Origin of the sequence: Bacillus sp. AFS059628, from assembly GCF_002571225.1 — a bacterium.
Lineage (GTDB): Bacteria > Bacillota > Bacilli > Bacillales > Bacillaceae_G > Bacillus_A.
Genome location: NZ_NVEC01000031.1, coordinates 1 through 40,420, shown reverse-complemented (window position 1 = coordinate 40,420; position 40,420 = coordinate 1). Strand labels below are relative to the sequence as shown.

The window sequence follows — 40,420 nt, the reverse complement described above, 5'->3', positions numbered from 1 at the left end:
ATAAAGTGAAACTTTAATCAGTGGGGGTTTTCTTCATCACCCATTGATTATTAGTTGAACCAATCGGACTTTAACGAGTAGTTGATTCCTTACTTAATTTCTTTGCTTACGCTGCATTTTGAGGTAGGAATCTTACTGCCTGTTAAAGCGGGACAGATGGAGGGGCAACATGAAAAAAATAGGTGTAGGCATTGTAGGATTTGGATTTTCCAGTACAACATTTCATATCCCATTATTACAAACGATAGAGGAATACGATATTCGTGCCGTATTATCTTCAAAAGAAGAGGTAGTAAAAGAAGCATTACCAAATGCTAACGTCGTTAGTACAATTGATGAATTGGTGAAGCGAGCTGATATTGACTTAGTGGTCATTACTTCACCGAATACAACTCATTTTCCATATGTAAAAGAAGCGATATTAAACGGTAAGCATGTTGTTGTGGAAAAACCATTTGTTGTTTCAATTGAAGAAGGAAAAGAGCTTATTTCATTAGCAGAGCAATATAATGTAGTATTAAGTGTATATCATAATCGTCGTTTTGATAATGATTTTTTAACGATAAAGAAATTGTTAGAAGACAATAGAATAGGGAATGTATATGCATATGAAGCGCATTTTGATCGTTTCCGTCCACATGTACGCGACCGCTGGAGAGAAAAGAACTTACCAGGATCAGGAATATTATATGATTTAGGCTCGCATTTAATTGATCAAGCATTATCATTATTTGGGAAACCAGAAGCGATAAGTGCAGATGTAATCAAACAACGACCAGGTGCAGAAATTGATGATTACTTCCATGTTATACTTCACTACGGTGTGAAACGTATCACTTTACATAGTAGCAGTTACGTAAAGCAAGCAGGTCCACACTTTACACTGCATGGAGATAAAGGTTCTATTGTGAAATACGGTATGGATTCACAGGAAGAACAATTAAAAAATGGAATGAAGCCAGGCGATAACGGTTATGGAGTAGACGTTGAAGCGAATTTTGCTACTCTAGAAACAGAAGAAGAGTTAGTACGTATTCCGACAGAAGTTGGCTGTTATGACATGTATTATAAAGGTGTAAGAGATAGTATTGTAAATGGTGAGAAACCACCTGTGACAGCAGAAGAAGGATTAGAAGTTATTAGGCTTATTCAATTAGCAATTGAAAGTAGTGAGACGGGTAGAGTTATCACTGTAAAGTAAAAAAGACACGAATTTCGTGTCTTTTTTACTAGGGATATGTGAATATAGCTAATTATTTAGCTTAATCGTTTATCATACATTAACTGGATTTGTATGCCGTAAGGGTCTTCAATAATACCATATGCTTCACTAAATATATTTTTTTCTAGCGGAGAGATTATTTTCACATGCTTATCGGAAATTAAATTATTATAAAACCTTTGTATCTCTTCTAAATTAGCGCTTTGAATGCAAAGTGACATGTTATTTCCAACGTTATAACGTTCATTAGGATTCATTGTATCTTCTGCTATCATTAGCTTTGTATTCCCAATTTGTAAAACAGAGTGAGCGATATGTTCTTTATTTTCACTTGTAATTTTAAAAGAACGATCTCTTTTCGCCAGTTCTTCATACGTAACAACCATTAATTTTTTGGCTTCTAAATTACGTGTATAAAAGTTAATTGCCTCCTTTGCTTGCCCATTCATTGAGAGAAAAATAGCTATTTCTAATGTCATAAATTCACAACTCCTTTATTCGTTAATAATTATAATATAGACTAAAAAGGTTTCAGTACATGACACCTTTCGGGAGGGGAATATGAAAAAAACGGAACGAATAAATGATATGCTTATTTTCTTAAATAATAAAAGATATTTTAATTTAAAAGATTTGATGGTTAGATATGATATTTCTAAAAGTACAGCTTTACGAGATATTCAATCATTAGAAGAAATAGGTGTACCAATATATTCTGAACTAGGTAGAAATGGAAGTTATAAAATTATAGAAAATAGTGTATTATCTCCAATTTATTTTAGTGTGGATGAAATGTATGCGTTATACTTTTCAATTCTTACACTAAATGGATACAAGACAAAACCATTTAATATAGAAAGTATTGCGCTTGAAAATAAATTTAAACATGTACTACCTGATAATGTGAGTAAAAACATTTCGATTATGGAACGAACGCTTTCCTTTGAAGTAACAAATCATAGTAATTTTAGTCCATTCTTAAAAGAAATTTTACAGGGGATTTTTGCTGAGCGAGTTTATCATTTAACATATTTAAAAAAAGATGAGGAGAAAGTATTGGTCGCCCAATTTATTCGAATCGAATCTAAATTTGGCCAGTGGTATGCTAAAATCTTTAATTTTGAGACAAATGATGTTCAAATAATTAGATGTGATAAAATTCTTTCTATTGAGGAAACAAGCAACACGAATTCAAAAAATCTTGAAGAACTATTAAGTTATCTTACAAACTTTCACAGAAAACCTGATGCAATTGATTTTAGTGTCATTGTTAATCAAAAAGGAAAAGATATTTTTGATAAAGAGAATTATCCTTCCATGAGGATACAAAAAGAAAATGAAAATTATAGTATAACAGGCTATTTTAACAAGCAAGAAGTTGAGTTTATTTCAAGTTATTTTCTAAATTTCGGTGAAACGATTATTTCAATTCAGCCTGTGACGCTAAAAGAGTTAATCTATAATAAGGTATTATCTTTAAAGCAGCATTTAACTTCTTTAAGATAAAGTTAGTTTTAGTTATTTTTGACATGAAAAAGCCCTTGAGATTTAAAATATCCAAAGGGCTTTTTTGTGATGTTATTTTTTCAATAGAAACATTATTTTTCTGGGACGGATAGTCCATAAAAGAACATCGTAACGATATCTTGTATATGTTTTTCGCGATCTCCCTCAAGAAGATGTGCTCCGAAATCATCACCTAATTTAGTGAACATTTGAATGTATAGCAACATCATTTCTTTAGTAAGATGAGGGTTAATTTCATTTTTTTGCTGTGCTTGTTCTAATATTTCTAAATACCAAGGCAGGATTTTTTCGTTTTGATAACTATAAATAAACTCTCGGAGCTCTTCATCCCTTTGCATCATTTGCAGTAACATATCGGGCTGAAATAACCCACCAGTATTCATTTTTCTTACAATCATTTTTTGCATCATATCATGAAAAGGTAATTTTTCCTCTGCAAGATCTTTATAATATTGAAATTCAGATATAATAAATTCTTGTATAAGCTCTCGAAATAACGCATCTTTACTTCCGAAATGATTATAAATGGTAACTTGAGAAACGTTTGCTTTTTTTGCAATATGTTCTATTTTTACTTCATTAAATCCACGTTCTGAAAATAATAAGAAGGCTGCCTCTTTTATGGCACGTTTTTTCTTTTCTTTCACTTTTTCAAAGCCGTTCAATGCAATCACCTCAATTAAAATATACAAGAAAAAATAATGGAAAACAATATTTTTGAAATATGGACATATAAATATTTCAAAAAGTTGTTGCGAATATGAAAGGTGAGGAGTACAATAATTTTGAAATATCATACATTAAATATTTCAAAAAACGAGGTGGAACTATGATTTCAGTTCAAAATGTCACAAAACAGTTTTCAAATGGAAAAGGTTTGTTTCATATTACATTTGATGTAAAAGAAGGGGAAGTATTCGGTTACTTAGGACCAAATGGTGCTGGGAAATCTACAACAATTCGTAATTTAATGGGATTTATAAAACCGACAGATGGTAAAGCGACAATTTTTGGATTAGATTGCTGGGATGAAGCAGCGAAAATTCAAAGAGAAGTTGGTTATTTACCAGGAGAAATTTCTTTTATTGAAGGAATGAACGGATTAGAGTTTTTAAAATTAATGCAAGGAATGCGCGGGTTAAAGGATGCGAAAAGACGAGATGAATTAATAGAACGTCTGCAATTTGATGTGAAAACACCGATTCGAAAAATGTCTAAAGGTATGAAGCAAAAAGTAGGGATTGTTGCAGCCTTTATGCATGATCCAGAAGTGTTAATTTTAGATGAACCGACTTCAGGGCTCGATCCACTTATGCAGCAAGTATTTATAGATTTAATAGTAGAGGAAAAGCAAAGAGGGAAAACAATTCTTATGTCGTCGCATATTTTCACTGAAATTGAGCGTACGTGTGATCGAGTAGCGATTATTAAAGATGGTCGCCTTGTAACGGTTGAAAATATTCATGATTTACAAAGTATGAGACGACAGGTAATAGATGTAACCGTATCATCGCAAGAAGAGATTGAATCTCTTACACAATGTAACTTGCAATTTGAAGCGGTGAAAGGAAGAGAAGCATCGATTATTGTACAAGGAAACTATCAAGCTGTTTTACAAACACTTTCAAACTATAATGTAACGGCACTTCAAACGAGAGCGATGGATTTAGAACATTTATTTATGCATTATTACGATAAGAAAGAAGGGGTAAAGCATGAATAAGCAATTGTTTTTAGCTAGTTTGAAAGAAACACAAAAAAGTATTTTGAGTTATGCAACTGGTGCAGCTCTATATTTATGGTTGTTAATTTGGATATTCCCTTCCATGGTATCGGCGAAAGGGCTAAATGAATTAATAAGTGCTATGCCTGATAGTGTGAAAAAAATTGTTGGCATGGAAAGTCCGATTCAAAATGTAATGGATTTTTTAGCTGGCGAATATTATAGTCTATTGTTTATTATCATATTAACAATTTTTTGTGTAACAGTTGCAACACATTTAATTGCTCGTCATGTAGATAAAGGAGCGATGGCATACTTGCTCGCAACACCTGTATCTAGAGTGCAAATTGCTATTACACAAGCGGCTATTCTTATGTTGGGACTTCTGATTATTGTAGCTGTTACGTATGTAGCAGGTATAGTAGGTGCAGAATGGTTTTTAGAAGATAATAACTTAAATAAAGAATTATTCCTGAAGATAAATGTAGTTGGAGGGCTCATATTTTTAGTCGTTAGTGCTTATTCATTTTTCTTTTCTTGTATATGTAACGACGAAAGAAAGGCACTTAGCTACTCAGCAAGTTTAACAATTTTGTTTTTCGTAACGGATATGGTAGGTAAATTAAGTGATAAGTTAGAGTGGATGAGAAATATATCATTATTTACGCTATTTCGTCCGAAAGAAATTGCTGAGGGAACGTATAATATATGGCCAGTGAGTATAGGTTTAACTTCTGGAGCGCTTTGTATTTTCATTGTAGCGATTGTAGTGTTTAAGAAGAGGGATTTACCGTTGTAAAGTAGAAAGTCCACTGATAGAGTGGGCTTTTTTGATGAGAAAATAATTGTTTTAAAGTTGTCGTGCCAAATGGATATGTCCTCAGAGTTACGTATAAAAAAGGTGAACATGAAGAATGTTTACCTTTTTTTATGAAAATATTCAAAAAAATGAACCTTTTTCTAGGCTCATCCGTCTAATACATGTAAAGTTAAATTTGAAGTGAGGATGAAACAGGAGGAGCAATTGTGAAAGTAATCCCTTTATATAAAATGATTGTAAAAGAAGAAACGGATGTTTCTTTAGCGAAACAAGGTGATCATGAAGCATTTATGGCGCTTATACATACAGAAAAAGTGAAGATGTATCGCATTGCAAAGGCTATGTTACGCGATGAGACAAATATAGAGGATGCGATACAGGCAACAATTTTAAAAGCCTATGAAAATATAAAAAAATTAAAGAAAGAAGAGTTTTTCCAAACTTGGTTAATTCGTATTTTGATAAATGAGTGTAACAACATTATTAGATCATACAAAAAGGTAATGGTAATAGAAGAAAATGATTACAATATGAGTGCTTATGATCAGTATGAAGATATAGATTTGTGTAATGCGATTCAATCATTACATGAAGAGTTAAGAGCTGTTACAGTGCTTTATTATTATGAAGATATGAATCAAGAGAGTATAGCGAAGCTTTTAGAAGTGCCAAAAGGAACAGTAAAGTCGAGATTGTCACGTGCGAGGGAACAACTGCAAAAACGATTACAGATGGAATAGGGGGTGTATAGGATGGATAACGAAAAATTATTTGATGAACAATTAAAAAAGAGAATAAACGAAGAGAATGTTATAGTACCACCAGAGTTAAATGAAAAAATTAATCGTACACTACATAATCTCCCGGTAAAAAAGAAAGGTTACAGAGTTTATATGATGGCTATAAGCGCTGCGGTTCTAACACTTTCCATTGTGTCTATGTCGGAGTTTTCTGATCAAATTTTTGCTCAAAATGGTGGAGTATTTGAATATATAAAGAAGAAGGATTTTTCTGACTATGAAAATGAAGAAGAAATAAAATCGAATGTAAATTATCCAGATAAAGAAAAGATTCATGAAAAGATGCTGGATTCTATTGATCATTTTAAAAATATTTCAGGGCAATTTGAGGAATATTCTAGCTCGTCAAGAATTGCTACAACATATAAATATGCGATTGATACGGAGCAACAAAGAGGAATTTCTTCAAAAGAAGACAAGCTAACGAAAAAACGAACCATTATATATAACGAGGGTAAGAAAAAAGAATTTGATGATGAGAAGTATACATACAAAGAGAAGAAATGGAGCCCGAAAGAAAGGAACTATGAACTATTAAAATTAAATCCTACGGAAAGGTTATTGAGAAAATCGGGCGAGAAAAAAAGGTATGATGATGAATATATAGGATTCGCGAAGTATAGTATTCAATCAGAATTTGCTGATTTATTAATCCGATATAAAGATTGGAATTATAAAGAAACGAAGTACCTTGGACTTGATTGTTACAAAATAGAAGGGACAATAAACATAGAAATGCCTGTAAGTACATCTGAAGATTTAAGAGGGAAATTTGAAATGGTTGTAGAGAAAAATACAGGAATTATGCTAAAGTTCCTTAGTTTCCACGAAGGTATGATTCAATATTCGATTACGACTGAATGGATACAAATAAACAAGGGGTTAAAAGAGAATGTATTTCAAAAGGATAGCGCTAAGTATGAAAAATTGAAAAATATATTAGATGAATAGAAAACGGAGGGAACGATATGGAGAATACCTCTTCTTCAAGAGAAAAGAAAAATAAAAGAAAATATAAGAAGACAATGATAATAAGTGTACTGTTAGTAGTATTACTATTTGGCGGAGTTGGATATGGTACTTATATATATATGAAAACCTCTAATCTCGTACAAAAATCTAGTTTGAATTTAGCGCGTGGTGAAAAATCAAATTTACGTGAGAAAGCTGTAAAGCCGATTACAAATAATGTTTCACTTTTAATTATGGGCATTGATGAAAATCAAGAACGACAAAAGGAGTATAATGGTGCTTTTCATACAGATGCACTACTGTTAGCTACTTTTAATAAAAATGATAAGACAGTGAAATTAACGAGCATACCACGTGATACATATACATATGTTCCAGTTGAAAAGAAAAAAGATAAAATAACGCATGCATATGGAAGTGGTTTCGTTAAAAATGGTAAAGATGGAGGGCCGCAAGCTTCAGTGGAAGCGGTAGAAAAATTGTTACAAGTACCTGTTGATTATTTTGTGAAGTTTAATTTTAATGCATTTACTAAAATTGTTGATGGATTAGATGGGATTGAAGTAGATGTCCCAGTTGAATTTACGGAGCAAAATAGTAAAGATGAACCTGACGCGATTCATTTGAAAAAAGGGCTACAAAAATTAACAGGGGAAGAAGCGCTTGCACTGGCAAGAACGCGTCATATTGATAGTGATGCAATGAGAGGTCAGCGCCAACTACTTGTTATTGAAGCGATGTTAAGCAAATTAAAAAGTGTAGGCTCGATTACGAAGCTAGAAAAAATAGTTGAGGCGGTTGACGGTGATTTTAAAACAAACTTAGTAATGGATGATATTTTATCATTTTATAAGTACGGTTTAAACGGTTCAGTTGAAAAAATTCAACTAGCTGGTGATGATTTGTATTTACCTAACGGTCCAAATGGACAACGTGTATATTATTATAATCCTAATAAAAAAGATCTACAGAGTTTGAGTAATACGCTTAGAACGCATCTAGGATTAAGTGAAAAGCAGATTGAGGAGAATTGACGCAGGCATAATGTCTGCTTTTTATTATGTTTAATAGTATGTCATTTAAATTTAAATGTTATATACTTTTTTTGGAGTTATGGATAATAGTGTAACATAATAATGTGGTTTAAGTTAAATAGCAGGGGGGCTATTACATAGAATGCATCATTAGCAATTATTGAAATTGTATGGGAGAAATGAAAGAAACAGGGGAGTATTAAAAATGAGAATTGTAAAAAATTTAACATTCCAAGTTATTGTGGCCATTATTTGTGGTATTGCAGTAGGGGCAATTTGGCCTAGTGTTGGACAGCAGATGAAGCCAATTGGTGAAACGTTTATCAATATGATTAAAATGGTCATTGCACCGATAATCTTTTTAACGATTGTGCTTGGTATTGCAAGTATGGGAAGTATGAAAAAGGTAGGTCGTGTTGGTGGTAAGGCACTATTATATTTTGAAATTGTTACAACTGCGGCTTTAATTATTGGTATCATCATAGCGAATGTTGTACGTCCTGGAGATGGATTAGATCCCTCAAAGCTAAAGGGCGGAGATGTTTCGCAATATGTACAAAGCGGGCAAGAAATGAAGTGGGTGGATTTCTTTTTACATATTGTACCGTCTAACATGTTTGAAGCATTTGCAAAAGGTGATATTTTACAAGTGCTGTTTTTCTCCATTTTATTCGGTGCAGGGTTAACGATGCTCGGGAAAAATGGACAACCAGTTATCGATTTTTTTGAAAGACTATCAAAAGTATTTTTTAATATTTTATCTATTGTTATGAAGTTAGCACCGGTTGGAGCGTTCGGTGGGATGGCATTTACAATTGGAAAGTATGGTTTAAGCACGCTCATACCACTTGGTAAATTAATGATTTGTGTATATGCGACAATGGCATTATTTGTTTTTATTGTTTTAAATTTTATTTGTAAACTGTACAAATTTAGTTTGTGGAAATATTTAGCTCACATTAAAGAAGAATTACTCATTGTTCTCGGGACATCATCATCAGAATCAGTATTGCCGCGAATGATGACAAAGATGGAAGACTTCGGATGTTCGAAGCCAGTAGTAGGTTTAGTCATTCCGACGGGATACTCTTTTAATTTAGATGGAACGACGATTTATTTATCGATGGCTACTATATTTTTAGCACAAGTCTTTCACGTCGATCTTTCACTCGGTCAACAATTAACGATAATAGCTATTTTATTAGTTACATCTAAAGGTGCAGCCGCAGTAACAGGTGGAGGGTTTATTGTATTAGCATCTACGTTATCTGCGATGAATGTTATTCCATTAGAAGGGTTAGCACTATTACTTGGTGTAGATCGTTTCATGTCAGAGGCAGGTGCTATCGTCAATTTAATTGGTAACGGTATTGCGACTATAGTTGTTGCAAAAAGTGAAAATGAATTTGATGAAGAGAAGTATACGAGAGTAATAGAGGAAATGAAAAAAGAGAACATGGTCGGATAAAAAAGTCAGCAATGCTGACTTTTTTATTTTTGTAGAAAAGAGGTTTGTTACGATATACATTATTTATTAACAATAATTTACAGGAGGTTTATAGCGGTGGGGATATAAAGACTATTAAATCAATACCTAACATTCAATGAGGTATAGTATTTCGAAAGATTATAGGATTTTTATGAATATTACTGTAAAAAAATAATTTTTTAAAAATTTTCAATAATAACACTTTACAAAACCGAAAAAATTAGTAGAATAATAGTTAATAAGAATCTTCTGATAAATATATAAAGAAAAACAGAATTATCAGAAAATTCTTAAATGAGAGCGTTTAGAATTAGGGAGGGTACAGAAAGTGAAAAAGAAAAAAATGAAAAAACTAACAGCAGTTGTAGCACCAGTTTTAGCAATGAGTATGGCATTGACAGCATGTTCTACATCAGGCGGAGATAAGAAGACAAGCACAAATTCTAGCTCTGGCGGAGATAGCAAATCAGAAGAAAAATTAGCAGCGAAACAAGTGTTCAATAAAACAGAAAATCAGGAAATTCCAACAATGGATACGTCGAAGAGTACAGATACTTTGGGCTCTCAAATTTTAGGGAACACAATGGAAGGCTTATACCGTTTAGATAAAGAGAATAAACCAATCCCAGCTGCGGCAGAATCAAGCACGAAGAGTGAGGATGGTAAAAAATATACATTTAAATTACGTAAAGATGCAAAATGGTCAAATGGTGATCCTGTAACAGCGAAAGATTTCGTATTTGCATGGCAACGTTTATTAGATCCAAAAACAGCTGCTGAGTATGCATTCATTGCATTCCCAATTAAAAATGCAGAAGCGGTTAATAAAGGTGAAAAACCTGTAACAGAACTTGGAGTTAAAGCAGTAGATGACCTTACTTTAGAAGTTGAATTAGAACAAGCAGTACCATACTTCTTAAACTTAGTAGCATTCCCATCGTACTATCCATTAAATGAGAAATTCGTAAAAGAAAAAGGGGATAAATACGGTTTAGAATCTGATACAACTGTATATAACGGACCGTTCGTTCTTACTGATTGGAAGCATGAGCAAGGTTGGAAACTGAAGAAGAATGATCAATATTGGGATAAAAAGACTGTAAAATTAGATGAAATTAACTATAGTGTTGTAAAAGAGCCAGCAACTAATGTGAATTTATATGATAGTGGTCAAATTGATTTCTCCTTATTAACAGGTGAATTTGTTGACAAATATAGAAATAATAAAGAGGAATATGGGGTGTATAACGAACCAAGTACGTTCTTTATACGTTTAAACCAGAAACGTGGTGAACAAGATACACCATTAAAGAGCAAGAAATTACGTGAAGCAATTGCGCTATCAATTGATAAAAAGAATTTAACAAATGTTATTTTAAATGATGGGTCAAAACCTGCAGATTATTTAGTGCCGAAAGGCTTAGCAGCTGGACCTGATGGGAAAGACTTCCAAGAAACGTTTAAAAACGGTGTTAAACCAGATGCGAAAAAAGCAGCTGCTGCATGGGAAGAAGCGAAAAAAGAACTTGGAAAAGATCAAGTTACAATTGAGTTTTTAAACTATGATACTGGTAATGCGAAAAAAGTTGGGGAATATGTAAAAGATCAAATTGAGAAAAACTTAAAAGGTGTAACAGTAAATATTAAACTGCAGCCGTTTAAACAAAAACTTAAATTAGAATCAGATCAAGATTATGATATTTCATATGGTGGATGGAGCCCAGATTATGCGGATCCAATGACATATTTAGATATGTTTGAAAGTAAGCACTCTCATAACCAAATGAGTTTCTCTGATCAGAAATATGATGAAATAATTAAAAAAGCTGGTGGGGAATTAATGAGTGATGCGAAGAAACGCTGGGAGGAACTAGGAAAAGCAGAGAAATTACTTCTTGAAGAAGATGTAGCTCTTGTACCTTTATATCAAAGTGCTAGATCTTATGTTATGAAACCGCATGTAAAAGGTGTTGTTAAGCATAATATTAGCCCAGAATACAGCTATAAGTGGGCATATGTTACTGAAAAATAATAGAGTTGAAAAAGTACTTCAAAGCAGACTACATGCCTTGAAGTACTTTTTTTATTGTGCAATTGAAAGTGAAAATGAAAGAGTAGAGAAGAAATGAAATGTAGTAGATGGAGGATACGTGTAGGATGGTCATAGAAAATAGAATGTTACTATCGTTAAGTAAAATAAATTTTCTAAATATTTTAAAAAATAACTTTACAAAAATAGAAAAGTTAGTAGAATATTAATTAATGAGAATTTTCTGATAAATATTTATTAGAAAATCTCTCAAAATTAGTTTCGTACATATAATTGGGGAGGGTACAAAAATGAAGAAAAAGATGAAAAAGTTCACGGCGGTTGTAGCACCAGTTTTAGCGGTGAGTATGGCGTTGACAGCGTGTTCCGGATCTGGTGGGGAGAAGAAAACAACTACGACGTCTAATGGTGGTGGGGAAGAGAACAAATCCGAAATTAAATACGCAGCAAAACAAGTATTAAATCGTACAGAGAATCAAGAAATTCCGACGATGGATACTTCTAAATCTACTGATACGTTAGGGTCACAAATTTTAGGGAACACGATGGAAGGATTATATCGTCTTGATAAAGATAATAAGCCAATCCCAGCTGCTGCAGAATCTAGTACGAAAAGCGAGGATGGCAAAAAATATACATTTAAATTACGTAAAGATGCAAAATGGTCGAATGGTGATCCTGTAACAGCGAAAGATTTCGTATTTGCATGGCAGCGCTTACTTGATAAAAACACAGCGTCAGAATACGCATTTATTGCTTACTATATTAAAAACGCAGAAGCAATTAATAAGGGTGAAAAACCTCTAACAGATTTGGGGGCAAAAGCAGTAGATGATTATACACTAGAAGTCGAATTAGAAAAACCAGTACCATATTTCTTGAATTTACTAGCATTCCCATCATACTATCCGTTAAATGAAAAATTCGTAAAAGAAAAAGGCGATAAGTACGGTTTAGAAGCAGATACAACGGTGTATAATGGACCGTTCGTGATGTCTTCATGGAAACATGAACAAGGATGGCAGCTAAAGAAAAATGATAAGTATTGGGATAAGAAGACTGTGAAATTGGAAGAAATCAACTATAGTGTAGTAAAAGAAGTTGCGACGAAAGTAAACTTATATGATACAGGATCAATTGATTTCACACTGCTATCAGGAGAATTTGTAGATAAATATAAATCGAACAAAGATGAGTACGGTGAGTATTCAGAAGCAAGTACATTCTTCTTACGTTTAAATCAAAAGCGTAACGGACAAGATACACCGTTAAAGAGCAAAAAACTACGTGAAGCAATCGCATTATCAGTTGATAAAAAAGGTTTAGCAAATGTTATTTTAAATAACGGTTCAAAAGCAACAGATCAATTAGTACCAAAAGGACTTGCGACAGGACCAGACGGTAAAGATTACCAAGATACATTTAAAAATGGTCTGAAATATGATCCGAAAAAAGGTGCAGCAGCTTGGGAAGCAGCGAAAAAAGAACTTGGAAAAGATCAAGTTACAATTGAATTACTAAGCTATGATGATGGAACTGCGAAAAAGATTGCTGATTATGTTAAAGATCAAATTGAGAAAAATTTAAAAGGTGTAACAATTAATACAAAAATTCAGCCGTTCAAACAAAAATTAAAATTAGAGACTGCACAAGATTATGAAATTTCTTATGCAGGTTGGAGTCCAGACTATGCGGATCCAATGACATTTATTGATATGTTTGAATCGAAGAGTCCATATAACCAAATGAGTTATTCAAATGCAAAATACGACGAAATGGTACAAAAAGCAGGTAATGAATTAATGGGTGATGCGAAGAAACGTTGGGAAACGTTAGGAAAAGCTGAAAAACTATTCCTTGAAGAAGATGCTGGGCTAGTTCCTTTATATCAAACAGGAAGAGCGTATGTAATGAAACCAACTGTTAAAGGAATTGTGAAACACAATATTAGTCCAGAATATAGCTTTAAGTGGGCGTATGTAACGGAAGGGAAATAGAAAAAAGAGCGTTTGAAAAATATATTATTTATTTTTTAAAATGCTCTTTTGCTATCCAATTAAATTTAAATAGATAGAGAAGAATAAGAAAAGTGGTACTTACATATAGTAGATGGGGGAGAATTCGTATAGTAGTAATAGATTGTTATTAAATTAAATAAATTAATTATTACGAATATTTTTAAAAATACTTTACATTCCAAGGAAAATTAGTAGAATAATAATTAGTAATAATCTTCTGATAATTTGAATTAGAAATCTCTCAAAGTTAGTTTCGTACATATAAATTGGGGAGGGTACAAGAATGAAGAAAAAGATGAAAAAGTTTACGGCGGTTGTAGCACCAGTTTTAGCGATGAGTATGGCGTTAACAGCGTGTTCTGGATCTTCAGGTGGGGAGAAGAAAACGACAACGACATCTAATAATGGTGGAGAAGAGAAGAAATCTGATATTAAATATGCGGCAAAGCAAGTGCTAAATCGTACAGAAACGAATGAAATTCCGACGATGGATACTTCAAAAAATACAGATACACTTGGCTCACAAATTTTAGGGAATACGATGGAAGGGTTATATCGCCTTGATAAAGATAATAAGCCAATCCCAGCTGTAGCAGAATCTAGCACAAAAAGTGAGGATGGTAAAAAATATACATTTAAACTGCGGAAAGATGCAAAATGGTCAAACGGTGATCCTGTAACAGCGAAAGATTTTGTATTTGCATGGCAACGTCTAGTAGATCCAAAAACAGCTGCTGAGTATGCATTTATTGCTTACTATCTTAAAAATGCAGAAGCGATTAATCAAGGAAAAGGAGAAGTTTCTACATTAGGTGTAAAAGCGGTAGATGATTATACACTTGAAGTAGAACTAGAAAGGCCTGTACCATATTTCTTGAACTTAATGGCATTTGCGTCATACTATCCATTAAATGAAAAGTTCGTAAAAGAAAAAGGGAATAAATTCGGTTTAGAGTCTGATACAACAGTATATAACGGACCGTTCGTTCTTACTGATTGGAAACATGAGCAAGGATGGAAATTAAAGAAAAATGAGCAGTATTGGGACAAAAAGACTGTAAAACTAGAAGAAATTAACTATAGTGTAGTTAAAGAACCAGCTACTAGAGTAAATTTATATGATACAGGAGCGATTGATTTCGCACTATTATCAGGTGAATTCGTTGATAAGTATAGAAATAATAAAGAGGAATTTGGAGCCTATTCGGAAACAAGTACGTTTTACTTACGTTTAAACCAAAAGCGTGGCGGGCAAGATACACCGTTAAAGAGCAAAAAATTACGTGAAGCAATTGCATTATCAATTGATAAGAAAGCTTTAACGAATGTCATTTTAAATGATGGTTCAAAACCAGTGGATTACTTAGTACCAAAAGGTTTAGCGAGTGGACCAGACGGTAAAGATTTCGCAGAAACGTTCAAGAATGGTTTAAAACAAGACTCCAAAAAGGCAGCAGCAGCTTGGGAAGAAGCGAAAAAAGAACTTGGAAAAGATCAAGTAACAATTGAACTGTTAAATTATGATACTGGTAATGCGAAAAAAGTTGGGGAGTATGTAAAAGATCAAGTTGAAAAGAATTTGAAAGGCGTGACAGTAAATATTAAATTGCAACCATTTAAACAAAAACTAAAATTAGAATCAGACCAAGATTATGATTTTTCATATGGTGGCTGGAATCCAGATTATGCGGATCCAATGACGTACCTTGATATGTTTGAAACGACAAATTCTCAAAATCAGATGAGCTACTCAAATTCAAAATATGATGACGCTATTACGAAAAGTAAGACAGAATGGATGGCTGATGCAAAAAAACGTTGGACAGAATTAGGGAAGGCAGAGAAATTGTTACTTGAAGAAGATGTAGCGCTCGTACCTTTATATCAAAGTGCTAAATCATATGTTATGAAACCGAATGTAAAGGGAATTGTAAAACATAATATTAGTCCGGAATATAGCTTTAAATGGGCGTATATTGAAGAGAAATAGAAAAGAGAAGAGCATTTTCAAGTTGCGGTATCGCACTTGGGAATGCTTTTTTTATGCGCACGATTTATTGATGGGTGAATATATGTATTATAGAAAATTTAAAGGAGAATTTTATGAAACGAAATACTTACATCGATTTCCTAGCTTATTACGGAATAGGGAGTGCTCATCCTGGTGGTTTTACGTTAACGAAACAATTGTTAGCACAATTGCCTTTTAAATATGGAGCAAATGTCCTTGAAATCGGCTGCGGTACGGGGAAAACAGCGGCGTATATGACAAAAGAATGTGGTTATAAAGTAACGGCGGTTGAAAAGAATGAGATTATGATTCAAAAGGCGAAAGATAGATGGTCGTTTGAAGGAATAGATATTCAATTAATTGAAGGAAGTGTAGAGCAATTACCATGTTTGCATGAATCATTTGAGTTCGTACTCGGAGAATCGATACTCGCTTTTACAGAGAAAGAAAAGGTTATTTCGGAGTGCTATCGTGTACTACAGAAAGACGGTAAGCTTGTTGTCATTGAAATGATTATTGATAGGCACATTGATAAGGTAGAGGAAGAAAAAATCGCTCAATTATACGGGATGAAAGAACTATTAACTGAGAGCGAGTGGGTACAATTATTTCAGAAAGCAAACTTTAAAAGAATTACAATTGCTGGCGGTGGTACAATTGCAGAAACGATTTCGGGCTATATAGAAGAGCCAGAATGGAATGTATCCTCGCATATTCCAAATGAATTGTATGAGGCATGGGTACAGCATGAAAATGTACGACTTATGTACCAACATATTTTAGGACATCGTATTTTTATATGTGAAAAATAAAGGTAAAGAGTTGGCTAAAGGTAGTCAACTCTTTACTATGTTAAATGAAAAATAATGCAGCTAATGTAATTCCGAAGATGAAACCAAATCCGAGTTCGACGCCCCAGCCACAACCGCCGCCTCCCCAGCCGCCGCAACTACCGCAACCACGACCGCCACATCCACAGCCGCAACTATCACATCTGCTAAGGCCACCACAAAGGTCACAACCACCGTTTGCATATGCGTCATAGTATCCAAAACCTGTATCAAAAGATGAGCGCTGTTGCACTGGTTCAATCCATACAGAGCTTTTTGTCACATCAATTATTTTTCCTAAATGAATGCGACCATCACGATCTTCAATGCGAACGACTTTGCCGAAATAACGTTGGCACGTATCGTAACATTTTTGTCTATGCATATTCATTCCTCCTTCCCCATTACAGTAATACGATATGTAAAGGGGACAAGTGCGGCTTGTACGAATGTCCTATGTATCATAATTGTTATAGGAAAGGGGAAATATAGTAAGAGGATATATAAGGAGGAAAATTCATGAAATCTACAGATCAGTTTCAGACATACGAAGTACCGTGGGAAGAATTTATTGAAGCGTTGCGAGAGGAAATGAAGAAGCAAGTAGGAGCGGATATTATTGATACAGTAGTTTGCAATTTAGAAGACGGTTTTGAAGTGTATACATATGTGCAAGGGGATTTGGATTTTGAATATAAGGAAGCGCTGGAAAGGAAATACGGGAGCGATGCAAAAACTCCTAACGTGCTAACGATTATGTTATTAGCTAGTATTTATAGTACAAGTGAAGAGAATATACGCTTGCATGCGGATCATAAAGATAATCCAATTGTTGAAGTTTATGTGAAGAAATGAAACACGCTGTGAAAGGCGTGTTTTTTAATTGTCCCGCTATTTGTGGGCAGTAAGACCCTCACTTCAAAATTCAGCGGAAGCAAAGAAGTTAGGTAGAGGATTAACTGCCCGTAAAAGCCCGATTGGTGAGGGCTAATAATCAGTGGGAAATGAACAAAACTCCCACTGATTCAAGTTTCACTTTATATGATAAAATATTAGAAAATTGAGAAAGAAGGTGAAGGTTTGAAAATTAAACATCTTAATTTAACAGTTTCAGATGTAGCAGCTACTAGAGAGTTTTTAGAAAAATATTTTGGTTTAACTTGTAGCGGGGCAAGGGGAAATGGCTTTGCGGTTATGCGTGATAACGATGGGTTTATATTAACGTTAATGAAAGGGAAAGACGTACATTATCCGAAAACATTTCATGTAGGGTTTCCTCAAGAAAGTGAAGAACAAGTAAATAAGATGAATCAAAGGTTGAAGGAGGATGGATTTTTGGTCGAACCTCCTAAGCATGCACATGCGTATACGTTTTATGTGCAAGCACCTGGTGGATTTACAATTGAAGTGATGTGTTAGTTCAAAATCAAACTTTTTGTTATTTGTTTTCAATATAAAAAGTAGGAAAAGTCTGTTTTAAGTGTAGAGCTTAAACAGACTTTTTTACTTATAGTATCGGATAGAAAACGCTAGAAGGAATCATATTCAGTGTGTATAACTGTTTACATAATAAAGTTATGCTGTGTTCGTTGTCCTAAAATACAAGTCATATATCTTGCATCCTCTCATAAATTTAAACATAGGAATTTGTCTACAAAGGTGGCGAAGCCTCATCATGAAAATTCGAATTTGTGCCACATTCATGTTGTTTCTATTTATATGGTTACATCCTTTTTGGACTTTTGCAAAAGGAGAGGAGGCAAAGGAAAGGGTCGTTTCACTTGTATATGATGATTCGGGCAGCATGAGAAATAACGATCGCTGGAAATATGCCAATTACGCTTTGCAAAGTTTAGTTGCGCTATTAGATGAAAAAGATAAATTTTCTTACGTTCCAATGAGCAAACCGAATGATCCATTAAACATTTCGTTAACGAAGGATAAGAGACAAACAGAAATTGAGGGAATTGGAGCATGGAAGACGTATTTAAATACTCCGTTTAGCGCAGTAGAAACGGCGATGCAATCTATAAAAAAGGAAGCAGATATAGATGGAAAACGTGAATTTTGGCTTATTGTCTTAACTGACGGGGCATTTAATGATTTAGAGAAAGATAAGGTTGGTGGAAAAGAACAAATTTTGCAGAAACTAGCGCAGTTTAAGAAAGATATGGATGCAAAAAAGATATCGTTACATCCAATTTTAATTACGATGGAAGAGGATTTAGGACAGCAAGAAAAGGCACAGCTAAATACGTTTAAAGAAATATGGAAGAAAGAGATAAATGGAGTTACGATGCCATCTAGTGGAGAGGATGGTATTGTAAAAAGCGTCAATCAAGTAGCAGCATTAGTTGCAAATCGTGATCCGTTCTCTTCAGTTGAATCGATTGTAAAAACGAAAGTAGTAGGAAAGAAAGTAGAGATTACAACACCATTTCCGTTAAAGCGTATGACGCTTGTACGACAATCGCCTTCTTTGTCTAATTATCAGGTCACACAAATTTCTAAACCGTTACAATTACAATCTTCTTATTCCATACATGCACCAGGAGAAGCGAAATTATTCGGAAATATAGTTCATATCAATACGGAAAATCAGGAAGTTATTAAACCAGGAACGTATACGATAGAAGTGGATCGCGATATTGAGAAAGAAGGACTACAGGTACTAGTTGAACCGGCGCTTAACTATACCGTTTCTACTTATGACAAAGAGGATAGTAGTCAAAAAAATGTGGAAGAAATGTACGAAGGTGTTACTGCTGTTATTGAAGCGCAGCCTACGGAATTACCAATTCAGCCTTCCTATTTTCAGGCAGAAGTAGAAATAGACGGAAAACAGTACCCGATGAAATGGGACGATAAAAAACATGTATTTTACTACGAAATGAAGGTTGATAAAGGTTTAGTACGTGGGAAAGTTCATATGAACATAAAGGGATTTTACAGACAGACGAAAGAATTTAAAATCGAAGTAACGGAAAAACCAAAATTATCACTACAAACGATTACGAAAGATTATGAAGAAAAAGTAACAAATTTAGAGAATAGTAAACCGTTTATTATACAACCACAGTTAGATGGTAAGCCGATGACAGAAGAGGCTGTAAAGAAACTATTAAAATCTACTGGTGTCACATCTAAACAATCAATCAACTATGAAATAAAACAACAGGGTAATCAAATTTATATTTATCCTCGCCCTCATTACTCCGACACATTTAATTTCACAGATACCGGCACCGTAGAAGCTACCATCGTAGTGCAAGATTCAAAATTACAAGAAGTAAAGAAAAAAATATCACTTCATATTCAAAATGCACCGTTTTATGAAAAATATGCGCTTATTTTTAAGTTTGTTATTCCTATCACTTTATTACTGTTAATAGTAGGAATAATCGTTTTAGGATGGATTGTTCGTCCAAGATTTCACCGGAAAGCATTATTGTATTACGAATGGGATCAAGAAGTAGCGAAAGATTGGTTATATCAATCTGAGCCAGAATTACTTAAAAATAAATGGTGGAAACATTATTTTGGCATTCCGTTTAGAGCGGAAAGGAAGACAGTACAATCCGTTACATTTATAGCAAAGAAAGGATCGAAATCGATATTTGTAGCGAAAGAGTCACAAGTAGTAGGAATGATTATTGATGGGATGTTTATAACAGAGGATGAGGTTGGAATGGAACATAAGACGCTATATCCAAATGAACTTTTAGTAATTGATAGAGGATACGGTAAAGAAATTTACAGGTACGAGTGTGAATAGTAGATACGATGAAGAGGGAGGGTTTTAGCTTTCTCTCTCCTTTTCTCAAACAAGCAAGAATAGGAAGGTGGTTCACATGACGTTACAAGTTCCAACGATATTAATTGGTTTAGGTGGAATCGGTAGTACTGTAACACATCAAATATATGAAAGACTACCTGAGGAGCGCCGGAAAAAGGTAGCAATGCACGTATTTGATACAGATGTGAATACATTGAGTAAATTTGACCATATTCGAAAGTTTAAAACACAAACGAGTTCGAGTAAAACGCCAAGAGAGTATATTGCGGGAGATCCAACGATTCCAGAGTGGTTTCCGATGGACCCGACAATACTTGATAAACCACTGACAGAAGGGGCAGGACAGTTACGTGTTATTTCCCGTTTAGCGTTACGTGCTGCGATGAAAGAAGATAAATTGACGTCCTTTTGGCAAGAAATTGAGAAAATTTTTCCGGTTACAAGCGATCAAACGGAATATGGAGTGCGTGTCATTATTGTAACATCGCTAGCGGGCGGAACAGGTTCAGGGATGTTTCTACAAATTGCATTATATTTACGTGAAATGCTTCGGAAAAAACTGCAACATCACAACATTTTAATACGCGGTGCGTTTCTAATGCCAGACGTGTTAGTGAAGACGAGAACAGTTAGTGCAAAAGAGTTTGAAACGGTGCAAGCAAACGGCTATGCATCGTTAAAAGAATTACATGCCATTACACTCGGCTCTACTGGAGAATTGTCAAAGCGTGGTGGCGTGACGATTGAATTAGAGTATCGACCTGATCAAGTAGATGAAGATGGAAGAACGAATCATACGATTAAACAACATCATTTACCGTACAATTATTGTTTCTTATACGATTACGAAAATTTACATGGACACCATCTGCATAATTTATCAGATTATATGGAGCAAATGGCCAATACGATTTATTTACAGTTATTTAGTCCGATGTCTGCAAACCATTTTGCACAGGAAGATAATCAAATTCAACAATTAGCAGAATCGAGCGGGAAAGGGCGATATTGCGGTGCAGGAACGGCAAAGATTATTTATCCGTATGAGCACGTGTTAAAATATTGTGCTTTAAAATGGGCTGTGCAAGGTTTAGATGAATCTTGGCTTCATTTAGATCAACTGTTTCAAGAGAAGAAACAAAGGTATGATCAAGATGTAAAACGTGGTATGCAACGTGAAAAGCCAGAGCGAGGGAAAAGTTATTTAGAAGACTTAGAACATCTTGCTACTCGCCCAGAACAGGCTCATATTTTCTATAGACAAATGTATAATGAAACGCGTGAAGGAGCAGAAGGCGGTAAGGTTGGAGTTGCGAAATCTAAACTGTTTTTAGAGGCTGTAGAAAGTTATGTACAGCGTACGGTGCAAAAAGATGAGGAATTAAATCGTCTACAGCATGAGTGTAAAATTTCAGCTGCGAAACTGAAAATGATGGAACAAATGAAAGGTGAAGTAGCAAGGGTGGATCATGCGGTTCGTTTATATGCGTATGCGATTCCGAGCCGTGTACATGAACATGTAACGACACTTTTATATGACATGATTGAATCAGACCGTTTTTCACCAAGTGGTTCTGAGGGACAGTCATATCAATTAAATACATGGTTTTTAAAGAAAACAGATCCTGTTCATCCAGTATCCGCTCGTTTTATGTTGTATGAAATTCGAAAGCAGTTAGTCGAGAAAATGAATCGACTACATGAAAATAATGAACAAAAGCGTAATTTAATTCAAAACTACGATAAGAAATTTAATGTGAGTAATATTGATGGAACGGTAACAGCTGTGCGCCGAGTAGAAATCGCGCAGCAACAAGGCTGGTTTGGAAAAATGATTCATAATCAGCAGCGTTTATTTAAAAAGGAATTTGAAGACATTGTAACGCAGTACGTACACAAATTAAACGAGTATCGTAAAGAAATGCTATTAGAACTCGTTTATCAATCGCTATATCAAGTGGTTAATAAAATGATTCAATATTGGGAAAGATTTTTTGATAATTTACACGAAACACGTGAAAATTTATTGTTCGAAATTCAAAAACGAAGCAAGGAATTTGAAGGGAAAACAAACCCAACGAATGTATACGTATTAGCGGAAGAGAAGTTGCAAGAAAAGATATGGCAAGATATGCAGCAACATTTAAATTTAGGAGTATTACCGAAAGATATATCAGCAGAAATTTATATGAGTTTATACGGGGAATATTGCCGGGATGCGAAAACGGAAGAGATTCAATCGAAAAAGGTAGAAGACTTTTATCGTGAGCACATACTAAGTTACTGCTACGATGAATTACAAATACGCTATCGCGATAAATTAGAGCTAAATATCGTTGAAGCACTAAGAAAAGAAGCGGATTATAAGAAGCGTGATCGTGATGAATATGTCCGTGAAAAAATTGAAGACTTGTTCCATTTAGCAAGTCCATTCGTGCCGAAAGTTTCACATCATAGGGAATTACAATACTGGGGTATACATCCATCTTTAAAGAAAGAACTGCAAGAGGAATTAATGCAAGAAATGTTTAAAGAAAAGGATACAGTACATGAAGCTTTCTCGCCATTTGAAGTCATTTGTTATCGTGCACATTACGGTTTATCGTTGCAAGACTTTCCAAAGCTTTCGTCTGGACATATTGCAAATGGATTTATGAATGATAAAGGTGATTATTTTCAGTCGTACTATCGCCGAGTGAACAAGTTGAATAGTAAAAAATCTAGTTTAACGCCGCATTTAGATAAGTATTGGCACTTACCAGCATTCATGCCAGACTTAAATGCAACGCAAACGAAGTTAGATTACGATAAATGTAATCGCGCTCTTCTATACGCGTATATGTATCGCTGGATTAGTTTAGTTGCTGTTGATGGCCAGTTTGTATATCAATATAACGGCGTTGGACGTAGCTTCTTAATTCAATCGATGGGGAAAAATATTTCAAGCGAAAGTTATAAATTACACAGAGCATTGCTTCATAACCCATTTATTTATGAAAACATCTTGTCCAGATTTGAAGAAGAACAAGAAAAGGCGATGATACAAGGTGGACATTTATATACACATCCGTTTGTATTAGGCGCTCAAGATATTAGATGGCTTCGTAAAGAGCATGTCCATAATATTTTAGATATGATTTTAATGTATGACCGTGAAGCGAAATATGACCCAACGCTAGAAGAAACTTCTGATGAATTATTAAGGCTATTCCTTGATGAAATTGAGTTATATTTCCAAAACTATTACGGTACAGGTGCCGATATGGTTGCAAAGAAAGAGAAAGAGATGTTTATTAAACAATTGTGGGATCGTTCGTATGCGAAAGGATATGTAGATCCAAATAGTGCTCCTTATAAAAAGTGGCAAAATTTATTAAGCGTTCATGATGAAGAGGAAACGTCAAAAACGAATGTATAATGAATGAATAGGGAATCCTTAAAAGTGGCAATACAACTTTAGAAAAGAGGGATTCCGATGCCGTTTTTAGGAAGTGTATATCAAATATTTGGATTGTATCCAGAAATTTATTATGGAATGATTTCAGCTGAACTTGCAGAGCAGCAAAGATTGGAAGAAGTGGAAAACGAAGAACAAGAGACAGAAGTGTAACTATATAAGAAGCTTCAAAATAAAAATGATAACACGCTATTTACTCTTTAAATGTATAAGAGCAAGTAGCGTGTTTTTTACTATTTAATAATCCCGTTTTCTAAAATTTTAATAGTAGGAGTTACTTTCACGTTAGCTTTTGAAAAGGCACTCGGCCAATTATCTTCATTCCACTCTTTAAATAGGAGTGGGCGAAGAATATCAATGTTAATAACGGTTTTGTCTACAAGTCCTTCCATATATATAAGGGCAGCTTCTTTTCCGTTTTTTAACGGAAAGGTTCGTGTAATTAATTCTGGAATACCACTAAACAGCTTGGACAAGTGCTTTAGATTAAGGAAAAGAGAAGAAGAGATAGATTTATTTAATAGGTGATCAGCTTGCTCTTGTGCAGAAAAAGATTTTTCACCACGTATCCATTTATTAAAAGACCCCATTTGTTCGCTTACTCCTTGCTATGTATTATATGGGTTATTATGGATGGTTCCATGCGGACATATGCGTAGTTTAAATTTTATATTGTATATTTTTAACTTTAACGCTATAATTATAGTGTTAAAGATGGAATCGTGATATGACCTGTTATGAATCTATCGTTTTATTTATGAATAAATGGATTGGTATTTTAGCAAGATGTGCTAATAAACTACTCCACCATGATAATAACGTGCCGAAATGTGGTGCGTATATTTTCGTGGTGGAGTTTTTTTATTCTCAAAAAGGGGGAAAGACCATGAATAACAACATGGTTCATATTACAATTGACGGAAAAAAGTATACAGCGGAGCCCGGTTCAACAATATTGGGTGTGATTAATGAGAACGGGATTGAACATCCGCAAATTTGTTACGTGCCAGAAGTAGATCCTATTCAAACATGTGACACTTGTATTGTAGAAGTTAACGGAAAGTTAATGCGCTCTTGTTCGGCAGTAGTGACAGAAGGTATGAATATTGAACGTAATTCTGCTCGTGCAAAAGAAGCACAAACAGAAGCGATGGATCGGTTATTAGAAAATCATTTACTATACTGTACAGTATGTGACAACAACAATGGGAACTGTAAACTGCATAATACAGCAGAATTAATGGAAATCGAACATCAAAAATATCCTTATGAACCGAAAGTGGATGTAAGTGAAGTTGATATGACGCATCCGTTTTATCGCTATGACCCGAATCAATGTATTGCATGCGGTCAATGCGTTGAGGTGTGTCAAAACTTACAAGTAAATGAAACGTTATCGATAGATTGGGAAGCGGAACGCCCACGAGTTATTTGGGATGAAGGAGTAAATATTAATGACTCTTCCTGCGTGAGCTGTGGTCAATGTGTAACAATTTGCCCTTGTAACGCTTTAATGGAAAAAACGATGCTCGGTGAAGCTGGATTTATGACAGGATTAAAAACAGATATTCTTGAACCGATGGTAGATTTAATTAAAGAGGTTGAGCCTGGATATAGCGGTATTTTTGCGGTATCAGAAGTGGAAGCCGCTATGCGTGATACTCGTACGAAGAAAACGAAAACAGTATGTACATTTTGCGGTGTAGGTTGTTCATTTGAAGTGTGGACGAAAGGGCGTAAAATCCTTAAAGTACAACCTTCTTCTGATGCGCCAGTTAACGCAATTTCTACTTGTGTAAAAGGAAAATTCGGTTGGGATTTCGTAAATTCTAAAGAACGAATTACGAAACCTTTAATTCGTAAAAATGGAACGTTTGTTGAATCTACTTGGGAAGAAGCACTACATGTAGTTGCAAGTAAATTAGGATCGATTAAAGAAGAATACGGTAACGATGCTATCGGTTTTATTTCTTCATCTAAAATTACAAATGAAGACAATTATGTGATTCAAAAATTAGCCCGACAAGTATTTGAAACGAATAATATTGATAACTGCTCACGTTATTGCCAATCGCCAGCCACAGACGGATTATTCCGTACAATTGGTATGGGCGGAGATGCTGGAACGATTAAAGACATCGCACAATCTGGTCTTGTTATCATTGTAGGTTGTAATCCGACAGAAGGTCATCCTGTTTTAGCTACACGTATTAAACGTGCGCATAAATTACACGGACAAAAATTAATTGTCGCTGATCTTCGTAAAACAGAAATGGCAGAGCGTTCAGACGTCTTTATTAGTCCAAAACAAGGAACAGATCAAGTATGGTTAATGGCTGTTACGAAATATATGATTGATCAAGGCTGGCATGATCAGGAATTTATTAATGAGAATGTAAACTTCTTTGAAGATTTCAAAGAAAGCCTAGAAGAATATACACTTGAATATGCAGAAGAAGTAACAGGTATTTCAAAAGAAACACTTATTCAAATGGCTGAAATGATTCGTGATGCAGATGGTACATGTATCCTTTGGGGTATGGGGGTAACGCAAAATACAGGTGGTTCTGATACTTCCGCTGCAATTTCAAACTTACTTCTTGCAACAGGGAACTATCGTCGTCCAGGAGCAGGTGCATACCCACTTCGAGGTCACAATAACGTACAAGGTGCTTGTGATATGGGTACTTTACCAGGATGGCTTCCAGGATATCAGCACGTTACGAACGAGATGGAACGTGCGAAATTTGAAACTGCTTACGGAGTGAAAATTGATAGTGAACCAGGTCTTAATAATATTGAAATGCTTCACGCAATTGACGAAGGAAAAATGAAAGCAATGTATCTTGTCGGAGAAGATATGGCTCTTGTAGATTCTAATGCAAATCATGTACATGAAGTGTTATCGAGCCTTGATTTCTTCGTTGTGCAAGATGTTTTCCTTTCTAAAACTGCTCAATATGCAGATGTTGTATTACCAGCAGCGCCATCTCTTGAGAAAGAAGGTACGTTCACAAATACAGAGCGCCGTGTCCAAAGATTATATCAAGTTCTTCCTACGCTAGGAGATGCGAAACCAGACTGGTGGATCGTCCAGGAAGTTGCGAATAAACTAGGTGCAAACTGGAATTATAGCCACCCAAGTGAAATCTTTGCTGAGATGGCAAGTTTATCACCATTGTTCTCGCAAGCGAACTATGAAGTGCTTGAAGGATGGAACAGTTTCCATTGGGGAAGTTTTGATGGAACGAATACACCACTTCTGTTCCAAGACGGATTTAACTTCCCAGATAAAAAAGCTCGTTTTGCGATTGCTGACTGGGTACGTCCAGCTGAATTTCCAGCTGAGTTTGACCTTCACATTAACAACGGTCGTATGCTTGAACATTTCCATGAAGGGAATATGACAAATAAATCAACAGGTATTCAAACGAAAGTACCTGGTGTTTTCGTTGAAATCTCTCCAGACCTTGCAAAAGAACGTGGCGTAAAAACAGGTTCGTTAGTTCGTCTTGTCTCTCCTTTTGGAGCATTGAAATTACGTGCACTCGTTACAGATCGTGTAAAAGCGAATGAGTTATATTTACCGATGAACTCTACAGATAACGAAACGGCAATTAATTTCTTAACAGGTCCTGCTGTGGATGTACGTACGAATACACCTGCGTATAAACAAACGAAAGTACGTATGGAAGTATTAGAAGTTGATGGCGAAAATCCGATGCCAAAAGCGAACCCACGTAATAAAAAACGTCATCCTCAAGCTGGAATTGAGGTACATCGTAAGTGGGCACGTCCAGGGTATGTGCATTTAACGGATAAGTAGGAGGAGAAAACTATGGCTGCACCTATAAAAATGATTCAAAAACAAGAATTAACTGAGGAAGAAATAAAACAGCAAAAGTTAGATGATTTAAAAGAGCTTCTAACTAATAATGAAGAAGCTCTAAATCAGATGTTTAATATAGTAGGGGAATTAAATGACATTGGAATGCTAGAAGCTGCAAATTCAATGCTAAAAGCGAAAGAACCAATTGCGAAAATTGTTCTAGGTCAAGTAACTCGTGAGCCTGTTACAAATTTAATTAATAATATGATGGGCGCTGCAGGTGCGTTAACTGAACTTGACCCAGAACTTACGAAAAAGCTTATAGGTAGTTTATTAGTCGGGCTAGAAGAAGGTAATGAACATCTAGAGAGTAATAAAAAAGTAGGGGTATTCGATCTTATGAAAGTATTAAAAGACCCAGACATTAACCGTGCTATCGGGTTTGGGCTTCATTTCTTAAAAGGTATGGGGAAAGGGTTAAAAGACGAATAACCTTCATGAAGTGAATTCTTTTCGCCCGAATATTTGTACGAAATAGTTTGGGCGGAAGGCTCATTTTGGTAAAATATATAATAAAGTAAAATGAGGCTTTTGGGAGGTATAATTGTATGTCAAAAAAAGTACATGAATTTAATGATATGATACGAAAACTTCGAAAGGAACTTTTCGGAAAAGGACCAGAACGAATTCATACTGTTTTTGCGGAAAATATGGCTATAGCGACTCTTTATGGAAACTTAACACCTACTGAAAAATTTATTTCAAGTACGATGGACGGTGCGGAAATGGTTCATATGGCTAGAACGAAAATGATTCAAGAAGTGTATGCTGCGAATTCCCGTGAACATTTGGAGGAACTTGTTGGAGCGAAATTAGTGAATTTGTTTTCAGATATGAAAGTAGAAGAAGATATTGCAGTTTCGGTATTTGTTTTTGATAAAAATATAACGTGAGAGAAGGATACTGATCGTGAAACCGATACAGGTAGAAAGAGAAATCTTTCGTTATGAACAAGGGGCATTTAAACATATAGAGGACAGCATTGTAACAGAGTTTCCAGTCACGATTAAAATGAACGGACAGGAGTTTGTTACAATGGTTAGTACTCCAGAATATATAGAAGATATGGTAATAGGCTTTTTAGCATCTGAAGGAATCATTCGGAAGTATGAAGATATCGATGATATATGGGTACAAGAGAAAGAAGGATTTGTACATGTCACGACGGCAAAATTGAATCCATATTACGAACAAATGCAAAATAAACGTTATATTACTTCATGCTGTGGCATGAGTAGACAAGGGTTTGTTTTTGCAAATGATGCACTAAGTGCAAAGAAAATGAATGGTGTTCATGTACAGGTTGCTGCAGAAGACTGTTTTCGATTAATGAAAGAAATGCAGCAATCTGCAGAGACATTTCGTCATACAGGTGGCGTTCATAATGCATCTTTGTGTGATGTGAATGGCGTTATTTTAAGCCGAATGGATATCGGTAGACATAATGCGTTAGATAAAATTTACGGTTATTGCTTAAAAAATAATATTTCTATAAGCGATAAGATCATTGTTTTTAGTGGTCGTATTTCTTCGGAGATATTATTGAAAGTTGCAAAGATTGGTTGTGAAATTATACTTTCAAAATCAGCTCCAACTGAGTTGGCTTTGCAGCTAGCAGAAGAATTAGGTATTACTACGATAGGATTTATTCGGAATCAATCCTTAAACGTATATACGCATCCAGAGCGTGTTTTAAATATAAAATAAGTAAAAGCGAGGCAATAAATATGAAATCTGTCACATTAGACAAACTACAACGTCCTTTAAAGGATTTACGTATTTCTGTTACTGATCGCTGTAATTTTCGCTGCCGTTATTGTATGCCGGAAGAAATATTTGGTCCTGATTATTCGTTTTTGTCTAATGATAAAATTTTATCTTTTGATGAGATTGAAAGGATAACACGTATTTTTGTTTCTTTAGGTGTAAGAAAGTTACGAATTACGGGCGGAGAACCGTTACTGCGAAGAGGTCTTCCGCAGCTTATTGAGCGCCTTAATAAAGTGGATGGTGTGGAGGATATCGGCTTAACAACCAATGGATCGTTACTGAAAAAGTTTGCTCCTGATTTATATAAGGCGGGTTTATCACGTGTGACAGTTAGTTTGGATTCTTTAGAAGAAGAGCGTTTTTTCTATTTGAACGGCAATAGAAGCAAGGTACAAAGGGTACTAGAAGGAATACAGGCTGTAGCTGAAGTTGGTATGAAAATTAAAATAAACATGGTCGTTCAAAAGGGGAAAAATGAACAGGACATCTTACAGATGGCGCGATACTTTAAGGAAAATAAACATATTCTTCGATTTATTGAGTATATGGACGTTGGAAATTATAACGGTTGGGAGTTAAAAGAGGTCGTATCTAAACAAGAAATAGTAGATGCCATTCATCAAGTTATGCCATTAGAACGGATAGAAGCGAATTATGCAGGTGAGGTTGCAACTCGCTATCGTTATATTGGAAGTGAAGAGGAAATAGGTATCATTTCATCAGTAACCGATTCCTTCTGTTCCTCATGTACGAGAGCACGTATTTCTGCAGAAGGGAAATTATATACTTGTTTGTTTGCTTCTAAAGGAAATGACTTGAGAGAATTACTTCGATCTGGTTACACAGACGAGGAAATAACAGATATCGTACGTGATATATGGAACAACCGAGAAGATCGTTATTCAGATGAACGTTTAAGTCATACAAGTAAGAAAAGAGTACCTAAAATTGAAATGTCACATATTGGTGGCTGATATGTAAAAGTGATACTATGATGAAGTATATACAAAATGGAAAATGTGCAATGTTTGTAGATTTTCTATTTTATAGTAAAAGTGATGATTGATATCTCTGTAAAAGATGTGCAGAGAAATTAAGCAGCATTCAAAAACCTTTTTTTTTGAGGAGTTTTTTGAAGCTGCTTTTTTATTTGGAGAAAATGGAGGAATTAGTAATGGCATTTCATAAACCGGAACAAATTGCTGAACTCGTAATTGAGGCCGGTATTCAAAAAGTAAGTCAGACGTTGCCAGCAATGCTTATTCTCGGTTTTTTAGGAGGAGCGTTTATTTCGCTTGGTTTTTTACTTAACATTCGCGTTTTAGGTAATTTACCTGAACGCTGGGGTAGTTTAGTCAATGTTTTAGGAGGAGCGGTTTTTCCTGTTGGATTAATGCTCGTCGTATTAGCAGGAGGAGAATTAATTACTGGAAATATGATGTCACTGTCTATGGCACTATATGCAAAGAAAATTACATTGGTAAGTGTACTAAATAACTGGATTTGGATTACTTTCATGAATTTTGTGGGAGCTATTTTTGTTGCGTATTGTTTCGGTCATCTTGGTGGATTAACAGAGGGAGATTATTTAAATAAAACGGTAGCGATAGCAGAAGGGAAATTACATGAATCGTTTGGAAGAACTTTAATTTTAGCAATTGGTTGTAATTGGCTCGTTTGTTTGGCGCTTTGGCTCGCTTATGGGACGAGTGATTTTATCGGAAAAATAATCGGAATTTGGATCCCGATCATGGCATTTGTAGTGATTGGATTTCAGCAAGTAGTAGCAAATATGTTTGTCATCTCGGCAGTTATTTTTGCAGGTCATCTGACATGGATGGACCTTGCTAGAAATTTTGTTCCTGTCTTTATTGGAAATGTAATTGGAGGAGCTGGATTTGTTGGATTTGCTTACTTTGCTTGTTATCAAAAACAACATTCTAATATGAAATAGAGTTCGTGAGAGGAAGGGTATGTAATGAATGAGCGGTATTCACGACAACAGTTGTTCAAACCAATTGGGAGTAAAGGACAAGAAAAAATTCGTAATAAACATGTATTAATTGTAGGAGCAGGCGCATTAGGAAGTGCGAGTGCAGAATGTTTCGTACGTGCAGGTATTGGCAAGTTGACGATTATCGATCGTGACTACGTTGAATGGAGTAATTTACAGAGGCAACAATTGTACTCTGAACAAGATGCGAGAGAGAAAATGCCGAAAGCAATTGCTGCTAAAAACCGGCTAGAACAAATTAATTCGGAAGTACAAATACATGCTTTCGTAATGGATGCAGTTGCAGAAAATATGGAAGAGCTATTAAAAAATGTAGATGTAATAATTGATGCAACAGATAATTTTGATATTCGATTTGTAATCAATGATTTATCACAAAAACATAATATTCCGTGGGTATATGGTTCTTGCGTTGGATCGTACGGTATGAGTTATACAATTATTCCGCAAGGGACACCGTGTTTACATTGTGTGCTGAAGAATGTTCCAGTTACAGGTGTGACGTGTGATACCGATGGAATTATTAGCCCGACTGTTCAAATCGTTGCAGCCTATCAAGTGGCGGAAGCAATCAAAATTTTAGTAGAGGATTTTTCAGCAATTAGAAAAACATTTTTCATGTTTGATGTATGGAGTAATCAAAACCATTTTATAAAACTAGGGAAAATTAAAACAGACGATTGCCCTTCGTGCGGTTTGAATCGCACTTATCCTTATTTATCATACGAAAACCAAACGAAGGTAGCTGTTTTATGCGGAAGAAATACAGTTCAAATTAGGCCGGTAGAAAATAGGAAGTACGATTTTGATGATATAGAAAAAGTACTAAAAAAACTAGGGAGAGTAGAGCGGAATCCATATTTACTATCTTGCCAACTAGATGATTACCGCGTCGTTATTTTTCGAGATGGTCGTGTTTTCATTCATGGTACAAATGATATATCGAAAGCGAAACAATTATATTATCGCGTATTCGGTTAATAGAAAGGGTTGTCAACAATGGAAAGAAGAGTGCCAATTACGGTTGAAGAAGCTGTTCGTAAAGTAATGGAATTTGCTAATGAGGGATTAAAGGAGCTATTGCCAATTGAATTAGCCTACGGGCGTATATTAGCAGAGGATTTAGTAGCTGACCATGATGTACCTTCATTCAATCGTTCACCGTATGACGGATTTGCTATTAGGGCAGAAGATACGAATGTAGCAAGTTATGAAACGCCAATTGTGTTTGAAGTAATTGGTGAAATTGGTGCGGGGTCACTATTCCATGAGAAAATAGGTCCGTTTCAAGCAGTTCGAATTATGACGGGAGCCCAAATTCCGAATGGGTGTGATGCGGTTGTTATGTTAGAGCTGACTCGTCAATATGAGAAGGATGGCAAGGATTATATGGAAGTGAAGCGATCGTTCAAAAAAGGCGACAATATTTCTTTTCAAGGTGAAGATGCTCGTAAAGGAACGGTTCTTGCAAAGAAAGGGTCATACATTCATCCAGGTATTTCAGCTCTTCTTGCCACATTCGGTTATAGTGAAGTACCAGTGGCGAGAAAGCCTGTAATTGGATTATTAGCGACCGGTAGTGAATTACTGGATGTAAATGACTCATTACAGCCAGGGAAAATCCGAAATAGTAATACGTGTATGATATCGTCTCAAATTCGAAGAGCGGGCGGGAGAGTGAAATATTTTGGGAAGTTTAGCGATGATTTTCCTACATGTTTTACAGTTGTTAAAGAAGCGTTAAGCCAAGTAGATATGGTCATTACAACAGGTGGTGTATCAGTAGGAGATTACGATTATTTGCCAGCTATATATGAAAAATTAGGTGCATCTGTTCTTTTCAATAAAGTTGCAATGAGGCCAGGAAGTGTTACGACTGTAGCGCAATTAAATGGCAAGTTATTATTTGGTTTATCAGGAAATCCATCTGCTTGTTACGTAGGATTTGAATTGTTTGTAAGACCTTGTATTCGGACGTATATGTTTAGTAAAAAAGCACATGCAAAAAGAGAAAAAGCGTTATTAGGAGAAGATTTTCTGAAACCAAATCCATTTACGAGATTTGTACGAGCAAAACTGACATATAAGGAAGGACAATTAATCGCTTATCCGTCAGGGTTTGATAAATCTAGTTCGGTTTCTTCATTAGCAGAGACAAATATATTTATTGTACTTCCCGGTGGTACGAGAGGTTATAAAAAAGATATGTTCGTAGACGTTCTCTTGCTGGAAGATAACGAAGGTAGTGAATGGCCTGGAACATTTTATAAAGTGAGGGGTGTTTCTAATGGGACAAGTACTATTTGAAATTGTAGATATACCGATTGTAGTTGAAAGAGTAACGAATAAAGTCGCAAGAAGAGAAGCAGGTGCAATTACAACATTTATTGGTACGGTAAGAGAATTAACAAAAGGAAAACGAACGCTACATTTAGAGTATGAAGCATATAAACCGATGGCAGTAAAACAACTTACGAGAATTGGTGAAGAAATAAATGAAAAGTGGCCGGATGCAAAAGTAGCAATTACGCACCGTGTAGGGCGGCTAGAAATTATGGATATCGCGGTCGTTATTGCAGTTTCATCACCGCATCGGAAAGTAGCTTATGAAGCGAATGAATACGCGATTGAACGTATAAAGAGAATCGTCCCAATTTGGAAAAAAGAATTTTGGGAAGATGGAACGATGTGGATTGGAGATCAACTTGAAAATACGGCATATCCAGAAGGAAAACCGAAGAAGGAAGAATGAGAAAATGATTACAATTTTATTGTTCGCAAATTTGCGTGAGGAAGTCGGATTGGATCAATTAGTCATTTTAGAAAAACAAGAAATGACAGTAGTGCAATTAAAAGAATGGTTGAAAGAAAGCTATCATTTGCAGTCGTTAGATACTGTAATGGTAGCAGTTAATGAAGAGTTTGTAACGAATGAAGAGATGATAAAAGCTGGAGATATAGTCGCATTCATTCCGCCTGCTAGCGGAGGGTAATAAGCTTTTTCACGAGATGAAGCGCTAAGAAGATGTTGTATATAAATTCGAACACGAGAAGGGATGAGTTCAATGATTACGCAAGAACAAATAATGAACGCGTTAAAACATGTAGAGGATCCAGAGTTACACAAAAGTATTGTAGAATTAAATATGGTTAGAGATATACAAATAAATGGAACAAAGGTTAAACTGGAAGTAGTATTAACGATTCAAGGTTGTCCGTTAAAAGCAAAAATTCAACAAGATGTGGAAGAGTCTCTGCATGCAATTGGTGCATCTAAAGTAGATGTGACATTCGGTTCTATGACGCAAGAAGAGCGAGCTGCGCTAACAGAAAAGTTAAAGAAAAATAGTAGAACAGAAACTGGTATGCTAAGCATGCTTCGCCTTGATTCAGGGGTACGATTTATTACTGTAACGAGCGGAAAAGGTGGAGTTGGAAAATCAACAGTGACAATTAATCTTGCAACTGCTTTAGCTCGTATGGGCAAAAAAGTGGGGATATTAGATGCAGATATATATGGTTTTAGCATTCCAGCTATGATGGAAACGAATCAAAAGCCAACGATGATTGATCAAACGGCAATTCCAGTCGTTAGTCACGGTGTTAAAATTATGTCGATGGGATTTTTTACGGAAGGAAATAACCCGGTTATGTGGCGCGGGCCGATGTTAAATAAATGGATTCAAAATTTCCTAGCGAATACGCACTGGGGAAAATTAGATTATTTACTTCTTGATTTACCACCTGGTACAGGGGATGTTGCTATTGATGTTGCTGCAATGATCCCGCAGGCGCAAGAAATTATCGTTACAACACCACACAATGTAGCTTCATTCGTAGCATCTAGAGTAGGTGTTATGGCAAAACATACGAAACACGAAATTTTAGGTATTGTGGAAAATATGGCTTATTATGAAGAACGAGATGGATTGAAAAATTATCTCTTCGGAAAAGGTGGAGGAGAAATGCTTGCAGAACAATTGCAAACAGAAGTGATCGCGCAAATACCTTTTGCAAAACGAGAAGAAAACAACGGTTCATCTGTATATGATGAAGACTCTCTTGTAGGAGAAGTGTTTACATCGTTAGCAGAGGATATTATTTATAAAGGATAAAGGAGGGATTTTTTATGGCTTGTAATATCGATCATACTATGGAAGATGTAATGAATAAGCTGGAAAGTCAGAAGAGTTTTTTACCGGAAGGGATTTTTACAGGATTGAAGGGATTTTTGCAACGTAATCATTCGCAGGAAATATTAAACGATATCTTTCATCTTTTAAAAAAGTATGACTTAGTTAGTGAAGAAGAAAGAGAGACGAGAAATACTCAATTATTGCTGATTATAAAATAAATATTTTTTGCTTTGTTTTTTCAGGAGGGGTAAATGTAATGGATATGAGAAAGATGGTTGAAACAATAGAAGCAACACAAGTGACTGAAAAGGAATTATCGATTTCTCATTTACATCAAAAACTTGTGACGTTATATAGCAAAAAAAATGTTGTTTATTATACAAAGCTATTAAAATATATTTTATCATTATCCGTGCAACTGAAGCTGAATCTCGTATTGAAATACTTTGGCGTGCGACCAGTTATTGCTACAGATGAGCGTATGCAATTTCAAGAGATATTTAAATGTTTAGCTAACAAAGGTGATAATGGCGAATGGTTTCTAAATTTCGTCTCTTTATATGTAGGGCTAATCGTAGTTCTTCATTTTGATGAAAAAGAGATTGAGAGAAGTTTTTTCGATGATTTGGTAGTGGGTGAAGGGAATGAAATATAAGGTTCTGCTCATAACAACTTTCTGTTTAATTGGCTATATAAATATAAAGGTAACTAATTAATAAAAAGCGTTCTTCAGTTGTTTCCGTCGTTTTTTCATGTTACCATTAAGCGAATTTTTCATAGGGAGAGAAAGCGATGAAATGGATTTATTTTATTATTATTAACGTTATAGCTTCTAGCCTTATGGGGCTTGATAAACGAAAAGCGAAGAAGAAACAGTGGAGAACACCAGAAAGTACGTTGTTTTTATCAGCGGCAGCTGGAGGAGCAGTTGGTGCTTGGATCGGTATGTATATGTTTCACCATAAAACTCATAAAAAGAAATTTGTTTTCGGTATACCATTACTTGTCGTTATAACAGTATGTTTACTTTTTGCTGTATGAGAAATGTCGAAAGAATTGCAGATTGATTATTGGTAAAGTGAGCATGCGGGACCGTATAATGGAGAAAAACGAGAAGAGGAGAAAAAGGAAGATGGGGAGTCAATCAGCACAGCAAAAAAAAGGGATTATATATGCGGCTGGTGCTTATACGATGTGGGGAATCCTACCAATCTATTGGAAATGGGTTGAGGAAGTTCCTGCAGATGAAATATTAGCACACCGCATCGTTTGGGCGTTCGTTTTTATGTTACTAGTATTAGGTGTTACGAAAAGGTTTCGTCAGTTTATTGGGGAGTTTTTGAATCTTTTTAAACGACCTAAATTATTAATGTCATTAACAATAGCTTCAGTTTTGATTAGCGGAAACTGGTTTGTCTACATATGGGCCGTGAATCATAATCATGTCATTGAAGCAAGTCTTGGGTATTATATTAATCCGCTTATTAGTATTTTACTTGGTACAGTCGTTTTAAAGGAAAAGTTAAACTTTTGGCAATATGTTGCAGTTGGTTTAGCTGGAGTAGGAGTTATTATTTTAACGGTACGTTTCGGATCTATACCGTGGGTTTCTTTATCACTCGCCTTTTCATTTGGATTATACGGATTAACGAAAAAATTGTTAAACTATGATGCGACAATTGGGCTTACGATGGAAACGATGTTAGTGACGCCGTTTGCAATTATTTATCTTATTATGACTGGAGCACATGGCTTCGGTTCATTTGGATCTATTTCCATGTTATCGACGTTACTATTAATAGGAGCGGGCATTGTTACTGCTTTACCACTTTTTTATTTTGCGAAAGGAGCGCAACTTATTCCACTTTATATGGTCGGATTTTTACAATATATTGCGCCAACGATTAGTTTAATTTTAGGTGTATTTGTATTTGGTGAACATTTCACCTCTACTCATATGATTGCATTTTTCTGTATATGGGTTGCATTATTTGTATTCTCGGTAGCGAAAACAAAGTTCTTAGTGCAGAAACAACCGAAATTTATAAAAAATAAATCAGCAAAAGTATCATAATGCGTAGTATTTTCTACGCATTTTTCTTTATACTGATACTATATAGGATTTCCATTATAGCTAGTAGGGAGCTGAGAACGTGGAAACAATTTTACATAATGATCCGCTTATGGCCGCTGTAATTTCATGGTTTTTAGCACAATTAACGAAAGTGGTCTTTAAATTGGTTAAAACGGGTGAATTTGATTTTGCAAAGTTTTTCGCTTCAGGTGGGATGCCAAGTTCTCATGCTTCAACTGTTACAGCACTCGCGACAGGTGTTGGCGTTGTGGAAGGCGTGGAAAGTTCCATGTTTGCAATTGCTGCTATTTTTGCCATTATTGTTATGTATGACGCCTCAGGAGTAAGGCTTGCGGTAAGTAAACAAGCGAAAATATTGAATGAGTTTTTTCATGGTAGACAAACAGAGTATAAGAAATTAAATGAACTTGTTGGGCATACACCGTATGAAGTAGTAGTTGGTGCTTTAGTAGGGATAATTGTCGGAGTGGGATATTGTTTATGAGCAGAACATTTTATATGTTCTGCTTTTCTTTGTTTTCATACATATTCAGCTACCTTTTTGAATATCGTTATACGGATTTCGAAAGGGTGGGTGAGTAAGTTGTTATTATATGAAAAAGTGCATGAAGAAATAGCGAGGCGAACAACGGCCCTTCAAACGATGCAACAGCGAGATGGAACGTGGCGGTTTTGTTTTGAAGGGGCACCATTAACAGATTGCCATATGATTTTTTTATTAAAATTATTAGGTAGAGATAAAGAGATAGAACCATTTGTAAAAAGGTTAGCATCACTCCAAACAAATGAAGGAACATGGAAATTGTATGAAGATGAAGTAGGTGGTAATTTATCTGCTACAATTCAATCTTATGTGGCCCTGCTAGCATCGAAAAAATATACAAAAGAAGATGCGAATATGAGGCGGGCCGAAATCTTTATTAAGGAACGTGGAGGCGTAGCGCGTGCTCATTTTATGACGAAGTTTTTGTTAGCAATTCATGGAGAGTATGAATATCCTTCACTCTTTCATTTGCCAACACCAATCATGTTTCTCCAAAATGATTCCCCTCTCAGTATATTTGAATTGAGTAGCTCAGCACGTATTCATTTAATTCCGATGATGCTTTGTTTAAATAAAAGATTTCAAGTAGGGAAAAAGTTATTGCCAAATTTAAATCACATTTCCGGCGGGGGCGGAGAATGGTTTCGGGAGGATCGGTCTCCGGTGTTTCAAACATTATTAAGTGATGTAAAGCAAATTATATCGTATCCTCTTTCGTTACATCATAAAGGATATGAGGAAGTTGAACGTTTTATGAAAGAGCGTATTGAAGAAAATGGAACGTTATATAGTTACGCAACTGCCTCGTTTTATATGATTTATGCTTTACTCGCATTAGGACATTCTCTTCAATCATCAATGATTCAAAAGGCCATAACGGGGATAACATCTTATATATGGAAGATGGAAAGAGGGAATCATTTGCAAAACTCTCCTTCAACTGTATGGGATACGGCTTTACTCAGCTATGCGTTACAAGAGGCACACGTTCCGAAAGATAACAAGATGATTCAACAGACAATAACATATTTATTAAAAAAACAGCATACAAAAAAAGCTGATTGGAGCGTACATGCTCCCGCGCTGACTCCTGGTGGTTGGGGTTTTTCGGATGTGAATACGACAATTCCAGATGTCGATGATACAACAGCTGTGCTAAGAGTGTTGGCAAGAAGTAGAGGAAACGAAAATATAGAAAATGCATGGAAGAAAGGGGTCAATTGGATTAAAGGATTACAAAATAATGATGGTGGCTGGGGAGCGTTTGAAAAAGGCGTGACGAGCAAATTATTAGCAAATTTACCAATCGAAAACGCAAGCGACATGATTACAGATCCTTCTACACCAGATATTACAGGGAGAGTGTTAGAACTTTTCGGGACATATACGCAAAATGAATTACCTGAGAAACAAAAACAAAGTGCGATAAATTGGTTAATGGATGTACAAGAGAAAAATGGATCCTGGTATGGGAAATGGGGGATTTGTTATATATATGGTACGTGGGCTGTAATGACGGGTTTGCGGTCACTCGGAATTTCATCTAGCAATCCATCGTTGAAACGAGCAGCTTTATGGCTTGAACATATACAGCATGAAGATGGTGGGTGGGGAGAATCATGCCAAAGTAGTGTGGAGAAAAGATTCGTTACTTTACCATTTAGTACACCATCTCAAACAGCATGGGCGTTAGATGCTCTCATTTCTTACTATGATAAAGAAACACCAACTATTCGAAAAGGTATTTCATATTTGCTTGCCAATCCTTATGTGAATGGAAAATATCCTACTGGAACAGGTTTACCAGGTGGGTTTTATATTCGTTATCATAGCTATGCCCAAATTTATCCGCTACTTACTTTGGCACATTATATAAAAAAATATCGAAAATAAACCGAGAGATGTCTCTCGGTTTATTTTATTGGGTAGTAGGTCCCTGTTGAAAAGAATAAGGTTGTGCTTTCCTTATTTTTCTGTTGACTGGCGTTTTTGACGTGCATCAGCGGCATTTGCACGTGCGTTCGCTTCTAAGTCATCGTGATCAGCGAGTTCACGAGAGAACTCAACATCAATGCCATCAGTAGCTTTGTTTTGTTTGAAATTTTTTTTGTTCATTCGACACAATCTCCTTACACTTTATCCCGCTTTAATGGGCAGTAAGACCCCCAACTCAAAATGCAGCAAAAGCAAAGAATTTAGGGGGGGGTTCAACTGCCCATAAAA

At 35.4% G+C, this 40,420-nt stretch carries 38 protein-coding genes and 1 pseudogene; 34 read left to right on the top strand and 5 right to left on the bottom strand.

Features of this window, described 5'->3' with window-relative positions:
• Positions 1-169 precede the first annotated feature (169 nt).
• Positions 170-1,201: an oxidoreductase gene (locus tag COL05_RS11740; RefSeq protein ID WP_098668734.1), complete on the top strand. Its 1,032-nt coding sequence runs from the start codon at positions 170-172 to the stop codon at positions 1,199-1,201.
• Positions 1,202-1,257: 56 nt separating this feature from the next.
• Here the strand turns inward: COL05_RS11740 and COL05_RS11735 are convergent, their stop codons facing one another.
• Positions 1,258-1,701, bottom strand: coding sequence for a VOC family protein (locus COL05_RS11735; protein ID WP_098668733.1), 444 nt, complete (start codon positions 1,699-1,701; stop codon positions 1,258-1,260).
• Between the two features lie 82 nt (positions 1,702-1,783).
• Here COL05_RS11735 and COL05_RS11730 point away from each other — a divergent pair, with 82 nt between their 5' ends.
• Positions 1,784-2,728 carry a helix-turn-helix transcriptional regulator gene (locus COL05_RS11730; RefSeq protein WP_098668732.1) on the top strand — a complete coding sequence of 315 codons (945 nt, stop codon included), beginning with the start codon at positions 1,784-1,786 and terminating at the stop codon, positions 2,726-2,728.
• Positions 2,729-2,820: 92 nt separating this feature from the next.
• Here COL05_RS11730 and COL05_RS11725 read toward each other — a convergent pair whose 3' ends face one another.
• Positions 2,821-3,441 (bottom strand): TetR/AcrR family transcriptional regulator, encoded by a 621-nt coding sequence (locus COL05_RS11725; RefSeq protein ID WP_142337443.1) that lies wholly within the window; start codon positions 3,439-3,441, stop codon positions 2,821-2,823.
• Between the two features lie 137 nt (positions 3,442-3,578).
• Between COL05_RS11725 and COL05_RS11720 the strand changes: the two genes are divergently transcribed.
• From COL05_RS11720 to COL05_RS11675, 10 genes are all read left to right on the top strand, one after another.
• Positions 3,579-4,472 (top strand): ABC transporter ATP-binding protein, encoded by an 894-nt coding sequence (locus COL05_RS11720; protein ID WP_098668730.1) that lies wholly within the window; start codon positions 3,579-3,581, stop codon positions 4,470-4,472.
• A complete protein-coding gene (locus COL05_RS11715; RefSeq protein WP_098668729.1) occupies positions 4,465-5,271 on the top strand; it encodes an ABC transporter permease subunit in 807 nt (268 codons plus the stop codon). Before COL05_RS11720 ends, COL05_RS11715 begins: the two co-directional genes overlap by 8 nt.
• Before the next feature lie 227 nt (positions 5,272-5,498).
• Positions 5,499-6,032 carry an RNA polymerase sigma factor gene (locus tag COL05_RS11710; protein ID WP_098668728.1) on the top strand — a complete coding sequence of 178 codons (534 nt, stop codon included), beginning with the start codon at positions 5,499-5,501 and terminating at the stop codon, positions 6,030-6,032.
• Positions 6,033-6,044: 12 nt separating this feature from the next.
• Positions 6,045-7,043 carry an anti-sigma factor gene (locus COL05_RS11705; protein WP_098668727.1) on the top strand — a complete coding sequence of 333 codons (999 nt, stop codon included), beginning with the start codon at positions 6,045-6,047 and terminating at the stop codon, positions 7,041-7,043.
• Between the two features lie 17 nt (positions 7,044-7,060).
• On the top strand, positions 7,061-8,098 hold the full coding sequence (locus COL05_RS11700) for an LCP family protein (protein WP_098668726.1): 1,038 nt from the start codon (positions 7,061-7,063) through the stop codon (positions 8,096-8,098).
• Between the two features lie 205 nt (positions 8,099-8,303).
• Positions 8,304-9,566, top strand: a complete 1,263-nt coding sequence (locus COL05_RS11695; protein ID WP_098668725.1) for a dicarboxylate/amino acid:cation symporter — start codon at positions 8,304-8,306, stop codon at positions 9,564-9,566.
• Positions 9,567-9,915: 349 nt separating this feature from the next.
• The gene (locus COL05_RS11690; RefSeq protein ID WP_142337441.1) at positions 9,916-11,619 is read left to right on the top strand and encodes a peptide ABC transporter substrate-binding protein; all 1,704 of its coding nucleotides are present in this window, start codon (positions 9,916-9,918) and stop codon (positions 11,617-11,619) included.
• Positions 11,620-11,927: 308 nt separating this feature from the next.
• A complete protein-coding gene (locus COL05_RS11685; protein ID WP_098668724.1) occupies positions 11,928-13,634 on the top strand; it encodes a peptide ABC transporter substrate-binding protein in 1,707 nt (568 codons plus the stop codon).
• Between the two features lie 304 nt (positions 13,635-13,938).
• On the top strand, positions 13,939-15,645 hold the full coding sequence (locus tag COL05_RS11680; RefSeq protein ID WP_098668723.1) for a peptide ABC transporter substrate-binding protein: 1,707 nt from the start codon (positions 13,939-13,941) through the stop codon (positions 15,643-15,645).
• Positions 15,646-15,758: 113 nt separating this feature from the next.
• Positions 15,759-16,478: a class I SAM-dependent methyltransferase gene (locus tag COL05_RS11675; protein ID WP_098668722.1), complete on the top strand. Its 720-nt coding sequence runs from the start codon at positions 15,759-15,761 to the stop codon at positions 16,476-16,478.
• A gap of 40 nt (positions 16,479-16,518) precedes the next feature.
• Here COL05_RS11675 and COL05_RS11670 read toward each other — a convergent pair whose 3' ends face one another.
• Positions 16,519-16,881 (bottom strand): hypothetical protein, encoded by a 363-nt coding sequence (locus tag COL05_RS11670; protein ID WP_098668721.1) that lies wholly within the window; start codon positions 16,879-16,881, stop codon positions 16,519-16,521.
• Between the two features lie 134 nt (positions 16,882-17,015).
• Between COL05_RS11670 and COL05_RS11665 the strand changes: the two genes are divergently transcribed.
• The 5 genes from COL05_RS11665 (at position 17,016) to COL05_RS11640 (ending at position 23,902) form a co-directional block, all read left to right on the top strand.
• Complete coding sequence (locus COL05_RS11665; RefSeq protein WP_098346136.1) at positions 17,016-17,351, top strand: hypothetical protein; 336 nt, start codon at positions 17,016-17,018, stop codon at positions 17,349-17,351.
• 225 nt (positions 17,352-17,576) lie between these two features.
• On the top strand, positions 17,577-17,915 hold the full coding sequence (locus tag COL05_RS11655) for a VOC family protein (protein ID WP_098668720.1): 339 nt from the start codon (positions 17,577-17,579) through the stop codon (positions 17,913-17,915).
• A 256-nt stretch (positions 17,916-18,171) separates the two neighbouring features.
• Positions 18,172-20,271, top strand: a complete 2,100-nt coding sequence (locus tag COL05_RS11650) for a vWA domain-containing protein (protein WP_098668719.1) — start codon at positions 18,172-18,174, stop codon at positions 20,269-20,271.
• Positions 20,272-20,347: 76 nt separating this feature from the next.
• A complete protein-coding gene (locus COL05_RS11645; protein ID WP_098668718.1) occupies positions 20,348-23,710 on the top strand; it encodes a tubulin-like doman-containing protein in 3,363 nt (1,120 codons plus the stop codon).
• 57 nt (positions 23,711-23,767) lie between these two features.
• Positions 23,768-23,902, top strand: coding sequence for a hypothetical protein (locus COL05_RS11640; RefSeq protein ID WP_001116177.1), 135 nt, complete (start codon positions 23,768-23,770; stop codon positions 23,900-23,902).
• A 125-nt stretch (positions 23,903-24,027) separates the two neighbouring features.
• On the opposite strand, the pseudogene COL05_RS11635 reads toward COL05_RS11640, so the two are convergent.
• Positions 24,028-24,339, bottom strand: a pseudogene (locus COL05_RS11635) (spore germination protein); the annotation flags it as partial.
• A gap of 296 nt (positions 24,340-24,635) precedes the next feature.
• Here COL05_RS11635 and fdhF point away from each other — a divergent pair.
• The 17 genes from fdhF to COL05_RS11540 all read left to right on the top strand — a co-directional run bounded on the left by fdhF (position 24,636) and on the right by COL05_RS11540 (position 40,090).
• Positions 24,636-27,575 (top strand): formate dehydrogenase subunit alpha, encoded by a 2,940-nt coding sequence (gene fdhF, locus COL05_RS11625; RefSeq protein WP_098668716.1) that lies wholly within the window; start codon positions 24,636-24,638, stop codon positions 27,573-27,575.
• A gap of 12 nt (positions 27,576-27,587) precedes the next feature.
• Positions 27,588-28,070: a helical membrane plugin domain-containing protein gene (locus COL05_RS11620; protein WP_000729897.1), complete on the top strand. Its 483-nt coding sequence runs from the start codon at positions 27,588-27,590 to the stop codon at positions 28,068-28,070.
• Positions 28,071-28,186: 116 nt separating this feature from the next.
• Entirely contained in the window at positions 28,187-28,531 is a 345-nt protein-coding gene (locus COL05_RS11615) for a Na-translocating system protein MpsC family protein (protein WP_000039582.1), read from the top strand.
• 16 nt (positions 28,532-28,547) lie between these two features.
• Entirely contained in the window at positions 28,548-29,345 is a 798-nt protein-coding gene (gene fdhD / locus COL05_RS11610) for a formate dehydrogenase accessory sulfurtransferase FdhD (protein ID WP_098668715.1), read from the top strand.
• Between the two features lie 20 nt (positions 29,346-29,365).
• A complete protein-coding gene (moaA, locus tag COL05_RS11605) occupies positions 29,366-30,382 on the top strand; it encodes a GTP 3',8-cyclase MoaA (RefSeq protein ID WP_098668714.1) in 1,017 nt (338 codons plus the stop codon).
• A 200-nt stretch (positions 30,383-30,582) separates the two neighbouring features.
• Entirely contained in the window at positions 30,583-31,362 is a 780-nt protein-coding gene (locus COL05_RS11595; RefSeq protein WP_098668712.1) for a formate channel, read from the top strand.
• Positions 31,363-31,386: 24 nt separating this feature from the next.
• Positions 31,387-32,403 (top strand): molybdopterin-synthase adenylyltransferase MoeB, encoded by a 1,017-nt coding sequence (locus COL05_RS11590; RefSeq protein ID WP_098668711.1) that lies wholly within the window; start codon positions 31,387-31,389, stop codon positions 32,401-32,403.
• An 18-nt stretch (positions 32,404-32,421) separates the two neighbouring features.
• Positions 32,422-33,729: a molybdopterin molybdotransferase MoeA gene (gene moeA, locus COL05_RS11585; RefSeq protein WP_098668710.1), complete on the top strand. Its 1,308-nt coding sequence runs from the start codon at positions 32,422-32,424 to the stop codon at positions 33,727-33,729.
• Entirely contained in the window at positions 33,710-34,174 is a 465-nt protein-coding gene (gene moaE / locus COL05_RS11580) for a molybdopterin synthase catalytic subunit MoaE (RefSeq protein ID WP_098668709.1), read from the top strand. The genes moeA and moaE overlap by 20 nt, the downstream gene beginning before the upstream one ends.
• Positions 34,175-34,178: 4 nt before the next feature.
• Positions 34,179-34,415, top strand: a complete 237-nt coding sequence (gene moaD, locus COL05_RS11575; RefSeq protein WP_098668708.1) for a molybdopterin converting factor subunit 1 — start codon at positions 34,179-34,181, stop codon at positions 34,413-34,415.
• Positions 34,416-34,487: 72 nt separating this feature from the next.
• Complete coding sequence (locus COL05_RS11570) at positions 34,488-35,537, top strand: P-loop NTPase (protein WP_098668707.1); 1,050 nt, start codon at positions 34,488-34,490, stop codon at positions 35,535-35,537.
• 14 nt (positions 35,538-35,551) lie between these two features.
• On the top strand, positions 35,552-35,776 hold the full coding sequence (locus COL05_RS11565) for a group-specific protein (protein ID WP_071757681.1): 225 nt from the start codon (positions 35,552-35,554) through the stop codon (positions 35,774-35,776).
• 38 nt (positions 35,777-35,814) lie between these two features.
• Positions 35,815-36,213 carry a hypothetical protein gene (locus COL05_RS11560; protein WP_098668706.1) on the top strand — a complete coding sequence of 133 codons (399 nt, stop codon included), beginning with the start codon at positions 35,815-35,817 and terminating at the stop codon, positions 36,211-36,213.
• Positions 36,214-36,350: 137 nt separating this feature from the next.
• Positions 36,351-36,599 carry a DUF1294 domain-containing protein gene (locus tag COL05_RS11555; protein ID WP_098668705.1) on the top strand — a complete coding sequence of 83 codons (249 nt, stop codon included), beginning with the start codon at positions 36,351-36,353 and terminating at the stop codon, positions 36,597-36,599.
• Between the two features lie 91 nt (positions 36,600-36,690).
• Positions 36,691-37,632 (top strand): EamA family transporter RarD, encoded by a 942-nt coding sequence (rarD, locus tag COL05_RS11550; protein WP_098668704.1) that lies wholly within the window; start codon positions 36,691-36,693, stop codon positions 37,630-37,632.
• Between the two features lie 79 nt (positions 37,633-37,711).
• The gene (locus COL05_RS11545; protein ID WP_048527641.1) at positions 37,712-38,137 is read left to right on the top strand and encodes a divergent PAP2 family protein; all 426 of its coding nucleotides are present in this window, start codon (positions 37,712-37,714) and stop codon (positions 38,135-38,137) included.
• 99 nt (positions 38,138-38,236) lie between these two features.
• The gene (locus COL05_RS11540) at positions 38,237-40,090 is read left to right on the top strand and encodes a terpene cyclase/mutase family protein (protein WP_098668703.1); all 1,854 of its coding nucleotides are present in this window, start codon (positions 38,237-38,239) and stop codon (positions 40,088-40,090) included.
• 72 nt (positions 40,091-40,162) lie between these two features.
• Here the strand turns inward: COL05_RS11540 and COL05_RS11535 are convergent, their stop codons facing one another.
• Entirely contained in the window at positions 40,163-40,312 is a 150-nt protein-coding gene (locus COL05_RS11535; protein ID WP_001035807.1) for a YfhD family protein, read from the bottom strand.
• Positions 40,313-40,420: the final 108 nt, after the last annotated feature.

Bases quoted from the DNA above. Each gene is read 5' to 3' on its own strand.
- COL05_RS11740 (WP_098668734.1), top strand. From the start codon at position 170: ATGAAAAAAATAGGTGTAGGCATTGTAGGATTTGGATTTTCCAGTACA.
- COL05_RS11735 (WP_098668733.1), bottom strand. From the start codon at position 1,701: ATGACATTAGAAATAGCTATTTTTCTCTCAATGAATGGGCAAGCAAAG.
- COL05_RS11730 (WP_098668732.1), top strand. From the start codon at position 1,784: ATGAAAAAAACGGAACGAATAAATGATATGCTTATTTTCTTAAATAAT.
- COL05_RS11720 (WP_098668730.1), top strand. From the start codon at position 3,579: ATGATTTCAGTTCAAAATGTCACAAAACAGTTTTCAAATGGAAAAGGT.
- COL05_RS11715 (WP_098668729.1), top strand. From the start codon at position 4,465: ATGAATAAGCAATTGTTTTTAGCTAGTTTGAAAGAAACACAAAAAAGT.
- COL05_RS11705 (WP_098668727.1), top strand. From the start codon at position 6,045: ATGGATAACGAAAAATTATTTGATGAACAATTAAAAAAGAGAATAAAC.
- COL05_RS11700 (WP_098668726.1), top strand. From the start codon at position 7,061: ATGGAGAATACCTCTTCTTCAAGAGAAAAGAAAAATAAAAGAAAATAT.
- COL05_RS11695 (WP_098668725.1), top strand. From the start codon at position 8,304: ATGAGAATTGTAAAAAATTTAACATTCCAAGTTATTGTGGCCATTATT.
- COL05_RS11685 (WP_098668724.1), top strand. From the start codon at position 11,928: ATGAAGAAAAAGATGAAAAAGTTCACGGCGGTTGTAGCACCAGTTTTA.
- COL05_RS11680 (WP_098668723.1), top strand. From the start codon at position 13,939: ATGAAGAAAAAGATGAAAAAGTTTACGGCGGTTGTAGCACCAGTTTTA.
- COL05_RS11675 (WP_098668722.1), top strand. From the start codon at position 15,759: ATGAAACGAAATACTTACATCGATTTCCTAGCTTATTACGGAATAGGG.
- COL05_RS11670 (WP_098668721.1), bottom strand. From the start codon at position 16,881: ATGCATAGACAAAAATGTTACGATACGTGCCAACGTTATTTCGGCAAA.
- COL05_RS11665 (WP_098346136.1), top strand. From the start codon at position 17,016: ATGAAATCTACAGATCAGTTTCAGACATACGAAGTACCGTGGGAAGAA.
- COL05_RS11650 (WP_098668719.1), top strand. From the start codon at position 18,172: ATGAAAATTCGAATTTGTGCCACATTCATGTTGTTTCTATTTATATGG.
- COL05_RS11645 (WP_098668718.1), top strand. From the start codon at position 20,348: ATGACGTTACAAGTTCCAACGATATTAATTGGTTTAGGTGGAATCGGT.
- COL05_RS11640 (WP_001116177.1), top strand. From the start codon at position 23,768: ATGCCGTTTTTAGGAAGTGTATATCAAATATTTGGATTGTATCCAGAA.
- fdhF (WP_098668716.1), top strand. From the start codon at position 24,636: ATGAATAACAACATGGTTCATATTACAATTGACGGAAAAAAGTATACA.
- COL05_RS11620 (WP_000729897.1), top strand. From the start codon at position 27,588: ATGGCTGCACCTATAAAAATGATTCAAAAACAAGAATTAACTGAGGAA.
- COL05_RS11615 (WP_000039582.1), top strand. From the start codon at position 28,187: ATGTCAAAAAAAGTACATGAATTTAATGATATGATACGAAAACTTCGA.
- moaA (WP_098668714.1), top strand. From the start codon at position 29,366: ATGAAATCTGTCACATTAGACAAACTACAACGTCCTTTAAAGGATTTA.
- COL05_RS11595 (WP_098668712.1), top strand. From the start codon at position 30,583: ATGGCATTTCATAAACCGGAACAAATTGCTGAACTCGTAATTGAGGCC.
- COL05_RS11590 (WP_098668711.1), top strand. From the start codon at position 31,387: ATGAATGAGCGGTATTCACGACAACAGTTGTTCAAACCAATTGGGAGT.
- moeA (WP_098668710.1), top strand. From the start codon at position 32,422: ATGGAAAGAAGAGTGCCAATTACGGTTGAAGAAGCTGTTCGTAAAGTA.
- moaE (WP_098668709.1), top strand. From the start codon at position 33,710: ATGGGACAAGTACTATTTGAAATTGTAGATATACCGATTGTAGTTGAA.
- moaD (WP_098668708.1), top strand. From the start codon at position 34,179: ATGATTACAATTTTATTGTTCGCAAATTTGCGTGAGGAAGTCGGATTG.
- COL05_RS11570 (WP_098668707.1), top strand. From the start codon at position 34,488: ATGATTACGCAAGAACAAATAATGAACGCGTTAAAACATGTAGAGGAT.
- COL05_RS11565 (WP_071757681.1), top strand. From the start codon at position 35,552: ATGGCTTGTAATATCGATCATACTATGGAAGATGTAATGAATAAGCTG.
- COL05_RS11560 (WP_098668706.1), top strand. From the start codon at position 35,815: ATGGATATGAGAAAGATGGTTGAAACAATAGAAGCAACACAAGTGACT.
- COL05_RS11555 (WP_098668705.1), top strand. From the start codon at position 36,351: ATGAAATGGATTTATTTTATTATTATTAACGTTATAGCTTCTAGCCTT.
- rarD (WP_098668704.1), top strand. From the start codon at position 36,691: ATGGGGAGTCAATCAGCACAGCAAAAAAAAGGGATTATATATGCGGCT.
- COL05_RS11535 (WP_001035807.1), bottom strand. From the start codon at position 40,312: ATGAACAAAAAAAATTTCAAACAAAACAAAGCTACTGATGGCATTGAT.